Source organism: Paenibacillus sp. SAFN-117 (assembly GCF_051966115.1).
Classification (GTDB): Bacteria; Bacillota; Bacilli; order Paenibacillales; family NBRC-103111; genus Paenibacillus_L; species Paenibacillus_L residui.
Genome location: NZ_JBQCLK010000017.1, coordinates 57,672 through 115,342 on the forward strand (window position 1 = coordinate 57,672; position 57,671 = coordinate 115,342).

A 57,671-nucleotide genomic window follows, 5' to 3' on the forward strand; every position below is an offset into this window, starting at 1 on the left:
GGGTATACAAGCAACTGGCCGGCGAGTTTGACGCGATCTCGGCATTTCAGCATAAGTATGTTGAATAAATCTTTTTAGTCTTGACATTCCAATCCCAGGAGGTACAAAATGAACTTATTCGATTTAACCGGTAAAACGGCAGTCATCATCGGCGGAAACAGCACTTTGGGCGGCGCCATGTCCGTCGCATTGGGCGGTCACGGAGCGCAAGTAGCGATTGTTGGGCGCAATCAGGAGAAGTCCGAACAGGTCGTTCGGCAAATCCAGGAAGCGGGCGGACAAGCCAAGAGCTTTACGGCCGACGCAACGAGCGCGGATGATTTGCGGCGGGTGTTGGAGGAAGTGATTGCCTGGACCGGACGGGTGGACGTGCTTATGAACTGTCCGGGCGTAAACAGCGCCACTCCATTCTTCGAGCTGACGATGGAGGAATGGGATCGCATTATGGACGTTAATTTGAAGGGTGTTGTACTAGCCTGTCAAATCTTTGGCAAACATATGGTTGACAAGGGAGAAGGAGGCAGCATTATCAATATCTCCTCGGTGTCGTCGGATCCGCCTTTGTCCCGGGTATTCACTTACTCCGCTTCGAAAGCCGGCGTGAACAGCGTGACGAAATATTTGGCAAGGGAATTCGCTCCGAGCCGGGTACGAGTCAACGCCATTATTCCGGGCTTTTTCCCTGCGGAGCAAAATCGTAAAATTTTGTCCGAAGAACGCATCGCGTCCATCATGAGCCACACTCCGATGCAGCGTTTCGGCGAAGCGGAAGAGCTGCAGGGAGCTGCTGTTTTCCTGGCCTCGGATAAAGCCTCCAGTTTTGTAACCGGGGCGTTGATCCGTGTGGATGGCGGCTTCGGTTCGATGACTATTTAACATGGGTGTGCACGGTAGAAGCGATCCATGAAAGACTACATTAAAACGGCCGGCCGGAACGGAGGACGTCCCAACATCCACTCCGGCCAGCTTGAGATTTCAGGAAGGGAGAACGTATATGTCTAAACAACAAATAGGCGTTATCGGGTTAGCCGTAATGGGCAAGAATCTGGCATTGAACATCGAGAGCAGAGGGTTTACCGTCTCTGTTTATAACCGGTCTCCGGAGAAGACGAAAGAGCTGCTGGCAGAACATCCCGACAAGAAGCTGGTAGGTACATACAGCATGGAGGAGTTTGTCCAGTCTCTTGAGGTTCCCCGCAAAATTTTAATAATGGTCAAAGCCGGCGAGCCGACGGACGCCATGATCAATCAACTCGTTCCTCTTCTGGATAAAGGGGATATTCTGATCGATGGGGGCAATGCTTATTTCCCCGATACCCAAAGAAGAAACAAGGAGCTTGAAGAGCATGGTATCCGCTTCATAGGAGCGGGGGTTTCCGGCGGAGAAGAAGGGGCGTTGAAAGGACCTGCCATTATGCCTGGAGGCCAAGAGGACGCTTACCGTCTTGTTGAACCGATTCTGACCGCCATTTCCGCCAAGGTGAACGGGGATCCGTGCTGTACGTATATCGGGCCCGACGGCGCCGGCCATTATGTAAAGATGGTTCATAACGGAATTGAGTATGGGGATATGCAGCTTATCTGCGAAGCGTATCACCTGCTTAAAGATGTGCTCGGTCTGAATACGGACGAGCTTCATGAAATTTTCAGCGAATGGAATAAAGGGGAGCTGGACAGCTACCTGATCGAGATAACCGCCGATATTTTCGGCAAGCGCGATCCGGACACCGGGCTGCCGATGGTGGATGTTATTCTTGATTCTGCGGGACAGAAGGGAACGGGCAAATGGACAAGCCAAAGCGCTCTCGATCTTGGAGTGCCGTTGTCCATTATTACCGAATCGGTATTCGCCCGCTTCATCTCCGCCATGAAGGAAGAGCGGGTGGCCGCCAGCAAAGTGCTGAAGGGACCCGGCAGCCAGCCATTTGACGGAGATAAGAAAGCGTTCATCGAAGATGTCCGCAAGGCGCTTTATGCCAGCAAAATTTGTTCCTACGCCCAAGGCTTCGCCCAGATGAGAGCAGCCTCCGATGAGTACGGGTGGAACTTGAAATACGGCAACATCGCGATGATTTTCCGCGGCGGCTGCATCATCCGCGCAGCCTTCCTGCAGAACATCAAGGATGCGTATGACCGCAATCCGGAGCTTAACAATCTGCTGCTGGATTCTTACTTCAAGGAAATCGTGGAGAGCTATCAGGATTCCTGGAGAAAAGTCGTTGCGGCTGCAGTTTCGCGCGGTATTCCGGTTCCTTCCTTCGCATCCGCTCTGTCTTATTATGACAGCTATCGTACGGAAAGACTGCCGGCCAACCTGCTGCAAGCACAGAGAGATTACTTCGGAGCGCATACGTTCCAGCGTGTGGATAAGGAAGGGACTTTCCACTTCCAGTGGATGAATAACTAAGACGGATCGGTCAAGCCGTAGCAGGCTTCCCGCATCCAGATCCTGATCCGGTCAAGTTCTTGATCGTATACGGGACGGCGATGGATCAACATCATGGCCGTCTCGGCAAAATATTGAAAATTCTTCAACAGGCGTGGTTGGGGAAGGTCCAGCAAGGCAGGATCTTCTTCAGCCACCCTTTTTTTTATCAGCTCCAGCACCCAGACAACATCATCTCTGCACAGCGGATGGTTCGGATGCAGAATTTGTTCAAGCCGGCTGCGGATCGGCTGGTTCGGTTGGGACGGCAGCATCAAGGCCAACTCCTTTATTTATCGGTGATAAAAAGAGTATTCTTTGGTTGTCCAAACTTGGGCGCGCAAGGTTCCATAAATCTGACCGCACTTTTAGTCTTGTACAACTAATCTATTCACATCCTTGCTGTAAACATGATAATTTATTCATAATGGGTGCAAATAAAGGTTTGCTAAAGCATAAAGGAGTGGGAGCATGGATTATAATAACGTGGTGCTAATCGGCTTCATGGGCACCGGTAAAAGCACAGTAGGACTAGCGCTGGCGGACAAGCTCGGCTGGCGGTTCGTGGACGCGGATAGAGAGATTGAGCAGAAAGAGGGAAGACCGATACCGCAAATTTTCTCTGAGGACGGAGAAGAATATTTCAGATCTGTGGAAAGCGCGGTTATAGCAGAAATTATGCAGGGCAGGCGGCAAATTATTTCTATGGGGGGAGGGGCTGTCCTCGCTCCGGTTAACCGGGAGGAGATGAGCAGGAACGGCCTGGTCATCGCATTGACTGCTTCCCTGCAAACCATTGTACAAAGAGTGCGTACGGATCAGAATCGGCCTCTGCTGCAAGGCAATGTAGAGGAGCGGGTAGCCGCTTTAATGGAACAGCGTAAAAATGCGTATGATTTTGCCGATATACATATTAATACGGATGAGCTTCCGGTGCAGGAAATCGTGGACCAAATTGTGGAAGCTGCGGGTGAGGCGGGGAAGAAGCTGCTATAGCTTCTCCCATTCCAACATACCGCCGACCATGTTCTTAAGGCCTGTCACGCCGACGGAGGCCAAATATTCGCATGCTTTGCCGCTGCGGTTTCCGCTTCGGCAGATGACGATGATTTCGTCGGCCTGCGGGATTTCCCGGTATCGCTCCGGCAGTTCGCCAAGAGGAATATGCTGAACTCCGGGGATCGCTCCTTGGGCGATTTCTTCATCCTCCCGGACGTCAAGCAGATTCAGCTTCTCTCCTTTGGAGAGGCTTTCCTTAACCTCGGATGGAGATGCATGCGGGGAGCCATGTCAAAGAGAAGCTCTTGAGAGCCGGGGATTACAATGTGGGAGGAAAAAGCAGGATACATTCCCAAGGCGGCGGCCATATGGTACACTTAGGTCGATTGAACTGCAATGCCTTATACTTACAGCAACGAAAGACCAATAACGATTTGCAAAGGGAGAGTCAGACCAGATGAAGGCTATCGTAAAACCTGCGCCGGAACTTAAAGGTACGATCAATGCGCTATCGTCCAAAAATTATACGACCCGGTATATGCTCGTCGGTGCTCTTGCGGAAGGGACGAGCACCTTGTATTATCCTGCCCACAGCGAGGACAGTGATGCCATGCGCCGCTGTATTCGCGACCTTGGTGCCATTGTCGAAGAAGACGATGAGAAAATGACCATCACCGGCTTCGGCCGTCATCCTAAGCCCGTGCCGGAATTGAATGTCGGCAACGCCGGTGCGGTGTTGAGATTCCTGATGTCGGTCGCCGCCTTCTGCCCGGAGCTGACCTTCGTCAATACGTATCCCGAGTCGCTTGGCAAGAGACCGCACAACGATTTGATTGACGCTCTGAAGCAGATGAATGTCCGCATCGATCACAACGGCGGCAAGCTGCCGATAACGATATACGGCGGGCAGCCCAAGGGCGGGAAAATTAAGGTCTCCGGTAACGTAAGCTCCCAATTTTTAAGCTCCTTGCTTTTCATGACCCCTCTTCTTGAGGAGGACAGTGAAATCGAAGTGCTGCACGACCTGAAATCGAAAATTATCGTTGGGCAGACGCTGGAAGTATTGGAACAGGCGGGAATCCGTATAGAAGCGGATGACGATCTGATGCGTTACCGGATCCCCGGCAGGCAGCGATACCAGGCCCAGGAATATAAAATTCAGGGAGATTATCCCGGGTCCGCCGCCATTCTGGCTGCTGCAGCGGTCACTTCTTCCGATGTTGCCGTTCATCGATTGGAAGAGAACAGCAGACAAGGTGAGAGGGCTGTTGTCGATGTCCTGCGGGCGATGGGCGTTCCGCTTACCCATCGTGATGGAATTGTCCATGTTCGGGGGACGGGCTTGCTTAAGGCCGGAGAGTTTGACGGGGATCATTTTACCGACGCCGTATTGGCAATGGTAGCCGCTTCCGTCTTTGCCGAAGGTACTTCGCGATTCTACAATGTGGAGAACCTGCGTTATAAAGAGTGCGACCGGATTACCGATTTTGTTACCGAATTGAATAAGGCAGGGGCTTCGGTGGAAGAGAGGCAAAGTGAAATTATCGTTCACGGGAAGCCGGAGGGCGTGGAAGGCGGCGTAGAGATCGACGCGCATTATGATCACAGGGTGATTATGGCGCTGACGGTCGTCGGATTACGTTCCAAGCAGGGGCTTGTCATTCGGGATGCGCACCATGTGGCGAAATCTTATCCACATTATTTTGAACATTTGCTTTCCCTTGGAGCAAATATTGAGCTGCAGGATTAAAGGGTTGTTTCGAGAATATTAGAAAAAGAGTGATTGCGAATGAGCGGTGTTGGCAATGTGCTTAAAGTAACATTGAGTCTTTTGCTGATCATCTCATTGGCTATATCCAGCGGAGGATTAACTCTGGCTCTCTATGCCAAAATCACGGGCAAACCATGGGCATTCTCTGCTGCGTTCGTAGCGGCGGACGACAATCACAGGCAGGATGACCAGAACGCAGGAGATGAAGAGAGTACGGAGGACGGTGAGGCCGCTCCCGAACCTTATCCTTCATCCGCCATGCTGACGGCCCCGGCTATTCGCCAATATCCGGAGCTCTACTCCGGATGCGAAGTGACGAGCCTGGCCATGCTGCTGCAGTTCGCCGGATTTGACAAGGACAAGATGGAGCTTGCCGAAGAGATGCCCAAGGACCCTACTCCGATCCGATATAACGAGGATGGCTCCATCGCTTATTGGGGGAATCCGAATTTGGGCTTCGTCGGGGAAGTGACCGGCAAGGCCAAAGGGTTCGGTATTTTTCATACGGCTCTGATCAAGCAATTGGAGAGCTACATCCCGTCGGCGGTCGATTTGACCGGCGGGGAATTTGAAGACATCGAAAGACATATCGCCGGCGGAATTCCGGTTATCGCCTGGACGACGATTACGTTCAGAATACCGGATAAATGGGTGGTATGGGATACCCCCATCGGCCCCATTAAGACAACATTTATTGAGCATGCGGTGCTGGTTGTCGGCTATGATGAAAACTATGTTTACGTCAACGATCCTTATTCAGGGAAGGCCCAGGTTAAGGTGGATAAAGCCAGATTTATCGAAACCTGGGAGCTGATGGGCAAACAAGCTATCACTTACACAAATTAGGGCAGCCTATTATAAGATATTGTCTTGCTTCACAACCATCCTCGGAGGTGTTTGCCATGTCGTTCAATAACCCGTCTCGGGAAGAAATCAAATCCATTCTGGAGAAAGCGGCAAATATTGCTGTCGTCGGTCTGTCCGACAATCCGGATCGGACTTCGCATATGGTTTCTCAGGCGATGCAGAAGAGAGGCTACCGCATCATTCCTGTCAACCCGAACGCCGACCAAATCTTGGGCGAGAAGTGCTATGCTTCACTATCCGACATTCCGGAGCCGGTAGATATCGTCAATGTCTTCAGAAGAAGTGAGCATACGGTGCCCGTGGCCCGGGAGGCAGTAAGCATCGGGGCTAAAGTATTCTGGCTCCAGCTTGGAATTATTAATGAAGAAGCGGCACAGATCGCCCGCGAAGGTGGTCTGGAGGTTATTATGGACCGATGCATCAAAGTGGAGGACTCCATTCTGCGCCCCAACCGCTAAGCAGTGAACCGCCCGAATTCAGGGCGGTTTCTTCATTTTCACCAGTAGTATCCATAAATAAAAGGCCGGGACTTGGCGGACACTATTAAAGGCTTCCTCCGGAAACGGCAGGGAAGACCTCACATTATTCAAGGAGGACAATGGCGTGTATAACCAAAACACTTTCCATTCGGCAAACTACCGCGGAAACCAACCGGGTCATGACAATTATCTGCGCTCCGACTCGCAGCAGCCTTCTCAAAGCTCTTTCTCTAGAGGGCAGGCCACGGCTGGATTTTCCCAGAAGTTTCAGCCAACCGGTTTAGTTCAATCGCAATACCAAAACAAGCAAAACCAAGCCGGTTTCTCTTCTTCCGTCGGAACGCAATCCTTCCACACGGCCAACTACCGCGGAAACCAAGCCGGTCACGACAACTATTTGCGCTCCGATTCCCAGAATCCGTCGCAAAGTGCTTCGTTCGGCGGCGTGAGCCAAGGAATCAGCCAAAACAGCTTCGGTCAAGGAGTTAGCCAAAGCTTCCAAAGTTACGGAAGCCAGACCAGCCCTCAATCCTTCCACACGGCCAACTACCGCGGAAACCAAGCCGGTCACGACAACTACTTGCGCTCCGATTCCCAGAATCCGTCGCAAAGTGCTTCGTTCGGTGGCGTAAGCCAAGGAATCAGCCAAAGCAGCATCGGTCAAGGAGTTAGCCAAAGCTTCCAAAGTTACGGAAGCCAGACCAGCCCTCAATCTTTCCACACGGCAAACTATCGTGGAAACCAAGCGGGTCATGACAACTACCTTCGTTCCGATTCGCAAAATCCTTCCCAGAGCGGGATTCGTTTCTAACCTAACTGCCATTATGCGGGCCTAACTTAGGTCCGCTTCTTTCTACATCCAGACATGGAGGTGTTACGAACGATGCCGACCGGTAACGAACAGATGACATCGGACCGCAATCTGATTTCGGAGAAGGAACTTCTCTACTTGAAGGATTTTATGTCCTGGGAACTGCTGGCTATGAAGAAATGCAACGAAACGGCGAATGCCTGTACGGATCCTCAGCTAAAGCAGCTTATCAAGCAGGTGGGAGAGAAGCATAAGCAGCACTATCAGTCGATATTAGCTCATCTGCAATAATCCGTTAAGAAGAAGGAGGCGGCTTACAATGAGCGTACAAATTGCCATGCCTAAATCTCCGCAGGAGCCTCAGGTCAAGGGGCCGGAGATGAATGACCGGGACCGGATTAATGAAGTATTATCCTCGATAAAATATATGACCGTCGGGTACAATATCGGTTTGAACGAAATGCAGAATCCGAAGCTCCACCAAACGGTAGGCCAAATTTTGCACGAGTATCATCAAATGCAGTATCAGGTGTTCGACCAGATGTTCCAGCGCGGCTGGTACAAAATGAAAGCTGCGGATCAACAGGAAATCAGCCAGGCTCATACCCAGTTCAGCGGCTACAGTACCCAATTCCCCAACTTTCAATAACCGATAAAGCAAAGCCTGCCCATTGAGCGGGCTTTGCCTCTAACATCTAAGTTGTAAGCATTTTCATAACAATAATGGGAAGATATAAACTTTACAAATGAAGCCGCAAGCTTTACCATCTAATAATGGAGTACAAGGAACAAGCAATTTAATGAATGAATACAACCAGCCCGGGAAAGGAGGGCAGGAAGCGGAAATGAACTGGATGGGAACTTTGCAGCAATTGGGCCGGTCCTTAATGATTCCGACCATTGCTTTGCCCGTTGCGGCGGTCTTTCTGTGCCTGGGAGCGCTGCCATGGGATTCGGCGGGGCTTGGCAAGCTGGGGGATTTATTTATTTTCTCCGGCGATATGATCTTCACCTATTTGCCGTTTTTGTTTGCAGTAGGGGTTGCTCTGGGTCTTACCGGCAGCGCAGGCATTGCGGGAATGTCCGCTCTTCTGAGCTATTTTCTATTAACGCAAATTACTCAAAAGTATATGGAACCTGAACTGCAAATGGGGGTCACCGGCGGCATTGTTATCGGCATATTGACCGCTTTGTCCTACCATCGGTTCAAAAATATCGAATTGCCCGAATACATTCAATATTTCGGAGGGCCCAGATTCGTACCGATCTTTGTCGGAACGGCGACTATTTTTCTGTCGATGGTCATCATCGCGGTCGGTCCGGTCGTCGAGCAGACGATACAATCTCTCGGAGATATGCTGTTAAGCTTGGGAGGGTTCGGAGCCTTTATATACGGTGCCGCTTACCGCCTGTTGGTTCCATCGGGGCTTCATCACATTCTTAATAACGTATACTGGTTCCAGATCGGAACGTTCGAGCGCGCGGACGGAACGACGGTATTCGGGGATCTCCCCCGCTTCTTCGCCGGAGATCCGGAAGCGGGAGTCTTCATGGCGGGACTGTACCCGATTATGATGTTCGCTCTTCCGGCCATTGCCTTGGCTATCATTCAAGAGGCCCGCGAGGATCTGAAGCCGAACATCCGCAAAACCTTCTTGACAGCGGCGCTTGCCTGCTTTCTGACTGGAGTAACGGAACCGATTGAATTTGCCTTTTTATTTGTGGCGCCGTTCTTGTTTTTCATCCATGCTATCCTGTCCGGGCTGTCGATGTGGATTGCCTACGAGCTGGAGATCCGACACGGCTTCTCGTTCTCGGCCGGATTGCTGGAATATATTATTAACGGGCACCTGTCCACCAAAGGGCTGTGGTTAATTCCTATCGGGCTGTTGTTCGGAATAGCCTATTATGTGCTCTTCCGCTGGGCCATCCGCCGCTTTCAACTGCCGACGCCGGGCAGGGAGGAAGGCTCTCCATTGGAAGAATGGGCAGGGGATATCCGTTATCGCTCTCCGCTTATTTTGCAGGCTCTGGGCGGCAAAAATAATATAAAGACTATAGAAGCCTGCATTACGCGTCTGCGCCTTACTTTGCAGGACGATAAATTGATCGACACCACTGCATTAAAGCATTTGGGGGCCGCCGGAGTCATCCGTCTGGGTGGCGGAAACGTCCAGGTGGTGTTCGGTACGTTCTCGGAATTGATCCGTGAGGAAATCATCAAGGTGACGCGGACGGATCTGAAACAGGTGTTGTTCAATTCTCCGGTCCAAGGCAAGATGATTCCGCTGGAGGAGGTTCCCGACCAGGTTTTCTCCAGAAAAATTGTCGGCAACGGCGTCGCATTTATTCCTGAGCGGGGAGAACTGGTGTCTCCGGTTGCAGGCAAGGTAGTTCATATTCATCCGACCATGCATGCGATTGGTCTGGAGACAGAGCATGGCCTGGATGTCCTGCTTCATATCGGAATCGATACCGTACAGCTTGACGGTAATTGGTTTACCGCCGCTGTGCAGGAAGGAGACGAAGTTCTTCCGGGACAATTATTGATTAAATTCAATCTGGCCAAAGTGAAACAGAACGCCAAATCATTGGCTACACCTATGCTGATCACGAATACGGAGAGAATCAAGTCCTGGAGCTTTGCTCCCTTTAAATCGGTTAAGAAAGGTCAAGGGGCCGTCATGTCCGTCGTGTTAAAAGAACAAGCCGCAGCAGTTGGAGGTCATTCTGATGATTAAAGGAATTGGAGCGTCTGCCGGTATCGCGATAGGAAAAGCGATTGTCCTGCCCAGTTGGGAATGGAATCTGCCCGATAAACTGGTGGATGTGGGCGACTTGGCTTACGAATTTGAAAAGCTGTACGAAGGAATTCAGATATCGAAGGTAGAATTGGAGACGATCAAACAGGATATCGCCGAGCTGATCGGCGAAGAAGAATCCAATATTTTTAATGCCCATTTGGCCATTCTGGAAGATCCCGTCTTTATGAACGAAGTTCAGGCCATTATGCAGAGGCAGTACAAGGCGGCGGAAGTGGCCGTCAAGGAAACGATAGACAAATTCGTCGGCATGTTTGATTTGCTGGATGACGAGTATATGAAGGAACGGGCGGCCGATATCCGCGATGTCGGGAACCGTCTGCTGAAGCATTTGCTGGGCGGGTTCGAAGATACCCTTCCGGAGCAAGACAGCCCTTATGTGCTCGTGACTCGGGAGCTTACCCCCTCCCAATGGACTCACCTGGACCCTTCCAAAATTTTGGGGATCGTTACGATGGTCGGGGGGATGAATTCCCATGCGGCCATTATGGCAAGGGCGATCGGTATCCCGTTCGTCCTTGGACTGGACGGAAAGCTGAAGAAGCCGATTCAAACCGGAGATATGATTATTCTGGACGGGGAAGAAGGGCTGGTCTTTGTCAATCCCGATGAAGAAACGACGAATCACTACCGTAAGCGCAAGGAGATGATTCTGGCCCATCTGGAAAGCCTGCAGCAATTGGTCGATGTGCCTTCAGTTACGCTGGATGGCAAAGAGATCGAGCTCAAGGCCAACATCAGCTCGGTGAAGGAGCTGGAGCAAGCTCTGAAGACAGGCGCCCGGGGAGTGGGGCTCTTTCGGACGGAATTTTTATATATGGACCGCAATTCCCTTCCGCCGGAGGAAGAGCAGTTTGAGGTTTACAAGCAGGTGGCCGAAATGCTGGATGGCCAATCCCTGGTGATTCGGACTTTAGACGCCGGCGGAGACAAGGATATTCACTATATCGATCTTCCGGAGGAGGAAAATCCGTTCCTCGGCTATCGGGCCATCCGAATTTCTCTGGACCGCGAGGAGCTGTTCAAGACCCAGTTGAGAGCCATTCTGCGCGCCAGCCATTACGGCCATGTAAAAATTATGTATCCGTTCATCAGCTCGGTTCAGGAATTCCGGGAGGCCAACCGTCTTCTCGAACAGGCCAAGCAGGAATTGAGAGAACGGAATGTACCGTTTGACGAAGAGATTAAAGTCGGTATCATGATCGAGGTGCCGGCCGCAGCGATGACTGCCGATCTGTTGGCGAGGGAAGCGGATTTCTTCAGCATCGGTACCAATGATCTCGTTCAATATTTGTTGGCTGTCGACCGGATGAACGAGCATATCGCCCACCTGTACGATCCGTTCCATCCGGCGGTTATAAGACTGCTGAGGCAGACGATTGAAGCGGCCCAACAATGCGGAATCCCCGTCAGCGTGTGTGGAGAGCTGGCAGGAGATCCCAAGGTTCTGCCAATGTGGCTCGGCTTTGGCATTGAGGAGCTGAGCATGTCCGTCAAGACTCTTCTTCCGCTCAAGGAACGGCTTCTGAAGAGCTCGGTGGAGCACAGCAGAAGAGTGGTGGAAGACATCCGACATTGCACGGGCAGCGATGAAATTCGCCGGCTGCTCGAACAATGTTATAATAATAGTCATCCGAAGCAAATAGATTAAACCGGGAGGAGAAAACCGTTATGAATTTATCGGGCTATAAGATTCTTGCTTTCGTCGATGAGGAATTCGAAGATTTGGAGATGTGGTATCCGGTTTTAAGGTTAAGGGAGACCGGGGCAGAGGTAGATCTGGCCGGTCCCGAGGCGGGACGGGTTTACAAGGGGAAGTACGGAGTTCCCTTGGAGACGAATTGCTCGTTTGAGGAAGTGAAATCCTCAGACTACATAGGGCTGTACGTGCCGGGCGGCTGGGCACCGGATAAACTGAGAAGGTATTCCTCCGTGCTGCAGCTTACGAGGGAATTTCATGAGGCGGGCAAGCCGATTGCCCAAATCTGCCATGCCGGCTGGGTGCTTATCTCCGCGAAAATTGTGGACGGCTATACGATGACCTCCACTCCTGGAATTCGTGATGATTTGGAAAATGCCGGCGCCACCTGGGTGGATGAGGAAGTCGTCGTCGACCGCAATATTGTGTCCGGACGCCGTCCGCCGGATCTGCCTGCTTTTGTCAAAGAATACATTCGCGTTCTGGACGAATATACAAAGAAGTGAACAGACAATTTTGGATCCGGTGGACGCCGGCAATCATTTGGATGGCTGTCATTTTCTATTCATCTTCCAGGACGGGAAGCAGCATGAACAAGCTGCTCCCTTTTTTTCAGAAATTTATTCCTTCCATGCAAAGTTTCGATTGGGGGCATTTTATCGCTTACTTCATACTGGCGCTGACGTATTTGTGGGCTCTGGATGACGGCAGGCCCTCCTGGAAAATTAAAGCGGCCGTCATCGGCTTATGCGTTTTGTATGGAGCCACTGATGAGTTTCATCAGCTTTTTGTGGACGGACGCCAGTCCGATTGGAAGGATATCCGCAATGACGGGATCGGGGCTGCCATTGCAATGCTGCTGATCTCTATTAAGCCGGTCTACCGCCAATACGCCAAACTGCCTCATTCCAAAAAGTGCTAGCCCCGCGGGAGAAGGATTTGAACCTTGAAGATAGAATACCCAAGGGAAGTAGAAACAGATGGTGCCGCACCAGAGGAGTGAACCAATTGCAAAAGCAGTGTATTTGCGGAGAGACGATGGCCGTTCATCTGCGAACCGTAATTTATCAGAAAAAAATTGAAATTGACCATGTGCCGGTCTATACTTGCCCCGGCTGCTCAGCGAGCGAGGTTTATCCGGATGTCAAGAACGACCTGACCGACTTGATCTCGGCCTATGACGCTTATCCCGGCCGGCTCCGCCTTAACTTTGAAGAAACCAGTGAACTGGCTTATCTTATTAAGAAAGCGGCCGACCGCGAATATTGGAACGAACCGGTTCAACAGATCATCGACGGGCGGATCAACGAACTGCTCGATATGCTGTTATTGGCCCAATCACTGGAGGATAACCACTGGGCGGAGCAGGTAAGGAAGAAGCTCGGGCAGATCGCCAGTTATTCCCAAACGGTTAACTTTACATAACGTCCTGCCTTCCGCGCGGACAACCTTTTGAAAAAAGTCAATGAAAATTGGCTTTTTTCTTTCATTTTTGTTAGTATAAATCCAATAGTAATCTTTTCGAATGAGGAGAGGATTCCAATGGGAAACGTAGTCCAATTGAATACGGTGGAGGATTGGCAGTCGAAGCTCCGGTCGTCCTCGGACAAGCCCGTGTTTGTGTTTAAGCACAGCACCCGCTGCCCGGTCAGCGCCGATGCTTATGATCAGTATATGATCTATATGAACCGTGAGCCCAATCCGGAGGTGGAATACTGTCTTGTTCACGTAGTCGAATCCAGACCCGTATCCAATGCCATCTCTGAAGCCCTTTCACTGAAGCACGAATCTCCGCAGGCTATATTGATTAAGGACGGGAAGGTAGCCTGGCATACTTCTCACTGGAGAATCACGAAGGAGTCCCTGAAGGAGAATTTGAAATAGCCGTTAGTCAAATGAAATCCGTTTCCCTGGATATCCGAATGAAGCGGATGATCGCCCTTATGGAAAACAATGGAACGGAAAATTTGTAAAATGTATTAAATTATCGTATTATTAAGCTAATCGGATATGCTAGTAAATTAATTTTATATAGATGGAGCGAATCAAAGTGACCGTAACCATATATGATGTAGCACGAGAAGCCGGAGTTTCCATGGCAACTGTTTCCAGGGTTGTTAATAACAACCCTAATGTAAAGCCGCAGACCCGCAAGAAGGTTTTTGAAGCGATTGAGCGGTTGGGCTACCGTCCCAACGCCGTTGCCCGTGGGCTGGCGAGCAAGAAGACGACGACTGTCGGAGTCGTCATTCCCGACATTTCCAACATGAATTTGGCGGAAATCGCTCGGGGAATTGAAGATATTGCCACCATGTATCACTACAATATCATCCTCTGTAATGCCGACAAGAAGAAGGATAAGGAAATCCGCGTCATTAACACGCTGCTGGAGAAGCAGGTGGACGGACTCCTCTTCATGGGCGGAACGGTGACGGACGAGCATATTCAAGCTTTCAAGACATCGTCCGTGCCGATCGTGCTGTGTGCGACAACAGACGATAATAATACCATTCCGGCTGTGGATATCGATCATCAGCAGGCCGCTTACGATGCGGTCAAGCTTCTTGTCGATAGCGGCCATCGCAAGATCGGGATGATCAGCGGCACGCTGCAGGATCCTTCGCTTGGATTTGCCCGTTACCAGGGATATAAGCAAGCTTTGGAAGAATCGGCTATTCCGTTCAATGAAAATTACGTTCGTGTCGGCAATTACAAATACGAGTCGGGAATCGAAGCGATGAAATATTTCCTCGCCTTGGAAGACCGGCCTACCGCCGTGTTTGCGGCTACGGACGAGATGGCGATCGGGGCTATCCACGCCATCCAGGATGCGGGATTGAAGGTACCCGAAGATATTTCGGTAATCAGTGTCGACAACAGCCGTATGGCTTCCATGGTACGGCCTCAATTGACCACTGTAGCTCAGCCGATGTATGATATCGGGGCGGTATCCATGAGACTGCTGACCAAATTAATGAATAAAGAGACGACCGATCAGACCAAATACGTGCTTCCGCACACGGTGATCGAGCGCCAGACGGTTGGTCAGGTATAATCCCGGGATGGGTGATCGATACGACCGGCACAAGGCATCATGATATCACTAGATCGGAAGGAAGAATACAATGGGATATCGGAAACTAGGACTTATCGGAGCGATGGAAGAAGAGATTGAACGATTTCATGGCGGGATGGAGAACGTCGTCACGGAGGAAAGAGCTGGAATCCGCTTTGCCTCCGGACAGTTCGCGGGAATGCCGGTCGTTGTCTGCAAGTCCGGGGTGGGCAAGGTTAATGCCGCGGTCTGCACACAGATCTTGATCGACCGTTATGAAGTGGACGCCGTTGTCTTCACCGGAGTCGCCGGGGCAGTTAATCCGGCTCTCAATATTGGGGATATCGTCGTATCCACCGAGTGCATCCAACATGATATCGATGTGACCGCTCTAGGGTTTGAACGCGGGATAATTCCTTATCAGGACAATTCCATCTATCAAGCCGATGAGAAGCTGCGTCAGCTTGCTTTGGATTGTGCGAACGAGCTGTTTCCCGGTCGGACGGTCAGCGGCCGGATTCTGTCCGGCGATCAGTTTATCGCTGACCGGAGCTTGGTTAGAGAACTGCACGAAACCATGGACGGAGCATGTACGGAAATGGAAGGAGCCTCTGTCGCTCAAGTATGCGAGATGAACAAGATTCCGTTCGTCGTTATCCGCTCCATGTCGGATAAGGCAGATGGCTCGGCACATGTTAATTTTACGGAATTTACCCGGTTGGCGGCGGATCATTCGTACCAAATAGTAGAGAAGCTGGTATCGAGGCTGGTCGGGTAATAGCTGACTATTTTGGTTCTATATGATTATGATAACGACAAGACTTCCCTTCGGGGGAAGTCTTGTTTTATTTAGCGCTGAAATTTATAGCCGATTCCGCGAACCGTAACGATATACCGATGGTGTCCGCCATCTTCCTCAATCTTACGCCTTAGATTGTGGATGTGGACCATAACCGTGCGCGGATCGCTCCAGCCATCCAATCCCCAAATGTGTTCATAAAGCTGCTCGACGCTGAACACCTGTCCGGGATGTGCCGCCAGCAAAAACAACAGCTGCCGTTCTTTCGTAGACAAAGTCACCGGCTGCCCATTCAAGAGCACCTCCCATCCGTCAAAGGAAAGTTTGAGACGACCGTCGCTCCACGTTTTTCGATCTTCCGCAGCTTGGATATGCTGCTGTTCTCTATGAGGAAAGCTGCGCAGGCGTGCCTTCACCCGAGCGACCATAATATCCGGGTCGAAAGGCTTGGTGATGTAATCGTCTCCGCCCAGCTCCAAACCGCGAATAATGTCCTCCCTTTCGCTGCGGCTGCTGAGAAAAATTACAGGCACCGCGCTTTCCGGCTTGATCCCCTGTATCCACTCGGTCCCTTCTCCGTCGGGCAGCATAATATCGCATATGATCAGGTCAGGCTTCCGCTCTGCCCACATTTGAGAAGCTGTCTTCAGGGACGGAGCTGTCCTTGTGGAATAATATTGACTGCGTAAATAAATAGAGATTAAATCTGCAATATCTTCATCATCTTCAATAATCAGGATGTCCTGATCTTGTCTGGACGCTTGGGGATCCATCTGTGTCATCCCTTTCTTTTGCTATCCATCGGGAGATAGAAGCTGAATTCACTGCCTGCACCCGGCTCACTCTCTACCCAAATTTTCCCCTCATGGTAATGAACAATTTCCTTACAAATCGCTAGACCCAGACCCGTTCCGCGATGCTCTGCCCCCGGCGGCTGCACAGCTTGGCCAAACCGTTCGAAAATAACCCTGTGCATCTGTGGGTCAATTCCCGTGCCTGTATCTTTTACCGTAACGATTGCACAACCGCTGCCGTCGGCAGCTTCTCCCGGCTCTTCCAGCCGTAATATCAGACTGACGGTTCCTCCTGACGGAGTATGCCTGATCGCATTTGAAACGAGATTGGCGAGTACCTGCTCTATGCGGATTCTATCTATCAGGACTATATATCTTTTATCGGCATTTTGCTCCTGCGGCAGCACTATTTGACTGTGTATCCCTTTCTCCAGCAGCTCCCATTCATACTTCACAAACAGCTCTTTGAAATAAGATATCGGGCTGGTTTCCATCATATGAAACTGCGCTTGTTTCGTCTCCAGCTTGGTCAGTTCAATCAAATCATAAATAAGCCGCTCGAGAAGAAGACTGCGTTCATAGATGCGATTCGCATATTTCGGAGCTTCCGAAGTAATGACCGCATCCCGCAGCGCTTTGGCGAACCCTTTGATCGATGTGATCGGAGTTTTCAGCTCATGTGAAATGTTGGACAGAAGGCGAAGCCGGAATTGTTCCATTTCCGCCATGCGTTCGTAGGCTTTTTGGAGTTTGTCGTTGCTTTCCCGCAAGGAAAAGGTGCGCTCTTCCACGGTGCGTTCCAATGAACGGTTGGTTTCCTGCAGTTCAGCCGTTAATCGCTCTGTTTCCAGCATCGCCCGCGAGAAACGGGCCGAAAGATTGAGCGCCTGCGTCAATAAAAAAGCAAACAAACCAATCGACAGCAAATCATCGGTAGCCAAAAAGCCGCTGTAAAACAGCATATCATTCAAAGCAAAGACGGTAAAAAACAAAAATCCGACCGCATTGGTCAGCGAGCCCTTGCGCCGCCGAATCGCCGACAGCCCGTAGATGTAAATGGCGTACAGCAGGACCGGCAGCAGGACGCCCCATATGAAAGCAGTCAAATAATGCGTGTACACGCGTGCCGGAAGTGCCAATACAAGGATCATACACCCAAGCAGCACCGCGCCCCCTATCCGGGGTGCCCAGCTAAACGATTCCTGCGGGTATTCCCGATGCACGAACAAGAGCAGCGTCAGCGCTGTCATGCTAATGGACAGATACTCGGTCTTCACCGCCCACTCCCAAGGCAGGCCGGGGAGCAGGAACAACGCTGTCGATTCCCCCAGCACGATGGTGCGGACACCTACAGAGAGACATAACAAGCCGAATAACAAGGCGGATAGCTCCTGCCTCCGATTAAAGTAAACAAATAAGTAGTACAGGCCCATAACGAAAAAAATGCCTACGATAAAAACCTGTGCGGCTACCCGCGCAACGCGAATCCAGGAAATTGCCTCAGCCGTGCCAAACTCTATAGATTGCCAAATTCCTGCATTCCTCTGTGAAAAGTTGGATATCTGAATAATGATTTCGTTCCATCCAACCTGGGGCTCAAAATAGATCGTCTTCGGGAAACTGCCGGGCTCTTCGCCGGAGCGATCGTTCCCCACTATGCCGTTTCCGCCCTTATGGCTGCCATTAATCCAGATTCGGTAGCTTGATGCTATGCTTTTCGGATAGATTCCCAATGTCTGCCGGTCACGGGTAAGCGTCTCGTCAAGATAGACCCTCAAGCGAAACGTGGCATAACCTTCGTGGGGCACAGGCTCTCCGGCATCTTTCAGCATGTAATCCGTCCATGGGCCGGGCACCGACACCATTTGGGGCTCGGGCAATGTGGCCGCCGAGCTGCGGAAATCATCCGGCCCGAGCAGGGCGTTCCAATAAAACTCCCATTCGCCATCTAAAGCTGCCGCCGTCCGTTTGCCCTCGTACGGCCAAGCGAAAAAAAACATCTCGCCCCGCTTCGCTTCATTGAAAGCCGTGCCGGGTTCAACCGATGAGGCTTGTATTCCCGCTTCATCTGAGAAAGCATTTGCGTTAAAAGCAGGCAGGAGGAAAATCGCCAGGACCGCAAGTACGAGCAGGGCACGTAACACCCTCTTTTCAAAATTGGATGGTTGCTCCACTACAGGATTATTTGAATTGATCGACACTGCATTCCATCCGCCTTCCCTAGCTGGCCTATCGGCTATCTTCGGCTTCATTATAGCAGAGCACTGGCTAGCCTTGGTAAATTTCCGCCACTTTTTTTTCAGAGAATTAAACAAAACTTAAACTACGCCTGATACGATACCCTTGGCCTTGGAAAGTCATTATCTGAACGTGGAGGAGACCTTGACAGAATGAGCTTCTATTTTTCCGTCTGTTCAACTTATAATTACCACTCCAAATATATCGATTTTCTGCTAGAGCATTATACCGAGCTGCAGCTGCCCTATCCTTTCGCCGTGACGCTTGGCTATATCGCCAGCCCGCTGTTAATGGGCAATGAAGCGGTCCTGGCCTTTAATGATGAGGATCAGGTCGTGGGTGCGTTCGGATATATCCACGGGACCGGAGAGAAGGATTACAGGGATGTGCAGATCATCCAAATTCAGTCGGTTTATATTACTAAAGCCTATCGTGGTACCGGTTTGTTCGTTCAGGGGCTGCAATTTTTGCTCGAACATGTGAGCATGCAGCCAACTGCTGTTGAAGAATTGCGCTTTTGGGCGCCCAACCAGCCGGATTCCCATAAACTGTTTTCCAAATTCGCCACCCTGGTTGCAGGCAGACACAGTGAATCGGTGCCGGTATCAGAATACCGCCTATCTCCCGAAGAACTGAGGACTTACCTGGCGAAGTTCAAGCAGCGCATCTTCAGCTGAAGCTTACGCTGCATTCAGAAGTCCACTTTCAGCCAGCGCTGATCCTTCATTCGGAGCGTCCCCCCCCTTAGTGAAGAGATTGCTCCTAATTGATGGACAGAACACTCATTATCCGAGACAGCAAGGAGGAACAAGCATGTGGGGAGTTATTCGCCAGTTGGCCGGTTTCTTACGCCCATGCGGTTGGCGGTTTGTTCTGTTTTTTCTAACCGCATCCGTCGAACTGACCGTTCTTGCCCTGGCGCCACTCAGCTTCAAGTTCATGATCGATGAAGCGATTGACCCGAACAATGCCAGTGCCTTCTGGCTCATTCTCGCAGTTCTTGGAATCGGCGGAATCGTTGGTGTCGGCTGCGGCTTCCTCAGCGATCGGCTGCTGGCCAAAATGAGCGCCATCGTTCAACGGGAGCTGCGGCTCAAGATGTTCAAACAAATCCAGCGCCTGGACACCCGATCGGAGGCTGCCGGTCACAAAAATGAAATCGTCTCCCGATTCACGCTGGACTTGCCTGCGATCGATGGGGCGATGATGTCCATTCTTACGATTGGCCTTCAATCGTTGGCGGTCATTACCATTAGCGCAGCTATTTTGTTCACCCTGCAATGGAGCATGGCACTGATTATTCTGGCGGGAGCCAGTGTAATCTATCTGGCGCCTTATCTGCTTGGCGGGAGGGCGCGGGCGGCTTTTGCCGACTATCGTAAAGGACTGGACGGAATGGCAGGGGATGTCCAGGAAAGCCTGAACGGACGCATGATCATTCAAGGCTTTGGTCTGCAAGCCACGTTCATCGGCAGGTTCGAGGCACGGCTTAAATCGCTGTTTGTCAGCCACTACCATAAAAATAAGATGGCGGCCTCGCTCGATCGTCTGCCGATCGCAAGCTTACTGGCAGTCAATTTTACAATTATCGGCTTTGGCTCCTATCTGGCGCTTAATGGGCACATCAGTCTTGGCGCTTTGGTTGCCTTCTTCACCATTTACACATCGATGGGCAACTCGGTATATAATCTGACCGCCATCCTGCCTTCCTTCGCCAGTGCCCGGGTAAGCCTTGACCGGTTATCCGCTTTGCTGCTGGAAGAGGAAGATGTACGCGGAACAGAAGTTGGCGGCAGCGGAAACAGCGGGAACGGGCTTAACCGGGAAGGCCGGGCAGCAGCCTATACTGCCGGGGAACAGCTCGCAGCGGCATCCGCAGTGGCAGCTTCCACGGTAAATACGGAAGCTGAAGCCCGCACGAGGTACGCTTCGAACGTGGTTGATCCAGGCGCTGATTGTCGGGCAGGTGCTCAACGGGGGGGATTCCTTCGCAGCCCGTCCATCAAGGCGGATCAGCTCCGGTACGCCTACAATCCCGGCAAGACCGTGATAGATGGCATCAGCTTCGCCATCCCGGCGGGAACGACCGCTGCTTTCGTCGGCCCGAGCGGCTCCGGCAAGAGCACCGTACTGCTGCTGCTCCTGGGCCTGCTGCGTGCCCAAAGCGGAAGCTTGACTATGGACCGGGAGAGGCTGAGCTGCATCGACGAGGAACTCTTCCGCCAAAGCATCGGAGTCGTGTTTCAGGACAGCTTCCTTTTTCGCGGTACGCTGCTCTACAATTTGAAGCTCGGCAAGCCGGACGCATCCCTTGATGAAGTGATCGAGGCGGCACGACAAGCGGACATCCACGAGTTTATCGCCCAACTGCCGCATGGATATGAGACCGTGGTGGAAGAGGACGGCGGCAACTTCTCCGGGGGCCAAAAGCAGCGTATAGCCTTGGCCCGCGCACTGATAAGGAAGCCGTCCCTGCTGCTGCTGGATGAAATGACCGCCTCGCTTGATCCTTTAGCCGAAGCGGCTGTATTGAAAACTATACGAAAGCTGGCTGGCCAGCAAACGATGGTCATCGTATCCCACCGGCTGGCCACGATTGCCGGGGCGGATCAAATTTTTGTGCTCGAGAACGGTCAAATCGTCGAGAGAGGGCGGCATGAGGAGCTGCTTGAGAGAAACAAGCTGTATGCTTCGATGTGGGCCCGGCAAACCGAGGGAACGGAGTCTCGTAAATACGTGGTTTAACAGAAACACCTTTTGAAAAGGCAATCCAAATAAAAGCAGTCACATCAAAGTAAAGGAAACAGCGCTGCAGTAAAAGCGCGGGCTTATCAGAAGGAGGCGCGGCCATTATGCGGAGGGCACATGCCAGTCGGTGCATGGAGGATGCCGATTACGCCCGGTTTACCCGATTTTATTTGAGCAACAGCGAGGAACTGGATAGGGACTACACACTGCATGACGCTTTGCTGAACCTGATGCATACATTGCCGGACTCTCACATTATGCTGTTTGATAATGACGAGGGAGAGTTGATCGGATTCATCCAGTACCAATATGGCGGGGACCCCGATTCGGCCGGAGTGACGTTAACGATCGATGCCGCCATCCTGGCGTCGGCTTACCGGGGGTCGAGAGTGTTTTTTGCAGGATTTCGTGAATTCCTCGAACTGATCCTGCGGGAGAAGCCGGACGTCAAGCTTGTCCAGTTTTACGCTCTGGCTGATCATCGTTACCTTAACCGGTTATACAGCAAGTTTGCCAGGCCTTGCGGTGTCCGTCAGAGCAGTCACCGAGACGTTGATGAAAACCGGTACGTTCAGAGCATGGAGCAGCTGCTTCAGTATTTTCGACTATAGCGTTCCGTCCATCTCATGAAAGGAGGTGATTGTCCATGGTTCCAGCACGTCCCGATATCAGAAAAGGAGGCGGCAGCAGGATCTCCTTCCTGCAAAAGCTTAAAGAAAACGAAGCAAGCCGTATCGTCATTCCTGCCAAGGCTAACTAATCTTATGATTACTTAGCCTCTAAGTGGGCTAATGTTCGCGGCGCGAGCCGCACCCTAATACGGTGTTTGTGATAAAACAGTCGAGACTTTCTCTCGGCTGTTTTGTCGTTTGGTTCGGAATGAGGTTAGGCGTCTTCTAGTGCATTATTCAGAAAGAAATTCTAATTAGTGAACGATATTCCAATTGAAAAAACATAATTATTCTACAAATTCTAAAAAATGTATGCTATTCAATGACCGTTTAAAATTTTAGAATGAACACGAACAGCTTTGTAAGCGCTTCATTTTTTCTATACTTATTATCTTTTGAAGGAGGTAAGTTAATGAAGAAAGTGCTTCTTGTTTGCTGGGTGTTGATGCTTTTCTGTTCTTTGGCGTTTCCGATGCCGTCCTTGCTGGCCCAGAGTGCGGGGGAACCGGCGGTCCTCGAGGATGAGCTGCCGGCTGGAACCACCATTCTGGAGCCGGTCCAAACCGGAACACTGCATGCGAATATGCTGGAAAACGCCGGGTTTGAAGTGCCCTCGTCGGATGGAACGATTCCGGGGTGGATGATAGGAGAAGGCGGAGATAAAAGCTTTGGTCTATCGTCAGCAGAAGGAACGTTCATGGAGGGCAAGCGCAGCTTGAGAATCAGCGGCTCCGGCGGGGAGCAAGCCTCGTGGCTTTACAGCAAGCCCGTCCGGGTAACATCCGGTCAACTGATCAAGGCGTCGGGGCATTTCCAGGTGCGGCAGGGTAAGCTCCATTACGCTATTCAGGCGTATTCATCAGCGGATCAGGCGCCGGAGTTGTTTGCCAAGCAGAGCATTCAAACCTTGGAAAGTGACGGCCATAACGAATGGCTGCAATCCGAACTGTCCATGACCGTTCCCGAGGGGGCAGAATATATTCGGGTTGTCCTGGGAACGGTTCCCGGAGAGAGTGCGGAAGCCTACGTTGACCAAATGAACGTTGACGCGGGTGTATCTTTTGACATGACGGATTGGGGCCCGCCGATTGAAACGGTTGTCAATTCCCGTGCCGTATTTACTCAGGAAAACGGCAGGAACATCATGTACATGAATTTAAACGGCTCCTCCGCACACCTGGCTAAAATTGATTTGGACTCCCTTACACTGCTGGATCAGGTAGTCCTTCCGGACACGTTGATCCGGGCATTGGCACTGGGGGCGGACGGGAATGTCTATATAGTGGGATATAGTTCGGGCAAGCTGATGAAATATGATGTGCAGAGCTCTACAGTAGAGGTTTTAACCAATATCATGGCGGGGCATAATGCCTTTGACATGGTGGCCACTCCTGACGGCAAGCTGTATGGCGGTACCTATTCCCGATTGGAGGACGATTTCGGACGGGCTTTCGAATACGATATTTATACCGGGAAATTTACCGATTTAGGGGTTGTCCGGAATGGAATGAAGTATATTCATTCTATAGCATACGATGAAGTGCATGATGCCGTTTATTTCGGACTGGCTACCGATGCTTATATCCGAAAATATGACCGAAAGCAGGGGCAATGGTCGGGAGAATTTATCCCGCTTCTGTATGACGGTAAAAATTTTACCGATCTGTATAAATACACTTTTGATCTGGATGCCATAGACGGTCTGGTTTATGCCCGATTATCCCAGTTGAAAATTCCTGGAGCGGGTACAAGCGTGGTAGATCTTGTCCTCGATTCGGCCAGCAACGATGAGGTCATAGGCACGTTCCCGAATAACCAGGCCCGTGAGGTTTCTCCCTCTCGTTTCAATATTACACTAATTACAATGGGGTGAACGGCCGCTGGCTGGCTTATTATGACCTGGAAGATCTGCAGGTTCATTTGGTGCAGAATCCTGAACCCGTTAGAATGGAAGGACAGTACAATGAATTCAGCATCCTTTCCCTGAACAGGGAAGAATATCCCGGCGATACGTTCGTGGGGTTAAGTGCGGAAGGAGTCCTGTTTACGTACAATTTTGAAACAGGCCGAACCGAAACGAAACTGCTGCCGGTCCTCGCGGAAGCGGGAACGATTCATTCCACCGGAAGCGCCAACAATGGCACGATTTATATGTCCGGCTACACATCAACAGGCTACGCCATGTTTGATCCGGCAGAGCGCAAACTGACGCAATTTACGTCCAGAACCGTAGGGGCCGGCAATTATCTTTATCAAGGGGAAATGTTCATTCCTTACGGGGAGGATCAAGTATTGATCCCGGTATATCCCGGGGTCATTATGCATCAATTCGATCCCAAGAAGCCATGGAATTTGAAGGATACGTCGCAGCCGCTCAATCCGGTTCGGCTGTTCGGTCTGGATCAGGCAGGACCGGACAAACAGGAGCGGGCCTATGGGGGAGAGGTGATAACAAGGAACGGCAATGAAACCTTGGCGATTGTCACTACCCCGGCCAGGGATACCCGTACCGGACAGCTCGTTTTCTATACCACCGCCACCAAGAATGTAGAGAGGTATCAGCCCATTCTGAATCAGAGTCTGGTATCCATGGCTTATAAAGACGGGATGATCTATGGCGGCTCATCCGTATGGAACAGCTACGGCGATACGGAGGAAAACGAACCCGAAGCTAAAATGTTTATTTGGGATGTAGAGCAAAACGTCAAAGTCAAAGAGTTCGTGCCGGTTCCCGGTAAGAAAGCCGTTACCAAGCTCATAGTGGGACCGGACGGAAACATATGGGGATTTGCGGAAGGGAATCTGTTCATCTATGACATTGAGCGAGGAGAGGTGTTTTATAATGAACCGAAGTTTGACATTGCTTATTCCTCGATCACCTTCAGAGATGCCTTCCTGGAAATAGGTCCGGACGGCAATATATACGGCACCATTTCGGGCCGGTTATTTATGATTGATCCCGAGACCAAGAACGTTTACCTGATAGATCCGCGGGGGAAAAGATACTTGACCCAGGATAACCGGGGGAACTTGTTCATGATGGGGGAAGGGCAGCATCTGCTGCAGGTGGCGAGCAGTATGGCGTCAAGCGCCGATCTGATCAACGTTAAAGTCAACGGCGAATTTATTGAAGGCTTCGATCCGGATCAGTTGGAATACTCGATTACAATCAGCACAGGGGAAACGGAATCGGTGGTGCTGGAGCCGGTGGCCAAAGCAGGGGACGCCGCCCGGATTACACTAACGCCGGTCGGACAATTGCCGGGGACGGCGGAAATTCATGTCCAATCCGCAGACGGACTTCATGAGAAAATATACCGGCTGCATCTGTCTTCCGCCAACGCGGCCGGATTGCGATTGGACGCCGATACTTACCGGCTTCGGGTAGGAGAGAAGCACTCCACTGTGGTTTATGCAGTCTATGGGGATGGCCGGGAAATCGAGGTAACCGGGCTAAGTCAATTTAAATCCAGCCGGCCGACCGTTGCCGATGTAGATGAGAATGGGGTGGTGACCGCTTATTCTGCCGGAACGGCGCAGATTACCGCCCGCCATGGGGAACTGGAGACGGCTGCCACAGTGACCGTCACCGAATCGGGCGGGCCGAATCCGGAGCCTGTACTCCGTTCGATGGAGTTCCAAGCCAAGAAGTATAAACTGAGAATAGGAGAGCAGCAGAGGGCAGAGGTGATCGCCGTATATTCGGATGGCAGTCGATTGGAGATTACGGACAAAGTCGAATTTGTCAATCCTTCTCCCGAAGTCGCGGAGATCGATACGAATGGGGTTCTGACGGGGAAAGCCAAGGGGAAGACCCAAATTACAGCCCGTTACCAAACTTTGAGCGCAAGCGTGGAGGTCATGGTCAAAAAAGAAAAGTAGGACCGGTCGGATGATCTCCCCCCTCCAGGGGGAGATCATTGCTCAACCGGACGATCGGGCAAGTAAAGCATGGCGATTTCTTTCGTCTGCTTGTTCTTTTCGCTAATTTCCTTACGCCTTGGAATGGGCTCCCAGGTTTCGACCGGGTCCAGCCAAGTATCCGGGAGCGGGAGAGGGCTCTCCGGCTGCCACCGGGCCAACCATTCCGGAGCAAGAGGAGTAAGCGGTTTCGAAGATAGGGCGCTTGCCAACGGATGATCGGTCATGGTCAGCCAGAGCAAAGCCCAGGCCCTGGGCACAACGCGCCAAATATCATATCCGCCGCCGCCCAAAGCAATCCATCGGCCTCCGCAATATTTATGGGCGAGCTCGTGGATAAATTGCGGCATCTGCAGATAGATACTCATACTGCAATGGATATGGGCCTGCGGATCGAAGGCATGGGCGTCACAGCCATGCTGTGAAATGATCACGTCAGGACGAAAGCTCGCCACCGCCTTGCCAAGCACTTCCCGGAAACTGTCCATCCACGACTCGTCCTCGGTATAGGGCTCCACCGGCAGATTGATATTGGTGCCGAATCCGTCGCCATCGCCGCGTTCCTCCACAGGTCCGGTACCCGGATATAGATATTTGCCGGTCTCGTGAATGGAGAATGTACACACATCAGGGTCCGTATAGAAGGACCACTGCACACCGTCGCCATGATGCACGTCCGTGTCGATGTACATGACGCGGGCGTTGTACTTGCTGCGCAGATGCGCAATAGCTACGGAGGCGTCGTTATAAACGCAGAAGCCGCCACCCTTGTTCGGCATTGCATGATGCAGTCCTCCGCCCAGATGCAGGGCATGATCGGATTGACCCGACATTACCGTGTCCACCGCCTCCAGCGAGCCGCCGACCAGCAGCGAAGTGATCTCATGCATCCCGGGGAAGTAAGGGGTATCCTCATCCATCAAGCCCCAGCGGTCGGCCTCTCGGATTGCGTGTTCATCCGGATCCGGTCGGCTTAGAGCCTGGACCGCTTGGATATACTCGGAAAGATGCACCCGTTCAAGTTCCTCGATGGTAGCCTGTCTGGGAGGGACGATGGAGGCTGACGAAAGCGCTCCCGTTTTTATAAGCAGATCAACCGTCAATTCCAGCCGCTTCGGATTGAACGGATGATCATCGTTAAACCGGTATTGCAATTCCTCATTGCCAAAAATAAATTTTGCTCGACAACTCACAATAGTTCCCCCTAACGCCTAGTACATGAATCTTTGACGGAAACGGAGATGATCGAATTTCTCGATTGACTCCAGACTGACGTCTTTCCCAACGCGTACCATCAGGCAGTTGGCGGGATGCGAACATATTTCGGGATCGTCCGTAGCATACCATACCATATCTACCGATTTCATTAAATCTTCCATCATTTGCCTGTATTGCCATACATTAAGACCGCTGCGCTGGAGATCCCAATGCCAGTAATATTCGGTCGTAAAGACGATTACATTTTCCAATTGGCCGTCTTGAAAAGCAAGCCGGATAAGGCTTTTTCCCAAGCCTAATCCCCGGTAGTCATTAGCTACTTCGATAGCGCCGAGCTCGATCAGATCTTCCATGTTTCCTTCCGACCAACGCTCCATTTCATCCGGATAGTGGAAGGTCACGTAACCGACGATCGTCATTCCGTCCCGGGCCAGAATAATTCTGCCTTCCGGAAGGGAGGCGATTTCCACCAGTGCTTCCTGCTGATCCTTCGGGCGGCGGAAGGCATCGAGATCCGAGTGCATCGTATATTGGGAAATGATTTCCGGGGCAACAGGTCCTTCAATGACAATCTGCTTCCCGTCACGGTCCAAAGTAACCGAATGGTAATTTTTGATATGCTCCATAGGGCTTGCAGCTCCTTTTCGTGGCCTCTCTTTACTTATAACAAATTTTACAGTTTGTGAAAAGGAATACACCATGATGACAGGTTATGTTATAATGGAAATGTCATTAAGTTTTCATAATCTACATATGAAAGCGTTACATTTTGTTAAGGGAGGCAAGGAGACCATATGGAAGACCGCCAAGAAGTTTTGAAGGCAACCGCTGAACATTCCAATCTGGGAGACTATGAGAAAGCCAGGGAAAACTTCAGTTGGGAAGAAGTAGAGAAGTATTTTACCTGGCATGAAACTGGAAAAGTCAATATAGCTTATGAAGCGATAGATCGTCATGCCGAATCCTCCAGGAAGGATAAGGTGGCTTTAATTTATAGCGACGATCAGCGGGAAGAGTCCTACACCTTCGATGAGATGAAGAGAAAGAGTAATCAATTCGGGAACGTGCTTCGCAAATATGGAATCAAGAAGGGCGACAGGGTATTCGTCTTCATGCCGAGAACTCCTGAGCTGTACTTTGCCTTGCTTGGCTCCATCAAGATCGGGGCGATCGTCGGACCGCTCTTCGAAGCCTTCATGGAGCAGGCTGTGAGAGACCGGATGGAGGACAGCGGCGGAGTGGCCATTGTGACAACGCCTTCGCAGCTTCCGCGTGTACCGGTTAAAGACCTCCCGGAATTAAAGCATGTGATTATCGTGGGCGACGATCTGGAGCTGGAGCCCGGCCAGATTGATTTCCATAAGGAAATGGCTGCCGCATCGGAAGAATTGGAAATCGAGTGGGTAGACCGCGAGGATGGAACGCTCATACATTATACATCTGGTTCTACTGGAAAGCCGAAGGGCGTATTTCATGTTCATAACGCCATGATTCAGCATTATTATACCGGCAAGATCGTTCTTGATTTGCGTGAGGATGATGTCTACTGGTGTACAGCCGACCCGGGATGGGTAACGGGGACTTCCTATGGAATTTTTGCCCCTTGGCTTAACGGAGTGACCAACGTCATTCGCGGCGGCCGGTTCAGTCCGCAGAATTGGTACAATACGCTTCAGAAGTACAAGGTCACGGTATGGTACAGCGCTCCGACCGCCTTCCGCATGCTGATGGGTGCCGGTGATGAAATCGTTTCCCAATACGATCTGTCCGCTTTGCGCCATGTGCTAAGCGTCGGGGAGCCTCTGAATCCGGAAGTGGTCCGGTGGGGAATGAAGACGTACAAGCAGCGCATTCATGATACTTGGTGGATGACAGAAACGGGAGCCCATCTGATTTGTAACTATCCTTCCATGGATATCAAGCCGGGCTCGATGGGACGTCCGATTCCGGGTGTCGAAGCGGGAATTCTGGACGACTCGGGTAATTTGCTTCCTCCGAATCGCATGGGTAATCTGGCGATCAAGACCCCATGGCCTTCGATGATGAGGAAGATCTGGAACAATCCGGCCAAATTCGAAGAATATTTCCGCTTCCCTGGCTGGTATATTTCAGGAGATTCCGCATTTGTCGATGAAGACGGTTACTTCTGGTTCCAGGGCAGGGTGGATGACGTCATCATGACAGCCGGTGAACGCGTCGGGCCGTTCGAGGTCGAGAGCAAGCTGGTCGAGCATCCGGCGGTTGCGGAAGCCGGCGTCATCGGCAAGCCGGACCCGGTCCGTGGAGAGATCATCAAAGCCTTCATCTCGTTGAGAGACGGCTATGAGCCTTCCGATGAGCTTAAGCAGGACATTGCCAAGTTTGTCAAAGAAGGTCTGGCCGCCCACGCGGCGCCTCGGGAAATTGAATTTAAAGATAAGCTGCCGAAAACAAGAAGCGGTAAAATTATGCGCCGGGTCCTCAAAGCTTGGGAGCTTAATTTGCCGACAGGCGATTTATCCACCATCGAGGATTAATGCCAAGGAGGGAAGAATATTTTCCCCCTGCGCAATGAAAAAGGTACCGAGGCACGCTGGCTTCGGCTTAAACAAAAGCACCCCACGGATAATGATCCATGGGGTGCTTTGCTTGTACTTAGACCGGAAGGAAAGCCTTCCCGGTTGTTTCCTACCCATTAAGCAATTGGAAAAATGGCGCCTTTAAGCTCGCGCAATTAAACCGGATTAGCGGGGGGAGGATCGGTTCTCCCTAAGATTGACCAGGACACGATCAGGACCGCTCGGCTGGAGGCTTCCTCCCTTGGGTTCAATGCTGATCCAGATCCCCTCGGCTTCACGAACCTGATTTGTTCGCGCCGTATAGTATAAGGAGGCCCTTCCGTTAGCCAACTGGAGCAGGCCGCCGTTACGGCGATCGTCCGCCTTGACGATCCACACCTGGTAGTCGTGCTCCGGCAGGGGAGGCAAGCCCTCCACCTGGATGAACATCTCTCCGGACTCCGAGTTGATCCAGACATATCCGGTCACAGCGTCTTGGGCGGCCAATGGCACATAATAGAGAATAGTTCCCGGATGGGAGACAAGCTTCAGCTCAGGCAGAGTGGCAGGCATATCCCGGTTCTGCAGCCATGGGTCCGAATGCGGCCGGAAGATGCCGATATACAGCAGAATGACCGCAACCGCCGCCAACATTCCCGCACCCCATCTCTTGCGAAGGAGATTGGAGCGCACCATGCCTACAAACCAGTGCCAACGCAATCTTCGCTTGATTCTCGTCTTGGTTATGGAACGCGGCTGTTTCGCTCCGGAAGGCTGCAGCAAGGAGAACCACTCGTTATACAGCTTGCGGCAGCTTTCGCAGGAATGAATATGCTGCAGGGCTTCCCGTCCGGTCTGCTCATCCTGCCTTCCTTGCAGTAAATCTACCATAAGCTCTTCTTCTACACAGTTTTTCCCTCGTTTATTTTCCATCCCCGACACCTCCCGGCGGCTCCAGCCAGCCCATTTTTGTCAATTGCTTACGCAGGCTGGCAACACCGTAGCGAATCAGCGATTTGACTGTTCCGTGAGGCTTCTGCATAGCAGCGGCAAGCTGTTTTTGACTTTGTTCATGAAAGTACATTCCGATCACAGCGGCCCTCTGAGCTTCAGGAACCTGCCTTATAGCTTTATGAAGCGATTCCATCTGCCATTTGCGAATGACGTATTCCTCGGCCGACCGCTCCGCCGGAAACCAGGGAGAGGAGCTTTCCGCTGCGATTCCCCGCTGATTGCGGCGAATACGATCCAGGCATCGGCTCTTGGTCCTGACGGCGAGCCATGCCTCCATACTGCCTCGCTCGGGGTCGTATTGCTCCGCTTTGTTCACAATTTCCAGAAACAAATCTTGACATACATCCTCCGCATCCATCCGGTTTCCCGTTATTTTCAGAGCGATCTGGTAGATTAGCGGAACGTAGCTTTCATAGAAAAGTTCAAAGGCCTCAATAGAACCTTTACTCATTTCCTTCAGCAGAAGATGAGCCTCTTCATTGGACAAAGACACGTTAATCACCTTTCCGTCGCCATGTTTAATCGTTCTGAAGGACATATCGTAACCGTTTTCAATAAAAGCACGGCATTTCTTTCCAAACAGCGTCCTTAATTATTTATGTAGCAAAAATGACGCGGAAGGGGAAGAGCTTGATTGGATTTTAAGCTCCTTTTAATGAAATTTTTATCTTCTTTTCATAAATCCGATTGCGAAGTTCATTCGTAGGAAGATTGATACAAGAATAAAGGGGGAAGATTTCATGCTTTATAGTTGTATGAGGAAGATGCGTTGGGTCAGCATTATCTTAATGGCGGCGGTAGTTTGTCTGGGCTTCGGTGCCGGAGAGCTGTCGGCGGCGGGAGGGGTGACGCTGTATACTCCCTATACGGATATTTCGGTAACTCCGGGAACGACGATCAAGTACACCATCGATGTCATCAATGACAGCGGCAGTGTGCAGAATGTCGCGCTGCGTCTGGAGGATAACGGCGCAGGCTGGGAATACGGATTGACCTCCGGAGGCTGGAAGATCGGGCAAATCTCGGTGAAGCCTAACGATTCCCAGCAGGTCAATATGGAGCTGAATGTTCCGCTGCAAATTGATAAAGGGGACTATCAGTTCGTCCTGACGGCGGATGGCCTCGCCAGCTTGCCGTTGACCGTCCGCGTGTCCGAGCAGGGAACCTACCAGACAGAGCTGACTACAGAGCAGCCTAATATGGAGGGGCACGCCGAGTCTTCGTTCAGCTTCAGTTACACTTTAAGAAACCGTACAGCGGAGAAACAGGATTACGCTCTTACTACCCAAGCGCCGCGCGGGTGGAATGTGCAATTTAACGCGGATGGCAAGAGCGTGACATCGGTAACGGTCGAGCCCGGGGAGTCCAAGTCTTTAACCGTTGAAGTAAAACCGCCGGCCAACGTGCAGGAGGGAAGCTATAAAATTCCGATTTCGGCGGCTAACGGCAATACGGAGGCCAAATCCGAGATGGAAGTCGTCATTACCGGCACTTATAAAGTGAGCTTGAGTACGGAAAGCGGGTTGTTAAGCACTGAAGTGACGGCCGGCAGCAGCAGAAAGCTCGAGCTCAAGGTAACCAACGAAGGGACGGCGGATTTAACGGATCTGCAGCTCAGCGCCCAAGCGCCGGTGAATTGGGAAGTGACGTTCGAGCCCAAGACGATTACGAAATTGGAGGCGGGGCAGTCCACTACCGTAACGGCCGAGCTCAAGGCCGACAAGAAAGCTGTTGCCGGGGACTATGTCACCAACATGAAGGTAACCGCTCCGGAGGCATCCTCGGATGCGAGTTTCCGTGTAGCCGTTAAAGCCTCCGTGCTCTGGGGATGGATAGGGGTGCTGATTATCGCTGCGGTTATTGCGGGGATTTATTATTTGTTCCGCACTTACGGGAGGCGGTAGCCGATGAGTGAAGCCATTATCGAACTGGTGGATTTGACGAAGAAATACGGTGAGAAAACAGCGGTTAACCAGTTGAACCTGTCCATTAACAAAGGAGAAATATTTGGGCTTCTCGGCCCGAACGGGGCGGGCAAATCGACAACGATATTGATGATGATCGGTTTGTCGGAGCCAACCTCGGGCACGGTGAAGGTATGCGGCTTCAACTCAACCCGGCAGCCGATGATGGTCAAGAAGAGAGTCGGCTATTTGCCGGACGATGTGGGGTTCTATGATGATCTTTCCGCAAGGGAAAATTTAATTTATACCGCCAGGCTGAACAGAGTTTCCGCCGCGGAAGCCGCCGTCCGGGCGGATAGCCTTCTGGAACGGGTCGGCCTTAGTCATGCCAAGCGGCAGAAGGCGGGAACCTTCTCGCGAGGAATGAGGCAGAGGCTCGGGCTGGCGGACGTTCTGATCAAGCAGCCGGAGATCATTATATTGGATGAGCCGACCTTGGGAATCGACCCCGAGGGTGTCAGGGAATTTCTGGATTTAATCCGCACGCTCAGCCGTGATGAAGGATTGACCGTGCTGCTGTCTTCGCATCATCTTCATCAAGTGCAGCAAATTTGTGACCGTGTCGGTTTGTTCGTACAGGGGCGATTAATTGCTGAGGGAACGGTAGAGAGCTTGTCCCGAGAGCTGTTCGCGGGTGAACCGCTGCTAATTGAAGTAGAAGCGGATGCATTGACCGACGATATGGTGGAGGCCGTGCGGGGCATTGAGCATGTTCTGAGGGTGGAGCGAGAAGAACGGAGGCTTCGGCTCGGTTGTGCGCAGGATGTCAGTCCGCAAGTGGCCCGTACCCTTGTGGAGCAAGGAGCGGCTCTCACCGGTCTAACCAAAAAGCAGTACGGGCTGGACGAAATTTATCACCGCTATTTCGAAGGGAGTGATTCGAATGACAGGGAAGGTTCCAAGCTGGCAGGACTTAAAGCAAAAGCTGCACGCCAAGGCACTTGAATGGAGAAGGCCGCAACTCCGTACGGAGGCATCATCCGTGGAAAGTGGGAGGGGCCTCCCTGAAGGAGAACAAGCTTCCAAGGGGCATTCTTCAGCCGCGCATCCGTTCTGGGTCATAGTGCATAAGGAAATTGGCGATCACATTCGCAGCTGGCGGGTGGTCATCCTGCTTTCCCTAATGATCCTTACCTGCATAGGCTCCTTATATGCCGCACTGGATGAAGTCCGCTCTATCGCCCGCTCGGAGGCAGACGCGTCCTTCTTGTTCCTGAAGCTGTTTACCGAGCATAACGGAACCCTGCCCAATTTCATTACATTCGTCAGCTTCCTCGGACCGCTTCTGGGCATCGGGCTGGGCTTCGATGCGGTGAACTCGGAGCGGAGCAAGGGCACGTTAGGACGAATGATTTCGCAGCCGATATACCGGGATGATTTGCTGCTTGCCAAATTTACAGCCGGCTTTGCCTTGATTGCCATTCTCTTTATGTCTCTGGGATTAACCATGGTCGGCACAGGCCTGCTTGCTCTTGGCATTCCGCCGACGCCGGAAGAGTTCTGGCGCATCGTTATCTTTATGTTGATCGGGATTGTTTACGTCGGTTTCTGGCTGAATCTGTCGATTTTATTCTCTACCCGATTGCGTCAGGCGGCAACATCGGCCATCAGCAGCATCGCGGTATGGATTTTCTTCAGTGTATTCTTTAATATGATTGTCCAGCTTGTGGGGCGGGCCTTGGCTCCGGCCGGAAGCGCGAGAATAGACGATATTCTAAGCTATGCACGATCTATGCAGCTTCTTATGCGTCTTTCTCCAAGTCAATTATTCGATGAAGCTACAATGACCATGCTGGTTCCTTCGATCCGTTCGCTCGGTTTGTTAACTCCTGAACAGCAAATAGGGGCCATTCCGAGCCCGCTGCCGCTGGGGCAGAGCCTGCTTCTGGTATGGCCGCAGGTGACCGGCCTGATCGCGGCCACGATGGTTTGCTTTGGCATTGCCTATGCTTTATTCATGCGGCAGGAGATTCGCTCGAAGTAATAAAGCTTGCCAATAATTGCGGCAATAAATAAATCACGGCGTTCCCCTGGTGGGAAAACGCCGTGATTTTACTTTGGGCCGGTCTTGCGCGTCTTGCGCAGGCTGGCCGGACTGTGCCGACAGGCTATGATGGATTAAGACTCGAAGTGAACCGCTGCGGAAGGAGACGATTCTTTGCTGCCGTTCGAAGCGGTGACCCGATAATAACCTTCGAGTTCGGAAGCGTAATAGTTAAACTCCGTATCGCCCTTCGTCGAACCTATCTTTTGGAAAGGCCCATCTTCCTTCTCGCTGTAATAGACATTATATTGGCTGGCTTTATTGCCTTTCCAGGTAATTTGCAGCGCCTTTCCGTTCATCTTGGCCTTAACCCCGGAAGGGGGGCCCAGCTCTTCCCCTCCGTTGGAATTTCCTTTGACCTCGCTGTTATTCTGGCCTGAATCGCCGCCGGGCAGAATCAGATCGGGATTGATGCTGTCGTTGAACACGATTCTGCTTGGAGCGGACTCTTTTCCTTCGACATCCACTGCCGTGACGTAATATCCGCTGCCGAAGGAATAGGGCAGTCCGCTAAATACATTTTCCTCGCCGGCGATAACGACCTTGCCATTCATCCGTTCGAACGATTTAACCCCATCCGTCCGGTATATTCTGTAGCCTACGACATCGCTGCTGGCACTAGGAGCGAAGGATAGTGTGTTTGTATCGCCGCTTCGCGTAAAGACCAGATTCGTCGGAGGCTCAGGTGCCTTGCCGTCGCCTGCACGCGGATCGGTTTCGGTCGGAGCGTCCATACCGGCATCTTTAGGAATGTAGGCACTAAGCGACTTGCGCTTGTTCGCCGGCAGGGAAGAGCTGACTTCCTTGATCCGGTTCAAGATCGAAGCGATCGATTCGGGCCGCTTGATAACCACTTGTTCCTTCAGCATGTCATCCGGCGTAGCCGGGTTGGGCAGATAGTTCACCCCGTTATACGTAATATATTTCATTTTGACCAGAACATCGTCCACTTCCGTAGGAACATACTTGCGATTGAACAGATCGGTAACCAGATGTCCGGTGCTTCTCGTCAAATCGCTTGGCAGCTTGCCGGACAGATTGGAGACCGTCATCTCCACTATGTCATCGGGCCGCTCGAATTTGTCGGTTTTGAACAGCTCGGGCTTCTTCTCGTAAGCAGCATCCATGACAAGAGACCATACTTTCATGGCATGCATCGTGCTTCCGTTCTTGCTGCTGAGCTTATATTTGGGCTCGCTGTATCCGGCCCAGACTCCGACGGTTATATCGGGAGAATATCCGACAAACCAGGCATCTCCATCCTCATTCGTCGAACCGGTTTTACCGGAAATCGGGAATTTCCCGTAGTTTTTAAGATACGTTTTGATGTTCTTCCCGGTTCCGGAAGTGATGACGGTACGCAGCATGTCGGTCATTAAATAAGCGGTCTGCTCCGAGAACACCTGCGTCGGTTCATGCTTGTGCTCGTAGATGATTTTGCCGTCGGCACTTTCAATCTTGCGAATCATGTAGGCGTCATTGAAGGCGCCTTTGTTGGGAATGGCCGTATAGGCGTTCGTCATTTCCTCTACGGATACTCCTTTGTACATACCGCCGATGACTCCGGTCTGAGAGTAGTTATCTTCCTCCGTAATGGAGGTGATGCCGAGCTGTCTGGCGAAATTCCACGCTTCCTCAATTCCCACTTCATTCAGGAACAGCTTGATAGCCGGGATGTTATAAGATTGATTCAATGCTTCTCTGGCCGTAATCAAGCCTTGGAAGCGGTGGTTCCAGTTCTCCGGAATATGCCACCCGCTGTTTCCGTTCTTCAGAACGACGGGAGAGTCATCTATGACACCGCCTGGCTGAATGGCTCCCTTCTCCAATGCAGGCAGGTAAGCGGCGATCGGCTTCATCGTCGATCCCGGCTGCCGGTAAGCTTGCGTAGCATGGTTGAAGGAGCCTGACCGGCCTTCGATCATACCGAGAATCGCTCCGTCCTCATTATTGATCATAATGGCGCCGATTTGCTCCACTCCGGCCTCCGGATGATCGGGCAGGAAGTGAGACGGTTCATTGGCAATCGCCTGCATGGCATCATATAACGTCTTGTCGATCGTCGTATAAACTTTATATCCCCCGCGGAACAGCTCCTGCTGGGTTTCTTTATACGCTTCCTGATACGCTTCTTTATTTTCCTCCTTCTTCTCCAGCACTTCAGGATACTTTACAGAGAGGAGAGCTTCCGTCGCTTTTTTCTCGACCTCGATCATCAGGTTAGGATAAGTGGTATAAGCTTTCTCCTGAGGCTCAGACAAGCTGTCCCGCAGGTTGAAGCTCAGAGCCTCCTGATATTCCTCCTCGGTAATTTTCTCCGTTTCCAACATCCGCTTCAGCACCCAATGCTGACGCTCGACCGCCCGGTTGAAGCCGGGTTCGTCAAATTCTCCGTTCCCCTTGAAGGCGGAGTAGCTGCTGGGGAGCTGAGGGAGGCCTGCCAAATAGGCGGACTGAGCCAAATTCAGTTCATTCAGATTATCGATGCCGAAAATTCCTTTAGCCGCCGCTTTGATGCCGTGAACGTTATACCCGTTGGCCCCTGTTCCGAACGGTACTTTGTTCAAATAGGCGGTGATGATCTGTTCCTTCGTCATTATTCGTTCGATTCGGACGGACAGCAAAATTTCCTTGACCTTACGGCTCAATTCGCGGTCCATGCTGAGGAACACCCGTCTGGCCAACTGCTGGGTAATAGTGCTTCCTCCGGTTTGGATAGGCTCGTTAAACACTTTCTGTTTGACGGCGCGGAAGACACCCTTGACATCGAAGCCCATATGTTCGTAAAAATTGGAATCCTCTACAGCGACTAATGCTTCCATGACCAGCTTGGGGATTTCGTCATAGGTGGCCATTCTGCGATCTTCATCCGACCGGAGCTGTCCCAGCTCCATATCATCGTTAAAATAGACAAAGCCAGTCATCGCATTTTCTTCCATCTTGGCCAATATTTCTTCCTTGCTTCGGACAGGATCGTCCTTCACAAGGGCGGATGTGTAGCCAAAAATGGCGCCCGCAGCCAGAAAGCCGCAAACCAGAATGGTGATGAAGGTCCATTTGAAGGTTAGCCAAGTATAGCGGCCTATATTTCTGACTACCTTATGACTGAAGAATGATTGCAATCGCTTAAGCATAAAAGCACAACAACCCCGTTCCCATATGTAAAATAAACAAAACTATTATATCATAATTGTTCGTATCGTGGCAGAAAAGCACGAAAAGTGCAGTGAGACCGATACAAATTGTCGATTAGAGGCTAAATCCCAAAGGCAGGGGAGGGAGGGAAGAATGTAATCGGCAGCGGTATTCCGCAGGGGGACATTCGAGTCCGGTCGACATCCAGCAGTCGTTGAATTGTGGAAAGGATGATGGTGTCGGCGGTAAGGTCTAATACTTTGTATAGTATCCATGAAAATGTTACGGACACGAGGAGGCTGTGGAAAGTCTAACAGCGAAAATGTAACGGACCTGGGAGACTCTATTTCGTCTAAATAGGCGATTTTTTTAGACGGACACAGATGCTCTTATTGCTTGGAATTCTCATACTTTCGCAAGCATTTCTTAGAATAAGGTCATCCGAGTCCATTAAAATTTACAGAAAGGCCCTTCTGGAGCAAATAAGGTCTCCAGGGTCCGTTAAAACCAAAACCGTGCAGGTTTAGCATATATTTGAGTCCAAGTTTACGCAGCGGGCGCGATTTCAAATAAAAATCCCGGACATGTGTCCGGGATTGTGGATTCAAGTGATTAACGGCTGTAGAACTCGACGATTTGCTTCTCGTCAACGTCCTGGGACAGCTCGGAACGCTCAGGCAAACGGATGTATTTACCTTCCAGAGCCTGCTCGTTGAATTCGAGGTAAGCAGGAACATGGTTGCGGTTCTCGAGAGCTCCCTTGATGGAGGAGAGGCCGCGGCTTCTTTCACGAAGGCCGATGACTTGACCTACGCTCACCATGTAGGAAGGAATGTCGACTTTCTTGCCGTCAACTGTGATGTGGCCGTGGGATACCAATTGACGTGCGCCTGCACGGGAATTGGCGAATCCAAGACGATAAACCAGGTTATCCAGACGGCTTTCCAGCAGGATCATGAAGTTCTCACCGGAAATCCCCTTCATCTTGGTAGCTTTATCGAACAGATTGCGGAATTGCTTCTCGCTCAGTCCGTACATGTGACGAAGCTTCTGCTTCTCTTGAAGCTGCATTCCGTAACCGCTGATCTTTCTTCTCATTCCCGGACCATGCTGTCCCGGAGGAAAAGGACGCTTGCTTAATTCCTTGCCTGTGCCGCTAAGGGAGATGCCAAGACGGCGGCTCAATTTAAACTTAGGACCTGTGTAACGTGCCATGTATTAGATTGCTCCTTTAATGTTAATTAAATTATTCATCAAAAATCAAAGTCTAGTTGTTGGATCGTCCGGTCTACAGATTGACGTTATGCCTGGCTTTGTTTGTCGCGGGGCTTAAGCCGGCCGCTCTGACACGAAAAGTTCAGCCGCTGTCCTGTCAGCAACAAAACCAGTGAGGGTGTTCATAACTTGAATCTGTCGGTACGAAGAGAGGACAACATCCACTCAACTTCTAATTCTATAGGAATTGGCAATTCTATGTCAAGTGCTATTATTAAGTGTTTCAGATTAAGAGTCCAATCGACTAGAAACCAGGATATGACGGCTCCGATCTCATAAACTCAGAGAATGCCACGCACGGCATAAACTGACTCGCAGGGGAGAACCCTAAAGTCATCAATACAACTAAAGGAGGGAGCCGGGAAGCATGGCCTGAAGGCTGGGTAAGCCAGTCTATACGTAGATACAAAGAATTCGTTCGGGTCATGAATCTCCTTGCGCATTTCATTGATGAAACGAATGGGGCATATTCTAATTTTATGGTGTCTGGCGGCGATGCTGGCGTCATGCAGCAACTGGGCGACCCCGGAGCCGGAGGCTCTGCTTGATAATGTGCTGGCGAATATGGAGGGGCTCGCAGGGCTTGCCTATGAGGGAAGGTCCGAGGTCCAAATAGCGGGGATGTCGGTAGCCGTAAGCACCTTCTCTCAATCCGCCGACGGCAGCGGTCGTCTTGCAGTGAACGCGCAGGGGGGAGGACGCGCGTTAGACCCTGTGGACCTTATTGACGGGCTGGGCAAAGCACGCAAGAACGTGCGCTTGGAAATGGCGACAGGAAGGGGGCCGGCTCTTGTGGTAGAGACGGATGCCGAGCAATGGACCCGATTGATTCGTCAGCAATGGGAGAAGCGTCTCGCTGAGATTATAGAACAGCAGGCCGGCCGGTCCGCTCAATACCGTCAGGTGATAGGGGTAGAGAAAGCGGCACAATTGGATAAGGAAATTGCCGGACGCATCCAGGAAGAGAAGGCCAGACTGGAGCAATTATCATCATCGCTGTCCGCCCAGGGCAACTGCCGGATCTGGATTGATCTTCCGAGCCAACGGGCCAAGGAGTTGGAGGTTAAGACCCGTCTAAACTATTCGGCACAAGGGGCCGGACAGGAGGAGACCGTGCGGTCGCATTATATTTTCAGCACGCCTCTTGACTGATGCTTAAGTTCGGCTGGAGAGCGCGGCCGATTAAATTTGTCTTGATCCTGTTTAGGAAAACGGGTAGAAGAAGCCGAATGGATTCGGGCGGAATGGATTTTCCTCCGTAATCTAACATGATACAATGATAAGGAAGCTGCGAGAGGAGTTCCCCCATTGAAAAAAACAACGAAGCCTGCCGGTTGGATCAAATATACCCTTATCGCCGTTATTATACTGGCGCTCGTCCTGTTGTTAAGCTATCCGTATTGGAGGGGCAAGCTGCCGGAAATTACCGTAGAGCAGTTGTCGCAGTATATCCTTTCCTTCGGGGCATGGGCGTTTATATTCGGGATGCTCGCTGTGCTGCTGCAAACGATCATTCCCGTTGTCCCGTTCGTGCTGATCGCGGGCGCCAATGTCCTTATTTTCGGATTATGGTGGGGATTTGTCATCAATTATGTCATGTCCATTGTCGGAGCGGCGCTTACCTTCTGGTTCGCCCGGTCCGTAGGACAGCAGAAGGTTCTGGACAGACTGGAGAAGTATCCGGCGGCAGCGGCCTTCAACAAGCGGCTGGAAAGCAACGGATACTTTTACATCTTCATCGGGCGTCTTCTTCCTGTCGTTCCCTCCACTTTGATTAACATCGGAGCGGGAGCGATGGGAGTCAAGGCCAGCCATTTCCTGGCGGCGACAATTGTCGGCAAATTGCCGATGATCCTGCTGGAAAGCTATATAGGCCACGATGTCATGCATTTCCGGCAGAATAAGGGAAGACTGCTTATATTGGTAGGGATTTTTGTAATCCTGCTGATTATTGGCGGCTGGCTTAAAAAGAGGATAGCTCATAAATCGGCAACTTAAGGAGGAATGATGAATGAGAGACCCACGATTACAGACGCTGGCCCGCAATTTGGTGAACTATTCCATGCAGGTGCAGCCCGGGGACAAGGTACTGATCGATATGCAGGGCTCTGAAAGAGAGATTGTAAACTGCCTGATCGAAGAGGTTTACAAAAGTGGAGGGTTTCCGTTCGTGGAGCTGAATGACAGACGGGTGCTCAGGTCTCTACTAATGTCCGCCACACAGGAACAGATGGAGCTGTGGGGACAGATGGATCTGAAACGTATGTCGGAGATGCAGTGCTATGTCGCCATCCGCTCCGGAGAGAATGTGAACGAGCTGGCCGATGTTCCCGATGACAAGATGAAGCTATATGACCGGTACTACCGGAAGCAGGTTCATCTGGAGCAGCGGGTGAAGCATACGCGCTGGGTCGTCTTGCGTTATCCCAACGAATCCATGGCTCAGTTGGCGAATACGAGCACCGAGGCCTTCGAAAATTTCTATTTCAACGTCTGCAATCTGGATTATTCGAAAATGGACCGGGCGATGGACCCGCTGCAGAAGCTCATGGACCGGACCGACAAGGTCAGGATCGTTGCTCCCGGTACGGATCTGACTTTCTCGATCAAGGGCATTCCTTCCGTCAAGTGCTCCGGGCACCGCAACATTCCTGACGGAGAACTGTATACAGCACCGGTCCATGATTCGGTCAACGGTGTTATCAGCTATAACACTCCGTCGGTTTATCAAGGAACGACCTTCGAGAATATCCGTTTTGTCTTCGAGAATGGCCGGATTGTAGAGGCGACAAGCAGCGATACCCGCAAAATTAACGATATATTGGATACGGATGAGGGAGCCAGATACATTGGCGAGTTCAGCCTGGGCTTCAATCCCTACATACTTCATCCGATGAAGGATACCCTGTTTGACGAGAAAATCGCGGGAAGCCTTCATTTTACCCCCGGCCAGGCTTATAAGGAAGCGGATAACGGAAATCGTTCCTCCATCCATTGGGATATTGTGCTTATCCAGCGGCCGGAATACGGCGGAGGGGAAATTTATTTCGATGATGTGCTTATTCGCAAGGACGGAAGGTTTGTCATCAAGGAGCTCGAAGGGCTTAATCCGGAAAATCTGAAATGACCGCCTGATGAAAACGTTTTTAAATGAGTAAAAAAGAACCTTGCACCCTACTTGTTTCCAATGTATCATTACAATGAAAGCAATGATGATACTATATTTGGAGGGATAGCAATGGCTAATTCGAGCAATGCCGCTGTCGTCGATATTTCCCAGACGGCTAACAAGTTTCGCTCTTCCATCGTTCTGCAATATGAGAACAAATACATCGACGTTAAAAGTATATTAGGTCTGTTTACTACCCTGACCTCTTCGGGAAAATATACGCTTCATGTACATGGTCCCGATGCGGACGAAGCCTTGAAGAGTATGCAGGAAGTATTCGCAAAGCATAACCTTGCGGTTCAAATAGCCGAAGAATAAGGTTCGTCCGTGCCAAAAGTATTCCCTGAACCGGGGAATACTTTTTTTCATAGGCAGGCAGGCTGTAGAGCGGAAGGAATATTTTGTTCGGGGATGCATGACTTAAGAAGGCGCTGAATCTCTTGTAACTTGTTATGTTTTCGTCTAATATAGTGCTTAGGAGCTTTATCGATTCTTCGCATCTATCTGCAGAAGAATAACAGGGCCGCTATATATGAGAACAACGGAATTAGCAAGTTGTTATTCTACTACAAGGGGGAAGTTTAATGTCTTCATCCGAAATGATGTTGAGTTTAAACCAGCGGGCCTTCCAGCTTCTCCAGGAAGACGCCTTGAAGATACAGAAATTAATTGAAGTGCAAATGGAAAATTTAACGACCCGTAAATGCCCTCTGTACGAAGAAGTACTGGATACCCAAATGTATGGGCTTTCCCGGGAGGTCGACTTCGCCATTCGTGCCGGTCTGGTCAGCGAAGCGATGGGTAAACAGCTGTTGAGCGAACTGGAACGGAATCTGGCTCAGCTGTATGAAGCTTTGAACGCTAAGGAGTAACTCGTTTGCTGCGGTTACTCTTTTATTTTGGATTGATCCGGCAAGGGGATCAAGGACAGTTTTGCGCCAATGCTTAAGCTGCTTCGAACGGTTCAAGCCTGTATTTTATAGCAGGAAGAAGGCAATCCCCAGAATCAGGTAGACGGCAATCAGCAGAACACCCTCGTACCAACTGGTGCTTCCGTCTCTGGAAATCGCTACGGCAATGATGACGGCCACTGCAATGGCAAGCAGCTCATGAAGGGTAAAGACGATATTCATCGGCTCCCCCATAAAAAAGCTGATGAAGACAAGCACCGGGGCTACGAATAAAGCAATTTGCAGGCTGCTTCCAATAGCAATTTCCACCGAAGCCCCGATTTTATTCTTCAGCGCCAGCATAACGGCAGCGGAATGCTCTGCGGCATTGCCGATGATCGCAATGACGAACGCACCAATAAATAGCTCCGATAGACCAAAACGATGTGAAATCTCCTCCAGCGTCCCGACCAGCCATTCACTGACGAAGGCAACCATGACGGTCGCTGCAATCAAGAATATAATAGACAATCCTCTGGACCATTCCGCTTTTCCGTTCGCCCCTTTTACTTCTGTCACTTGATCCTTATGGGTCACCATCGAGAAATAAAGCCACAGCAAATAACAAACTATGAGTATAGCTGCAACCGTCAGACTGAGCTGCTCCGTCTCGCGATCGTTTAGCGAGTAGGCGAACATGGCGGGAATGAACAGAGCGACAACCGAAAGCTGCATGAGCGAGGCATTATAAGTGGCCAGGACGGGATTGAAGCTCTGGGTCTTGTATTTGATACCTCCCAGCAGTAGGCTTAAACCCAGGACAAGCAGCATATTTCCGATAATAGAGCCGGTTATGCTTGCCTTGACCATATCGAATAATTGCGGATTGCCATTAGCCGCTTCTTTGATTAGAATGATGGAGATAATTAATTCTGCGGCATTGCCAAAAGTAGCGTTAAGAAAGCCTCCGATACGCTCACCGGCATAATGCGCCACATTCTCGGTAGCTTTGCCGAGAAATCCGGCAACGAACAATATAGCAACGCAGGAGGCTATAAATTGTACTGTGTTGTTCATCCCTGCATAATGTGTAATTCCGCTGATAACAAAGGTGGCAATGAGGCAAATAAACATCAAGCGGTTGTTCAAATCAGATCACCTCTTCTGTCTTAGCATTCCAAATTATTGAATTCTGATGCAATAGGTGACAGCAAGCTGTTATTTTTTATTGCTTCCTATGATTAATCCCAATAGAATGGGGCGGAAGCTAATATAGCTACAAATCTTGAAGGAGCAGGTTCCCCGGGACCGTATCAATAGTTACATAAGGAGAGATGGGAAATGGATTTGCAATTGAAGGGCAAGACAGCGGTTATAACGGCTTCCAGCAAGGGACTTGGGCTAGCCGTAGCCTCCAAGCTGGCCGAGGAAGGAGCCAAGGTGATCCTAGGAAGCAGGGATGAGAAGAAGATTGCCGGCGTGGCAGAGGAGCTTGCTTCCCGCTACGGAATCGAAGCGCATGGGTTCGCGGTCAACGTTGACGACCCGGAATCAGTGGCCGGGTTTATAGAGAAATCCGCCGCTTGCTGCGGCACGATAGACGCGCTTGTCTGTAATGCGGGAGGTCCTCCCGGAGGAAGCTTCTTATCCATGACGGATGAGGATTGGGAGAAGGCTTTTCAGACGAATTTGATGAGTGTAGTTAGATTAGTTAGAGGCTTCTACCCGCATATGAAAGAGCGTGGGGGCAGAATCGTTACGATTGCCTCAAGCTCGGTCAAGGTTCCGATCCCCGGCTTGGTGCTTTCCAATACGTTTCGCGCCGGAGTGGCCGGTTTGATGAAGACTTTGTCCATCGAACTGGCGGCAGACGGGATCCTGCTGAATACGGTTTGTCCCGGAAGGATAGCGACGGATCGGTTAACGGAGCTTGATGGTGCGAGAGCGGCACGCGAGCAAAGGTCCATCGAAGAAATTCAGGAGGAAATGGTTCGGGATATTCCGCTGGGCCGATACGGGCGTCCTGAAGAATTGGCCGATTTGGCCGCCTTCCTGTTATCCCCGCGAAACAGTTATATGACGGGTTCCTCGTTCTTCGTTGACGGGGGAATGGTGAAATCATTATAATGAATAAAAAGGCAAGGAGTGAGCGGTATGACTGAACTGGACCGTACAGGTAACATTCGTATTTCTAATGATGTCGTAGCTACAATTGCGGGGTTGGCTGCTCTGGATACTCCCGGAATCGCGGGTATGTCCGGCGGTATTTCGGAAGGATGGGCCAAGAGACTGAGCGGTAAAAACCTGCAAAGAGGAGTTTCCGTAGAAGTAGGGGAATTGGAAGCGGCCATCGACTTAAGGGTTATCGTTCATTACGGCTCCCAAATTCAGGTAGTCTGCCGCGAGCTGCAGCAGAATGTGCGTGACTCGGTTGAGAACATGACCGGGCTGCATGTAGTGGAAGTGAATGTTAAGGTAGAAGGGGTCGCTTTCAGAGAGAAGGAAGAAGAGAGCGAGGAACCGAACCGGGTGAAGTAAGCCGGTAATGTTACATAGCATATAAGTCAGGGGCGGCGCAAGCCGTCCCTTTTTGATGTGCGGCGCATCCGGGAAGCATGGCCCTATGTCCATCTTTTCTGTTTGAGAAACATGTTCACAGATAGAAATAAATCTTGACGGAGACAAATTTACTGGAGTAAAATTTGAATACGCATAAAGGATTTATACATTATAACCCGATTTTATCTAAAAAAGGTAGAAAATAGGATTTCAATCTGGTCCGCAGGAAGTAAGGAGGGTATGCCATGAAGAGGGAGGAAGACATTTATGGCCGATAATCATTCTCTTAATGTAATGGTAGTTGACGATGAGCTGCCTCTGCGTCAAGAACTTCGCTTATTTCCATGGATAGAGCATGGCTTTGAGCTTATGGGCGAGGCGGAAAATGGGCAGGAGGCGCTCAGCTTATGCCGCAGATTGAAACCGGACATCGTTATAACGGATATCACTATGCCCGTTATGGATGGACTGGCTTTTTTTCGGATTCTTAAAGAAGAGCTTCCGGTAACCCAAGTCATTCTGCTGACCTGTCATTCGGATTTTGAATATGCCCGTGAGGCGCTTCGGCTTGGGGCGGTAGAATATTTATTGAAAGTGACGATGGACCCCTCGGAACTGTTGAACGCTTTAATGTATGCGAAAGAAGCGTACCTTCGCGAGAAATCGTTTGTACAGACGAAACTTCAATCAGGAATGAAAGCGGATTCTTCCCGACTGGAAGACGATGCTGAATCCACAGAAGGATGGATGCTTGCCCGCCGAAACCGTGGGCAAATGCTGGATTTCATTCGTAAGGAACTGCCTGAATGGGCTGCAGGTTACGATATTTCCGGATCTAAAGCTTCTATTCGTAAAGAAGTTGAAGATGCTATAAATTACATTAAAGAGAATTTGCATCGTCCGCTTACCTTGAGCGTAGTGGCTGAGCATGTCCGTTTGAGTCCCCATTATTTCAGCCGGTTATTCAAAGAGGAGACAGGCATATCGTTTCAGAGCTATATCACCAGCAAAAGAATGGAACGCGCCGCGTATCTGCTTAGAACATCTTCTCTGCGGGTGTATGAGGTGGCCTACGATGTCGGGATTCCAAGCTATCGCTACTTCGCGGCCATGTTCCGGGACTATGCCGGTATTTCTCCAACGGAATATAAGAAAAGCGGTTTGTCTCTTTCTCCTGTGCGGAAGGAGTGAGCCTGCCGATGAACCGTATCCGCAATTGGAATATGGCGACAAAGCAGTTCCTGCTTTTGTTTGCCGTCACCTTGTCCATCTTCCTGTTCCTTGCCGTTACCAATTATCAGCAAACGGCGAAGCTGTTTAAAGCGCAAATTATCGACGATGCCCAAAAATTAATGAATCGGACCAATCAGTTTCTCGATTCCTATCTTGACAATGGGCAAAATATCCTGCTGCTTTTGTCTTCAAGGACCGACCTTTTGCAATCGGCCGGGGAGAAGGAAATTACTGACTTTTTAAGATCTGTCGCGGAGACTAACAGCACAATATTGAAAACGCTTTATATTATCCGCGATGACGGCAAGGTTTACAGCAGCTCCCAAGTGTTCTATGAGGTGCTGGGGAATCCGGAGCTGCCTGAAATTTACGAACAGGCCAGGCTGAATTACACGGCCATGATAAGCGAGCCTTATTGGTCGCCTCAATCGGGACGGACGGTTGCCATCGCCCGGCCTATGCTGAATTCATATAATGAACGGATCGGGGTGGCCGTGGTTGAACTGGACCTGGAGAAGCTTCGCCGTAAACTGATCGATATTTCTTCCGGTAATCAAACCTTTGCAATCATTTCAGGCAAACAACAGATAGTGCTGTATGATACCGCTAACGGATTGCTGCCGATGATAAGGACGGTTTATCCGGCGACGTTACCCGATGCTTTCCTTGCTGATGTGGCCGCTCTTCCTTATGGCTCAGGCGAATATAAAGGACCCGAGGGTCCGCTCGTGACTCTGAAGTCCGGACAGAACCGGCTTGGCTGGTCACTTGTTCTTTTTATGAAAGAAAGCTATTTCTACCAGAGTCTTAAGGTGCTATATGACAGTTATAAGACAGCAGGTATGATCATGTTTGTCATCCTTTTGGTAATGGCTTATGTCATGTCCAAGTTCTTTACCCGCCCGATCCGATTGTTGGCCTTGAGAATGGACAGGGTCCGAGACATGGCGGTCGTCCCTAACGTTGAGACAAGACGGAATGACGAAATCGGAAGGCTGGCCCGCAGCTTTCATGCGATGATGGAACGGATTCAAAGCTTACTTAAAGAGACCAAGGAGATGGAAGCGCGGAAGAAGGAATTGGAGCTGAAAGTGCTGCAGAGTCAGATCGCCCCTCATTTTCTATACAATACTCTTGCATGCATCGGCAGTCTGGCCCGGCAGCAGCGAAGCCGGGAAGTGACGGCAACGATTCGCGCACTGGTGGGAGTGTTGAAATTTACTTTTGATAAGACTTCTGAATTTGTAAGGTTGAAAGAGGAAGTAGAAGGCTTGCATCAATATATGCAAATTCAAAGAACCAGATACGGGGACAAGATTTTGTTCCAATGTCAGATCACGGAAGAAGCGCTTTCCATGCCCATTCTCAAGCTGACCCTTCAGCCGATAGTCGAAAATTCTATATTTCACGGGATTCTGCCTAAAGGGCAGGAAGGGGGGCGAATAATGATCCGGGGAGAGGTCCGCAGGGGAAGATTACGTCTTGTCATCCGTGACAATGGCATCGGTATGGAGCCTGAACTGTACAAGGATTTATATACCAACCGCCGCCTTCCATTACCGCGGGAACGGTTTACCGGCATTGGAATGTCCAATGTTTATGAAAGAATCCGGTTGTATTACGGATCTCCTTACGGTCTGCGCGTACGCAGTTTCAGAAACGCGGGAACCATTACCGTCATTTCGCTGCCGGCCATCCCCTCTGGAGAGGAATGGGGGGAAAAGCAATGGATCCGGGAAACGGGGACGGGCTGACGTAAAACTGCGGGAAGGTCGCTAGAAGCCATTCTTGGCTGTCTCCAGTCAAAGCTTGACATAGCTGCAGGATTAAGGCTATCGTGATCTTGAACTTACTTGTTATCAAGGAGAATGCCAATGATTACCCGAAACGATGTGGCCAAGCACGCCGGTGTATCGGTAGCGGTAGTGTCTTATGTGATCAATAACAAAAACAACGTGAAGGAGTCTACCCGGCAGCGGGTTTTGAAATCTATTGAAGAACTGGGCTATAATCCCAATCTGGCGGCCCGCAGCCTGAAGACCAAGAGAACAAATCAGCTCGGTGTGCTCTTCAATAATTTGGGAAATCCATTTGAGACCGGAATTTCTCTCGGTTTGGAAGCCAAGGCGAGAGAGTATGGGCAATCCTTAATTTTTCAAACTTTTCTGCAGGAGGAAGAAGAGAGGCTCAAGACGATCTTCATGGGAAGAACGGACGGCCTGATTTTGCTCGGACAGAGCCTCAAACCGGAAACTGCGGAATATTTCAATCGATTGGACATCCCTCTCTATTCCATCACTACGCCTGTGCATGCCGCCCCTTCGATTCAAATCCTGGATATTGATTGGCATAAGGCTATGCTGGATATTTTGCGCTATTTGCAGCAGAATGGACACCGCCGGATAGGCTTTATAGGCAACAGGATGAAGGACCATCACCATCATTTTCGCTATCAGCAATTTAAGCGCGCTATTCGCGAGACGGGGATGCAATTTGAAGAAGAATGGCTGCTGCTTGCCGACGGCAGGCTTGAAGCCGCCTATGCGGAAATGTCCAATCGGCTATGTGAGCAACCGCAGCTTCCTTTCAGCGCGATGGTATGTGCCAACGATCTTATGGCGATTGGCGTGTTATCGGCCTGTAAGGACAAGGGCTTATCTGTTCCCGGAGAGCTTTCCATAGTCGGTTGCGAGAACATATTGATGGCTTCCCATACAACCCCTGCAGTGACCACCATACATTTTCCGCGTCGGCATAGCGGCTTCATGGCGATAGATAGCATTCTGAGTACGGCGAACAAAGAAAAACCATCGTTAGGTCAAGAAACACTTGGCCATGAGCTTATAGTCAGGCAATCCTCCGGCCCCTATACCGCCTGAAGCGCCCGCTCTTGATGAGGGGGCGCTTTGCTCTGCTTCCGGCGGGATGCCACACTGCACCAATGTTCCTTAAGCCTTCCAAGATAAAGCCCCCCGTATAAAATGTACGGATACATCCTATTTTGACAAGATTACTGCATAGAGCCATGCGATCAGGCGTTGCTATAATAACCTTAGACTTTATCCGGTCTGTGGAAATCTTGGAGAATAACGGGGGGGACTCTATGAATCAACCGATTGCGGCCAATCCATCGCCTCGTTTTAAAGTCAAAAAAGCTATACTGCTGAGACGGATCTGGCAATTGAAAGCGCTCTATTTTATGCTGCTGCCCGGGGTTATTTATTATTTGATATTCAAGTATTTACCTATGTACGGCGTAATTATCGCGTTTAAGGATTTCAGCATAGTGGACGGTATTGTGAAGAGCCCGTGGGCCGATCCGTGGAACAAGCATTTTCTTACTTTTTTTGAATCCCCTTACTTTTATCAGCTGCTGAGAAACACGATCCTTATCAGTGTATACAAGCTTATTTTCGGTATTTTCCCGCCCATTATCATGGCGCTTCTATTAAACGAATGCCGGGTGAGATGGTTTAGATCGCTGGTCCAGACCTTGACGTACATGCCTCATTTCTTGTCCTGGGTTATTATTTACGGCATTTTGATTGCCCTGCTCTCTCAATCCTCCGGATTGATTAACCACTGGATAAAGCTGCTGGGCGGGGAAGCGATTCCGTTCATGACTTCAACCGCTTATTTCAGATCCATACTTGTAGGATCGGAAATTTGGCAGAACTTGGGTTGGGGTGCGATTATTTATCTGGCGGCCATGTCGGGAATCGATCCGACGTTATATGAAGCGGCCCGCGTAGACGGTGCCAGCCGTTTGCGAATGATATGGCATATCACCTTGCCCGGAATTCGGTCGGTTATCGTCATGCTGTTTATCCTGAACCTCGGTCATATTCTGGATGCCGGTTTCGGGCAAATCTATATTTTATACAACCTGCAGGTATATCCGGTTGCAGACATTATTGATACTTGGGTATTCCGAACCGGATTGCTGCAATTGAATTTCAGTCTGGCTTCGGCGGTAGGGCTGTTTAAATCAGCGATTGGACTCGTGCTCGTACTCCTTTCCAATAAGATTGCGCGGAGATGGGGGGAAGGAATATGGTAACGGGAGCTGGAGATCGGCTGTTTAATATGGTGGTCATTGTCATCCTGTCGCTGTGCGGTATCGTGGCGGTCTTTCCTCTTCTGTATGTTGTGTCCGTCTCCCTTACTCCGTTGGGCGAGGTGCTGCGAAGCGGCTCCTTTCCGATTATTCCAAGGCAGATTACCTTCAGCGCCTACAAAACTTTGCTTCAAGAAGCCGGTATGGTCAAGGCTTTAGGAGTAACGGTCCTCGTAACCGTGGCCGGGACATTTCTGAATATGCTGTTTACCGTCCTAATGGCGTACCCGTTGAGCCGTAAATGGCTTCCCGGCCGAAGCCTGTTCCTGATGATGATCCTGTTTACGATGCTGTTCTCCGGGGGGATCGTCCCGACTTATCTGATTGTCAAGGCGATGGGACTGCTTAACTCCTTATGGGCGCTCATTCTTCCTACGCTGATAGGCAGCTTCAACGTACTAATAGTCAAAAGCTTCTTTGAGCAGCTGCCCGAGGAGATATTTGAATCTGCGAGAATGGACGGGGCCGGAGAATTTCGGATTCTTGTTCAGATGGCGCTGCCGCTCTCTCTGTCCGTTATGGCAACCATATCGTTGTTCTATGCGGTAGGACATTGGAATGATTTCTTTCAGGCGATTATGTATATAACGGATCGAAATCTGTTTCCTCTGCAAGTTGTAGTACGCGAAATATTGATGCAGACCCAACAGCCAATGGAAAACGTAGAGAACATGACGCCTACACAAACCTTGCAAATGGCGGCGGTCGTATTAGCCTCATTGCCTATTATTGTCGTTTACCCATTCTTACAAAAATACTTTACGAAAGGGATGCTTCTGGGATCTATCAAAGGTTGAAGGCAGGAGGAGTAATCCCGCGGATGGCGGGCCATATTCCGAATGATTCAATAAAAAAATGATTGGAAGAAGGGGTGTACTATGAAAGCGAATAAAGCGATAGCTCTGCCGGCAGCCGTTCTGCTGCTGTCGGCTGTATTAGCCGGGTGTATCTCAAGCAAAGACGCAGGTGGAACGGGAGGGTCTTCTGCCCAACCGCCCGGTCAGGCGATTAAGCTGGAGATTATGCAAAGCGCCAGCGGGCTGCCTTCTCCGGACAAGGATTTCGTCAAGCAGGAGCTGGACAAAGCGCTTAATGCCGATATCGTACTGACTTCCTATGGAAGCGCGGACGATTATCAAAATCAATTGAATGTTCGTATGGCATCCGGTAATTTTCCCGATCTGTTCGGGGTGAATAAAGCCCAGTTACAGCAATATCAGAAGCAGAACCTGCTGCTGGATTTAACACCTTATTTGGAAAAAAATTTGCAGACGGTCATAGATTTTATTGGCGAAGATACGGTGAAAAAAGGAATGGTGGACGGTAAGGTCTACGCCCTGCCGAAGGCGCCGGGAATTCCCAGCATGACGATATGGATCCGCAAGGACTGGCTGGACAATTTGAAGCTGGAAATTCCTAAAACTATCGATGAGTTTTTTGAGGTAGCGAGAGCATTTACGGAGGACGACCCCGACCAGAACGGCAAGCATGACACAATCGGCTACACGGGAGGATCTTTAAGCACTTTTGCTCCTTTATACGGTTCATTCGGCACGGTTAACCCGGGGGAATTTTTCGTCAAGGACGGGGAAGTTATTAATTCGCTATACGATCCGGCCATGAAGGACGCGCTGGCATTCTTCAATAAAATGATAAGCGCCGGGGTGGTCGATCCCGAGATTATGGCCAATTCCGGGCTGCTGCATCAGGAGAAAGCGATCAAAGGCCAGGCAGGCATGTTATTTATTGACTGGGCTAATATAAGCAAGGATGAAATTGTTGAACAGATCAAGACCGTCAATCCGAATGCGGAGTGGATCCAACTGGCAACCCCCGAAGGGCCGGGAGGGGCGTACGCCAACTCTTGGGACATCGGAAACGCCGGAGCTATGTATTCGCTTCCTAAATCATTGGAAAATAATCCCGACAAGCTTAACAAAATTTTCGAGCTTCTGAATTACGTCTCCAGCGAGGAGGGATCCCGGCTTGTTCAATTCGGCGTGGAAGGCAGGCACTATAATTTGGAAGGGGGTAAAGTAGTTCCTACCGAGCTCATGGGGGAGGAAGCCGGCTATACATGGCTGTATCAATTTACGGGCCGCCCCGAAAGAGAGTACCTGCAGGTTAAGTTCAAACGCCAAGCGGATTATATTGAGTTCGCCAGCACTCATCCCCGGATCGAGGTGTTGAACGGATTTGTCAGTTACCCGGAGGGATATAATCCTGCGGATGCCAACCGATACCTGGAAGAGGAATTCACCAAATTTATATATGGCCAGCGGCCGATTTCCGAATACGATGATTTTCTGAAAACGATGGAAACGACGATGAATTACAAGCTTTATGTGGACTCCGCAATAGAGCAGCTAAAGAAATTAGGTTATGGAAAATAAAGGTTGACAACGAGATCTACACGAGTAAAATTTAAACTAAGAAAAGGGAGAAGAGTTGTGAATCTCCTTTTTCTTTAAAATAAAATTTACACGAGTAAATTGAATTGGAGGATGAGCTTGATGAATTCAATGAACCTGGATATCCCTTCATTAGTAAAACAATTTCATGAAGAGGGGTACCTGCTGCTGCGAAATGTGCTGTCCCAAGAAAAAGTACAGGAATTAAATACGGCCGTTGACCGGATCATTTCGGAAGAGCCTGAATCGCTTGCCTATAATATTTATAACAGCGTAGAGCGTGACCCGGCCATTCTTTCACTGATTGATCATCCCGACCTGCTGCCGCTCATGGTTAACCTGCTTGGCTTCAACATCCAGCTTCACATTTCCCATTTAACGGTTCGCAAGCCTAATCCGAACGATGTCAAGACGGCGACCAACAGCTTCATCAATTGGCATCAGGACGGCCCGCATCCTCAATTTCCCAGGATCGCCGGACTAACTTCAATCTATTACATCAAAATCTGCTATATTCTAAGCGATATGTCGGAGCCGGATCGCGGTAATACAAAAATCATTCCGGGAAGCCACCGCAAAGCGAATTTCCATCCGGTCCAGACCGATGTGGATATACCGCTGGAGAACGAGATGGCGATATGCGGTAAGCCGGGAGACGCGTTTATCTTTGCCCAAAATTTGTGGCATGCCGGCTCCCATAACCGCTCCGGCTTCGAGAGACGTCAGCTGTTTATCGGGTACAGCCCGCTATGGATAAGGCCGATTGACTATCACAAGGCTTCTCCGAAAATTGTTGAAGGAGCTGATCCGATCAGACGGCAACTGCTTGGGGAGATCAGTGACAATTGCTTTAAGTATTACGTACCGGAGGAGCCGATGGTCCCGCTCAAGAAATATTGGCTTGGATTAACGAAAGAAGCGGAATCCGTTTATCAATAGGTTCATGATCTTAGACAATCTGCAAGATATGAAGGCAGGATTGGAATTATTTATTTGACATAAACGCCTCTTCTTACCAGAGCCCTATAACTGGGCAGCAAAACACGCGGAGAAGTCGAATTCTCCGCGTGTTTTTCGTCAGCTAATTTAGCCGTAACGATCGTACCTTCTATATATTGTTACCATAGATTATCTAGGAGGCTACTTATTTGCTGTCTGATTATTGGTATATCTGGATATCCCGAGGACAATTCCCATTCCGATCAAAGTAGCCAATATGGATGATCCTCCGTAGCTGATGAAGGGCAGCGTTATCCCCGTCATCGGTATGCTGTTCGTTACGCCCCCGATATTAACAAGAGCTTGAATGCCAATGGTGCTCATAATCCCGATACCGACCAGCATTCCGAACGTATCCGGGCAGCGCAGCGAGATGATAATCCCCCGCCAGATAAATAAGACGTAGACCAGCAGAAACAGGGAGGTTCCGAGAAAACCAAGCTCCTCACCGATGATCGCAAAAATAAAGTCATTATGCGCCTCGGGCAGGTAATGAAGCTTCTGAATACTCTGTCCGAAGCCCGCCCCGGTAAATCCACCGTGTCCGAAGGCGTACAGGGATTGGATAATTTGAAAGCCCGTGTCCAACGGGTCGGACCACGGATCCATAAATACCCGAAACCGGTTGAACCGGTAGCTGTCAAATCCGTGTCCGGCCAATGCCATGATCCCAAGGGCCAGTCCGGCAATTCCAACACCGATTCCGCTTATAATCCCCAGATGCTTAAGATTGGCGCCCCCGGCAATAACGACGGTCATTGCTCCAAGCACAAGAATGGCACATGAGCCCATATCCGGCTGCTGCATGATCATGAAGCCGACGAGCCCGATAATAATCAGGGCGGGCAGCAGGCCCTTCTTGAAATCTTGGAACTTATCCCCTTTCTTCGTTATCAGGCTGGCCAAATATAGAACGATGGACAGCTTGGCAAATTCGGTCGGCTGCAGGTTGAACGGCCCCAGCCTGAACCAACTTCGAACGCCTAAGGGACCACTCCCGATGAACGGCACAAGCGCAAGCAGAACAAGGGTAATTAGAAAGATGACCGGCGTCCACTTGCGAAGAAGCTTGTAATGCACATTCATTACGAAAATCATAGCGAACAACCCAAGGATCATGGCGATGGCTTGGCGTTTGGCAAAATAGAATGAATCTCCTCCATAGATCTCATCCGACAAAGCAATTGCGGAGCTGGAACTGTAGACCATTAGCAGACCGAAACCCGCCAGGGCGAAAGTCAGAAACAACAGCAGGAAATCGGGCGTTCCTCTTCGAGGGGGATTCATAGATTCGCCTTCTTATTGTTCAAGCTTGGCCTTAAGTTCCGTAAGCTTGCGCTTAGCCAGGTCCAGAACGGCTTGCGGAATAGGAGAAGTGTATTCCAGTCCGTGCGGGAAGGTAGCCCTGCCTATGTAGACTTGTTCAATATTAAGAATGGTGTCCGGACGCTCCAGCTTTCCGATTTCTACACGGGTATTTATTCTCAGAAAGTAGGTCTCTCCCGATTTGGCGTCTTCTATTTTGTAATCGTAAGTTGCCCGATAATATTCCCATTGCCAACGGACAAAACCAACCTCAGACGTTACCTTGTCCAGATAAGCAAGATCGCTCTTCATTCCATTTAAGCCTGTATTTTCGATTATCATGTAATATCCTCCGATCTATTTGGCATCCAGTCAGTATAGGTATATCATTTTCATGATAGTATGTTTCCCAAACTTGTGCAACCCTAAAGCCCGGTCCGAAATCTTGCTAAATGTGGCTATTTTGTGGCAGGTATGACGGTTAATTCGGTTCCATGGATAGGAAAGCACATTATGGTTTGATAAAATATAGGCAAGAAGTTGTTGACGGAGGCGAGAAGGATGGACGTAGAGCAGAGACTGGAGAGAATCTATCCGGAGATGGTGCGCTGGAGAAGACATTTGCACCGGCATCCGGAATTGTCATATCAGGAGAAGGAAACTTCCGAATTTGTGGCAGGCCGGCTGGAGGGCTTGGGCCTGGAGGTCAGACGAAATGTCGGCGGCTATGGAGTGACCGCCTTGCTGCGGGGAGGCCGTCCGGGGCCTACCGTTGCTCTGAGAGCCGACATGGATGCTCTGCCTATCCAGGATGAGAAGAAGGTTGATTATGCCTCGCAGGTACCGGGAGTCATGCACGCTTGCGGTCATGACGCTCATACGGCCCAACTGCTTGGGGTCGCAACGATATTAAGCGAAATCCGGGATAGCCTTAAGGGAAACATCCGGTTTATCTTCCAACCGGCGGAGGAGATCAGTCCGGGTGGCGCCTTGCCTATGATTTCCGATAGGGTGCTTGAGGACGTCGATGTGATTTACGGGGTTCATCTGTGGTCGCCGTTTCCCGTTGGATATGCCTATTGCAAAGCCGGACCGATGATGGCCAACGCCGATGAAATCGCAATCGAAATTTCAGGGAGAGGCGGCCACGGAGGACTTCCCCACGAAACCGTGGACAGTATCGTCGTAGGTTCCCATCTGGTCGTCAACCTGCAAACGGTGGTGAGCCGGAATATTGACCCGACGGTTCCCGCAGTAGTCTCCATCGGTTCGTTCCAGGCGGGAAGCGGCTTCAATGTCATTGCCGATCAGTGTATTCTGCATGGCACGGTACGAACCTTCGACCCCGCGACAAGAGAGCAGATCCGGCGGCGGATAGCCGATATTACCGAACAAACATGCGCCATGCATGGGGCTAAATTCCACTGGGAGTATAAGGAGGGCTATCCGGCTGTAGTGAACGATGCAGCAGAAACCGAGAGGTTTTTCCGTGTTGGGAAGGAACTGTACGGCCCGGAACGGATTCGCACTTGTCCACAGATTATGGCCGGAGAAGATTTTTCCTATTATTTGGAGAGGGTTCCCGGATGCTTTGTTTTTGTCGGGGCAGGAGCCCCGGAACAAGCCGCGCCGATTCCCCACCATCATCCTCTTTTTGACATAGAGGAGCTGTCGATGAAGCAGGCCGCCCGACTTCTGATCG

General features: G+C 50.6%; 54 protein-coding genes and 1 pseudogene (2 of these 55 cut by a window edge). 41 read left to right on the plus strand and 14 right to left on the minus strand.

The annotated features are described in order from the left end of the window. The 3 genes from gntK to gndA form a co-directional block, all read left to right on the plus strand. On the plus strand, positions 1-68 hold the end of the coding sequence (gene gntK / locus ACTHRH_RS12830) for a gluconokinase (protein ID WP_144933617.1). Its footprint begins 1,480 nt before the window's first position; 68 of the gene's 1,548 nt are visible here — the last part of the coding sequence; the start codon falls outside the window, past its left edge; it ends in the stop codon at positions 66-68. Between the two features lie 40 nt (positions 69-108). Beyond that, positions 109-876, plus strand: coding sequence for an SDR family oxidoreductase (locus tag ACTHRH_RS12835; protein ID WP_144933616.1), 768 nt, complete (start codon positions 109-111; stop codon positions 874-876). Positions 877-994: 118 nt separating this feature from the next. After that, entirely contained in the window at positions 995-2,407 is a 1,413-nt protein-coding gene (gene gndA, locus ACTHRH_RS12840; RefSeq protein WP_144933615.1) for an NADP-dependent phosphogluconate dehydrogenase, read from the plus strand. Here gndA and ACTHRH_RS12845 read toward each other — a convergent pair. Then, positions 2,404-2,700, minus strand: a complete 297-nt coding sequence (locus tag ACTHRH_RS12845) for a hypothetical protein (RefSeq protein WP_144933614.1) — start codon at positions 2,698-2,700, stop codon at positions 2,404-2,406. The genes gndA and ACTHRH_RS12845 overlap by 4 nt on opposite strands. A 196-nt stretch (positions 2,701-2,896) precedes the next feature. On the opposite strand from ACTHRH_RS12845, the gene ACTHRH_RS12850 reads away from it, so the two are divergent. Beyond that, entirely contained in the window at positions 2,897-3,421 is a 525-nt protein-coding gene (locus ACTHRH_RS12850) for a shikimate kinase (RefSeq protein ID WP_144933613.1), read from the plus strand. Here the strand turns inward: ACTHRH_RS12850 and ACTHRH_RS12855 are convergent. After that, positions 3,416-3,685, minus strand: a pseudogene (locus ACTHRH_RS12855) (rhodanese-like domain-containing protein); the annotation flags it as partial. The gene ACTHRH_RS12850 and the pseudogene ACTHRH_RS12855 sit on opposite strands and share 6 nt — an antisense overlap. A 196-nt stretch (positions 3,686-3,881) precedes the next feature. Here ACTHRH_RS12855 and aroA point away from each other — a divergent pair. The 3 genes from aroA to ACTHRH_RS12870 are packed head-to-tail and all read left to right on the plus strand — an operon-like array spanning position 3,882 to position 6,520. Continuing rightward, positions 3,882-5,174, plus strand: a complete 1,293-nt coding sequence (aroA, locus tag ACTHRH_RS12860) for a 3-phosphoshikimate 1-carboxyvinyltransferase (RefSeq protein WP_144933611.1) — start codon at positions 3,882-3,884, stop codon at positions 5,172-5,174. Between the two features lie 39 nt (positions 5,175-5,213). After that, positions 5,214-6,041: a C39 family peptidase gene (locus ACTHRH_RS12865; RefSeq protein ID WP_144933610.1), complete on the plus strand. Its 828-nt coding sequence runs from the start codon at positions 5,214-5,216 to the stop codon at positions 6,039-6,041. A 56-nt stretch (positions 6,042-6,097) separates the two neighbouring features. Continuing rightward, complete coding sequence (locus ACTHRH_RS12870; protein ID WP_144933609.1) at positions 6,098-6,520, plus strand: CoA-binding protein; 423 nt, start codon at positions 6,098-6,100, stop codon at positions 6,518-6,520. A gap of 301 nt (positions 6,521-6,821) precedes the next feature. On the opposite strand, the gene ACTHRH_RS12875 is transcribed toward ACTHRH_RS12870, so the two are convergent. Next, positions 6,822-7,364, minus strand: a complete 543-nt coding sequence (locus ACTHRH_RS12875; RefSeq protein ID WP_186328219.1) for a hypothetical protein — start codon at positions 7,362-7,364, stop codon at positions 6,822-6,824. 60 nt (positions 7,365-7,424) lie between these two features. Between ACTHRH_RS12875 and ACTHRH_RS12880 the strand changes: the two genes are divergently transcribed. From ACTHRH_RS12880 to ACTHRH_RS12925, 10 genes are all read left to right on the plus strand, one after another. After that, entirely contained in the window at positions 7,425-7,643 is a 219-nt protein-coding gene (locus tag ACTHRH_RS12880) for a hypothetical protein (RefSeq protein ID WP_144933608.1), read from the plus strand. Positions 7,644-7,671: 28 nt separating this feature from the next. Further along, positions 7,672-8,001, plus strand: coding sequence for a spore coat protein (locus tag ACTHRH_RS12885; protein ID WP_144933607.1), 330 nt, complete (start codon positions 7,672-7,674; stop codon positions 7,999-8,001). Positions 8,002-8,197: 196 nt separating this feature from the next. Then, complete coding sequence (locus ACTHRH_RS12890) at positions 8,198-10,093, plus strand: glucose PTS transporter subunit IIA (RefSeq protein WP_144933626.1); 1,896 nt, start codon at positions 8,198-8,200, stop codon at positions 10,091-10,093. Then, positions 10,086-11,825, plus strand: a complete 1,740-nt coding sequence (gene ptsP, locus ACTHRH_RS12895; RefSeq protein ID WP_144933606.1) for a phosphoenolpyruvate--protein phosphotransferase — start codon at positions 10,086-10,088, stop codon at positions 11,823-11,825. The genes ACTHRH_RS12890 and ptsP overlap by 8 nt, the downstream gene beginning before the upstream one ends. Before the next feature lie 20 nt (positions 11,826-11,845). After that, positions 11,846-12,379, plus strand: a complete 534-nt coding sequence (locus tag ACTHRH_RS12900) for a type 1 glutamine amidotransferase domain-containing protein (protein WP_144933605.1) — start codon at positions 11,846-11,848, stop codon at positions 12,377-12,379. Beyond that, positions 12,376-12,795, plus strand: a complete 420-nt coding sequence (locus tag ACTHRH_RS12905) for a VanZ family protein (protein WP_255453000.1) — start codon at positions 12,376-12,378, stop codon at positions 12,793-12,795. The genes ACTHRH_RS12900 and ACTHRH_RS12905 overlap by 4 nt, the downstream gene beginning before the upstream one ends. An 86-nt stretch (positions 12,796-12,881) precedes the next feature. Then, complete coding sequence (locus ACTHRH_RS12910) at positions 12,882-13,298, plus strand: hypothetical protein (RefSeq protein WP_379288250.1); 417 nt, start codon at positions 12,882-12,884, stop codon at positions 13,296-13,298. Positions 13,299-13,415: 117 nt separating this feature from the next. After that, positions 13,416-13,757 carry a bacillithiol system redox-active protein YtxJ gene (ytxJ, locus tag ACTHRH_RS12915; RefSeq protein WP_144933603.1) on the plus strand — a complete coding sequence of 114 codons (342 nt, stop codon included), beginning with the start codon at positions 13,416-13,418 and terminating at the stop codon, positions 13,755-13,757. 166 nt (positions 13,758-13,923) lie between these two features. Further along, positions 13,924-14,928, plus strand: a complete 1,005-nt coding sequence (gene ccpA, locus ACTHRH_RS12920) for a catabolite control protein A (protein ID WP_379288247.1) — start codon at positions 13,924-13,926, stop codon at positions 14,926-14,928. 70 nt (positions 14,929-14,998) lie between these two features. Beyond that, entirely contained in the window at positions 14,999-15,706 is a 708-nt protein-coding gene (locus ACTHRH_RS12925; protein ID WP_440415862.1) for a 5'-methylthioadenosine/adenosylhomocysteine nucleosidase, read from the plus strand. A gap of 71 nt (positions 15,707-15,777) precedes the next feature. On the opposite strand, the gene ACTHRH_RS12930 is transcribed toward ACTHRH_RS12925, so the two are convergent. Further along, positions 15,778-16,500: a response regulator transcription factor gene (locus ACTHRH_RS12930; RefSeq protein ID WP_379285440.1), complete on the minus strand. Its 723-nt coding sequence runs from the start codon at positions 16,498-16,500 to the stop codon at positions 15,778-15,780. A gap of 5 nt (positions 16,501-16,505) precedes the next feature. Further along, positions 16,506-18,722 carry an ATP-binding protein gene (locus tag ACTHRH_RS12935; protein WP_440415864.1) on the minus strand — a complete coding sequence of 739 codons (2,217 nt, stop codon included), beginning with the start codon at positions 18,720-18,722 and terminating at the stop codon, positions 16,506-16,508. 189 nt (positions 18,723-18,911) lie between these two features. Between ACTHRH_RS12935 and ACTHRH_RS12940 the strand changes: the two genes are divergently transcribed. From ACTHRH_RS12940 to ACTHRH_RS12960, 5 genes are all read left to right on the plus strand, one after another. Continuing rightward, a complete protein-coding gene (locus ACTHRH_RS12940; RefSeq protein WP_144933599.1) occupies positions 18,912-19,436 on the plus strand; it encodes a hypothetical protein in 525 nt (174 codons plus the stop codon). Positions 19,437-19,572: 136 nt separating this feature from the next. Continuing rightward, entirely contained in the window at positions 19,573-21,504 is a 1,932-nt protein-coding gene (locus ACTHRH_RS12945; RefSeq protein WP_144933598.1) for an ABC transporter ATP-binding protein, read from the plus strand. Positions 21,505-21,611: 107 nt separating this feature from the next. Then, the gene (locus ACTHRH_RS12950; RefSeq protein ID WP_440415867.1) at positions 21,612-22,118 is read left to right on the plus strand and encodes a GNAT family N-acetyltransferase; all 507 of its coding nucleotides are present in this window, start codon (positions 21,612-21,614) and stop codon (positions 22,116-22,118) included. A 472-nt stretch (positions 22,119-22,590) separates the two neighbouring features. Next, on the plus strand, positions 22,591-24,051 hold the full coding sequence (locus tag ACTHRH_RS12955; RefSeq protein WP_440415869.1) for a hypothetical protein: 1,461 nt from the start codon (positions 22,591-22,593) through the stop codon (positions 24,049-24,051). Positions 24,052-24,101: 50 nt separating this feature from the next. After that, a complete protein-coding gene (locus ACTHRH_RS12960) occupies positions 24,102-26,060 on the plus strand; it encodes an Ig-like domain-containing protein (protein WP_440415871.1) in 1,959 nt (652 codons plus the stop codon). Between the two features lie 35 nt (positions 26,061-26,095). Here ACTHRH_RS12960 and ACTHRH_RS12965 read toward each other — a convergent pair whose 3' ends face one another. Next, complete coding sequence (locus ACTHRH_RS12965) at positions 26,096-27,292, minus strand: acetoin utilization protein AcuC (protein ID WP_440415873.1); 1,197 nt, start codon at positions 27,290-27,292, stop codon at positions 26,096-26,098. An 18-nt stretch (positions 27,293-27,310) separates the two neighbouring features. Further along, on the minus strand, positions 27,311-27,943 hold the full coding sequence (locus tag ACTHRH_RS12970) for a GNAT family N-acetyltransferase (protein WP_144933594.1): 633 nt from the start codon (positions 27,941-27,943) through the stop codon (positions 27,311-27,313). Positions 27,944-28,111: 168 nt separating this feature from the next. Here ACTHRH_RS12970 and acsA point away from each other — a divergent pair, with 168 nt between their 5' ends. Beyond that, complete coding sequence (acsA, locus tag ACTHRH_RS12975; RefSeq protein WP_144933593.1) at positions 28,112-29,833, plus strand: acetate--CoA ligase; 1,722 nt, start codon at positions 28,112-28,114, stop codon at positions 29,831-29,833. A 207-nt stretch (positions 29,834-30,040) separates the two neighbouring features. Here the strand turns inward: acsA and ACTHRH_RS12980 are convergent, their stop codons facing one another. Further along, positions 30,041-30,787, minus strand: coding sequence for an anti-sigma factor (locus tag ACTHRH_RS12980; protein WP_144933592.1), 747 nt, complete (start codon positions 30,785-30,787; stop codon positions 30,041-30,043). Beyond that, a complete protein-coding gene (locus tag ACTHRH_RS12985; protein WP_186328217.1) occupies positions 30,777-31,361 on the minus strand; it encodes an RNA polymerase sigma factor in 585 nt (194 codons plus the stop codon). Before ACTHRH_RS12985 ends, ACTHRH_RS12980 begins: the two co-directional genes overlap by 11 nt. A gap of 247 nt (positions 31,362-31,608) precedes the next feature. Between ACTHRH_RS12985 and ACTHRH_RS12990 the strand changes: the two genes are divergently transcribed. Genes ACTHRH_RS12990 through ACTHRH_RS13000 form a run of 3 tightly spaced genes read left to right on the plus strand, consistent with a single transcriptional unit; the run spans position 31,609 to position 34,816 of the window. Next, entirely contained in the window at positions 31,609-32,772 is a 1,164-nt protein-coding gene (locus ACTHRH_RS12990) for a COG1470 family protein (RefSeq protein WP_144933590.1), read from the plus strand. 3 nt (positions 32,773-32,775) lie between these two features. Next, positions 32,776-33,777, plus strand: a complete 1,002-nt coding sequence (locus ACTHRH_RS12995; protein ID WP_144933589.1) for an ABC transporter ATP-binding protein — start codon at positions 32,776-32,778, stop codon at positions 33,775-33,777. Positions 33,778-33,814: 37 nt separating this feature from the next. Continuing rightward, positions 33,815-34,816, plus strand: a complete 1,002-nt coding sequence (locus ACTHRH_RS13000; RefSeq protein ID WP_225312633.1) for an ABC transporter permease — start codon at positions 33,815-33,817, stop codon at positions 34,814-34,816. Positions 34,817-34,950: 134 nt separating this feature from the next. Here the strand turns inward: ACTHRH_RS13000 and ACTHRH_RS13005 are convergent, their stop codons facing one another. After that, a complete protein-coding gene (locus ACTHRH_RS13005; RefSeq protein ID WP_379285425.1) occupies positions 34,951-38,010 on the minus strand; it encodes a transglycosylase domain-containing protein in 3,060 nt (1,019 codons plus the stop codon). A 613-nt stretch (positions 38,011-38,623) separates the two neighbouring features. Beyond that, positions 38,624-39,226 carry a 30S ribosomal protein S4 gene (gene rpsD, locus ACTHRH_RS13010; protein ID WP_144933586.1) on the minus strand — a complete coding sequence of 201 codons (603 nt, stop codon included), beginning with the start codon at positions 39,224-39,226 and terminating at the stop codon, positions 38,624-38,626. Between the two features lie 519 nt (positions 39,227-39,745). Between rpsD and ACTHRH_RS13015 the strand changes: the two genes are divergently transcribed. The 5 genes from ACTHRH_RS13015 (at position 39,746) to ACTHRH_RS13035 (ending at position 43,327) form a co-directional block, all read left to right on the plus strand. Further along, positions 39,746-40,438 (plus strand): hypothetical protein, encoded by a 693-nt coding sequence (locus tag ACTHRH_RS13015; protein WP_144933585.1) that lies wholly within the window; start codon positions 39,746-39,748, stop codon positions 40,436-40,438. Between the two features lie 156 nt (positions 40,439-40,594). Further along, positions 40,595-41,284: a TVP38/TMEM64 family protein gene (locus ACTHRH_RS13020; RefSeq protein ID WP_379285420.1), complete on the plus strand. Its 690-nt coding sequence runs from the start codon at positions 40,595-40,597 to the stop codon at positions 41,282-41,284. A gap of 13 nt (positions 41,285-41,297) precedes the next feature. Further along, positions 41,298-42,413: an aminopeptidase gene (locus tag ACTHRH_RS13025; protein ID WP_440415879.1), complete on the plus strand. Its 1,116-nt coding sequence runs from the start codon at positions 41,298-41,300 to the stop codon at positions 42,411-42,413. A gap of 111 nt (positions 42,414-42,524) precedes the next feature. Beyond that, complete coding sequence (locus ACTHRH_RS13030) at positions 42,525-42,773, plus strand: HPr family phosphocarrier protein (RefSeq protein ID WP_144933582.1); 249 nt, start codon at positions 42,525-42,527, stop codon at positions 42,771-42,773. 266 nt (positions 42,774-43,039) lie between these two features. Beyond that, on the plus strand, positions 43,040-43,327 hold the full coding sequence (locus ACTHRH_RS13035) for a YlaN family protein (RefSeq protein WP_144933581.1): 288 nt from the start codon (positions 43,040-43,042) through the stop codon (positions 43,325-43,327). A 105-nt stretch (positions 43,328-43,432) separates the two neighbouring features. Here ACTHRH_RS13035 and cax read toward each other — a convergent pair whose 3' ends face one another. After that, positions 43,433-44,494, minus strand: a complete 1,062-nt coding sequence (gene cax / locus ACTHRH_RS13040; RefSeq protein WP_440415882.1) for a calcium/proton exchanger — start codon at positions 44,492-44,494, stop codon at positions 43,433-43,435. 192 nt (positions 44,495-44,686) lie between these two features. Between cax and ACTHRH_RS13045 the strand changes: the two genes are divergently transcribed. The 9 genes from ACTHRH_RS13045 (at position 44,687) to ACTHRH_RS13085 (ending at position 54,604) form a co-directional block, all read left to right on the plus strand. Continuing rightward, on the plus strand, positions 44,687-45,472 hold the full coding sequence (locus tag ACTHRH_RS13045) for an SDR family oxidoreductase (RefSeq protein WP_440415884.1): 786 nt from the start codon (positions 44,687-44,689) through the stop codon (positions 45,470-45,472). 27 nt (positions 45,473-45,499) lie between these two features. Beyond that, on the plus strand, positions 45,500-45,883 hold the full coding sequence (locus ACTHRH_RS13050; RefSeq protein ID WP_144933579.1) for an Asp23/Gls24 family envelope stress response protein: 384 nt from the start codon (positions 45,500-45,502) through the stop codon (positions 45,881-45,883). A 288-nt stretch (positions 45,884-46,171) separates the two neighbouring features. Then, entirely contained in the window at positions 46,172-47,095 is a 924-nt protein-coding gene (locus ACTHRH_RS13055) for a response regulator transcription factor (RefSeq protein WP_150959731.1), read from the plus strand. Between the two features lie 8 nt (positions 47,096-47,103). Next, positions 47,104-48,891 carry a sensor histidine kinase gene (locus tag ACTHRH_RS13060; RefSeq protein ID WP_150959730.1) on the plus strand — a complete coding sequence of 596 codons (1,788 nt, stop codon included), beginning with the start codon at positions 47,104-47,106 and terminating at the stop codon, positions 48,889-48,891. A 120-nt stretch (positions 48,892-49,011) separates the two neighbouring features. Next, the gene (locus ACTHRH_RS13065) at positions 49,012-50,016 is read left to right on the plus strand and encodes a LacI family DNA-binding transcriptional regulator (protein ID WP_150959729.1); all 1,005 of its coding nucleotides are present in this window, start codon (positions 49,012-49,014) and stop codon (positions 50,014-50,016) included. Between the two features lie 224 nt (positions 50,017-50,240). After that, a complete protein-coding gene (locus ACTHRH_RS13070; RefSeq protein ID WP_150959728.1) occupies positions 50,241-51,197 on the plus strand; it encodes an ABC transporter permease in 957 nt (318 codons plus the stop codon). Further along, positions 51,191-52,051 (plus strand): carbohydrate ABC transporter permease, encoded by an 861-nt coding sequence (locus ACTHRH_RS13075; protein WP_379285411.1) that lies wholly within the window; start codon positions 51,191-51,193, stop codon positions 52,049-52,051. The genes ACTHRH_RS13070 and ACTHRH_RS13075 overlap by 7 nt, the downstream gene beginning before the upstream one ends. An 81-nt stretch (positions 52,052-52,132) precedes the next feature. Next, positions 52,133-53,647 (plus strand): extracellular solute-binding protein, encoded by a 1,515-nt coding sequence (locus ACTHRH_RS13080; protein WP_379285409.1) that lies wholly within the window; start codon positions 52,133-52,135, stop codon positions 53,645-53,647. Between the two features lie 120 nt (positions 53,648-53,767). Further along, a complete protein-coding gene (locus ACTHRH_RS13085) occupies positions 53,768-54,604 on the plus strand; it encodes a phytanoyl-CoA dioxygenase family protein (RefSeq protein WP_150959725.1) in 837 nt (278 codons plus the stop codon). 201 nt (positions 54,605-54,805) lie between these two features. Here the strand turns inward: ACTHRH_RS13085 and ftsW are convergent, their stop codons facing one another. Together ftsW and ACTHRH_RS13095 are read right to left on the minus strand one after the other, a co-directional pair. Continuing rightward, a complete protein-coding gene (gene ftsW / locus ACTHRH_RS13090) occupies positions 54,806-55,951 on the minus strand; it encodes a putative lipid II flippase FtsW (RefSeq protein ID WP_144933578.1) in 1,146 nt (381 codons plus the stop codon). A 12-nt stretch (positions 55,952-55,963) separates the two neighbouring features. Beyond that, a complete protein-coding gene (locus ACTHRH_RS13095) occupies positions 55,964-56,311 on the minus strand; it encodes a YugN family protein (protein WP_144933577.1) in 348 nt (115 codons plus the stop codon). A 219-nt stretch (positions 56,312-56,530) separates the two neighbouring features. Here ACTHRH_RS13095 and ACTHRH_RS13100 point away from each other — a divergent pair, with 219 nt between their 5' ends. Further along, positions 56,531-57,671, plus strand: partial view of a M20 family metallopeptidase gene (locus ACTHRH_RS13100; protein ID WP_440415890.1) — the 5' portion only. The gene runs 41 nt beyond the window's last position; only the first 1,141 of its 1,182 coding nucleotides appear in the window; its start codon is at positions 56,531-56,533; its stop codon lies beyond the right edge, outside the window.

Bases quoted from the DNA above. Each gene is read 5' to 3' on its own strand.
- ACTHRH_RS12835 (WP_144933616.1), top strand. From the start codon at position 109: ATGAACTTATTCGATTTAACCGGTAAAACGGCAGTCATCATCGGCGGA.
- gndA (WP_144933615.1), top strand. From the start codon at position 995: ATGTCTAAACAACAAATAGGCGTTATCGGGTTAGCCGTAATGGGCAAG.
- ACTHRH_RS12845 (WP_144933614.1), bottom strand. From the start codon at position 2,700: ATGCTGCCGTCCCAACCGAACCAGCCGATCCGCAGCCGGCTTGAACAA.
- ACTHRH_RS12850 (WP_144933613.1), top strand. From the start codon at position 2,897: ATGGATTATAATAACGTGGTGCTAATCGGCTTCATGGGCACCGGTAAA.
- aroA (WP_144933611.1), top strand. From the start codon at position 3,882: ATGAAGGCTATCGTAAAACCTGCGCCGGAACTTAAAGGTACGATCAAT.
- ACTHRH_RS12865 (WP_144933610.1), top strand. From the start codon at position 5,214: ATGAGCGGTGTTGGCAATGTGCTTAAAGTAACATTGAGTCTTTTGCTG.
- ACTHRH_RS12870 (WP_144933609.1), top strand. From the start codon at position 6,098: ATGTCGTTCAATAACCCGTCTCGGGAAGAAATCAAATCCATTCTGGAG.
- ACTHRH_RS12875 (WP_186328219.1), bottom strand. From the start codon at position 7,364: ATGGCAGTTAGGTTAGAAACGAATCCCGCTCTGGGAAGGATTTTGCGA.
- ACTHRH_RS12880 (WP_144933608.1), top strand. From the start codon at position 7,425: ATGCCGACCGGTAACGAACAGATGACATCGGACCGCAATCTGATTTCG.
- ACTHRH_RS12885 (WP_144933607.1), top strand. From the start codon at position 7,672: ATGAGCGTACAAATTGCCATGCCTAAATCTCCGCAGGAGCCTCAGGTC.
- ACTHRH_RS12890 (WP_144933626.1), top strand. From the start codon at position 8,198: ATGAACTGGATGGGAACTTTGCAGCAATTGGGCCGGTCCTTAATGATT.
- ptsP (WP_144933606.1), top strand. From the start codon at position 10,086: ATGATTAAAGGAATTGGAGCGTCTGCCGGTATCGCGATAGGAAAAGCG.
- ACTHRH_RS12900 (WP_144933605.1), top strand. From the start codon at position 11,846: ATGAATTTATCGGGCTATAAGATTCTTGCTTTCGTCGATGAGGAATTC.
- ytxJ (WP_144933603.1), top strand. From the start codon at position 13,416: ATGGGAAACGTAGTCCAATTGAATACGGTGGAGGATTGGCAGTCGAAG.
- ACTHRH_RS12925 (WP_440415862.1), top strand. From the start codon at position 14,999: ATGGGATATCGGAAACTAGGACTTATCGGAGCGATGGAAGAAGAGATT.
- ACTHRH_RS12930 (WP_379285440.1), bottom strand. From the start codon at position 16,500: ATGGATCCCCAAGCGTCCAGACAAGATCAGGACATCCTGATTATTGAA.
- ACTHRH_RS12940 (WP_144933599.1), top strand. From the start codon at position 18,912: ATGAGCTTCTATTTTTCCGTCTGTTCAACTTATAATTACCACTCCAAA.
- ACTHRH_RS12945 (WP_144933598.1), top strand. From the start codon at position 19,573: ATGTGGGGAGTTATTCGCCAGTTGGCCGGTTTCTTACGCCCATGCGGT.
- ACTHRH_RS12950 (WP_440415867.1), top strand. From the start codon at position 21,612: ATGCGGAGGGCACATGCCAGTCGGTGCATGGAGGATGCCGATTACGCC.
- ACTHRH_RS12955 (WP_440415869.1), top strand. From the start codon at position 22,591: ATGAAGAAAGTGCTTCTTGTTTGCTGGGTGTTGATGCTTTTCTGTTCT.
- ACTHRH_RS12970 (WP_144933594.1), bottom strand. From the start codon at position 27,943: ATGGAGCATATCAAAAATTACCATTCGGTTACTTTGGACCGTGACGGG.
- acsA (WP_144933593.1), top strand. From the start codon at position 28,112: ATGGAAGACCGCCAAGAAGTTTTGAAGGCAACCGCTGAACATTCCAAT.
- ACTHRH_RS12980 (WP_144933592.1), bottom strand. From the start codon at position 30,787: ATGGAAAATAAACGAGGGAAAAACTGTGTAGAAGAAGAGCTTATGGTA.
- ACTHRH_RS12990 (WP_144933590.1), top strand. From the start codon at position 31,609: ATGCTTTATAGTTGTATGAGGAAGATGCGTTGGGTCAGCATTATCTTA.
- ACTHRH_RS12995 (WP_144933589.1), top strand. From the start codon at position 32,776: ATGAGTGAAGCCATTATCGAACTGGTGGATTTGACGAAGAAATACGGT.
- ACTHRH_RS13005 (WP_379285425.1), bottom strand. From the start codon at position 38,010: ATGCTTAAGCGATTGCAATCATTCTTCAGTCATAAGGTAGTCAGAAAT.
- rpsD (WP_144933586.1), bottom strand. From the start codon at position 39,226: ATGGCACGTTACACAGGTCCTAAGTTTAAATTGAGCCGCCGTCTTGGC.
- ACTHRH_RS13015 (WP_144933585.1), top strand. From the start codon at position 39,746: ATGGGGCATATTCTAATTTTATGGTGTCTGGCGGCGATGCTGGCGTCA.
- ACTHRH_RS13025 (WP_440415879.1), top strand. From the start codon at position 41,298: ATGAGAGACCCACGATTACAGACGCTGGCCCGCAATTTGGTGAACTAT.
- ACTHRH_RS13030 (WP_144933582.1), top strand. From the start codon at position 42,525: ATGGCTAATTCGAGCAATGCCGCTGTCGTCGATATTTCCCAGACGGCT.
- ACTHRH_RS13035 (WP_144933581.1), top strand. From the start codon at position 43,040: ATGTCTTCATCCGAAATGATGTTGAGTTTAAACCAGCGGGCCTTCCAG.
- ACTHRH_RS13045 (WP_440415884.1), top strand. From the start codon at position 44,687: ATGGATTTGCAATTGAAGGGCAAGACAGCGGTTATAACGGCTTCCAGC.
- ACTHRH_RS13050 (WP_144933579.1), top strand. From the start codon at position 45,500: ATGACTGAACTGGACCGTACAGGTAACATTCGTATTTCTAATGATGTC.
- ACTHRH_RS13055 (WP_150959731.1), top strand. From the start codon at position 46,172: ATGGCCGATAATCATTCTCTTAATGTAATGGTAGTTGACGATGAGCTG.
- ACTHRH_RS13060 (WP_150959730.1), top strand. From the start codon at position 47,104: ATGAACCGTATCCGCAATTGGAATATGGCGACAAAGCAGTTCCTGCTT.
- ACTHRH_RS13065 (WP_150959729.1), top strand. From the start codon at position 49,012: ATGATTACCCGAAACGATGTGGCCAAGCACGCCGGTGTATCGGTAGCG.
- ACTHRH_RS13070 (WP_150959728.1), top strand. From the start codon at position 50,241: ATGAATCAACCGATTGCGGCCAATCCATCGCCTCGTTTTAAAGTCAAA.
- ACTHRH_RS13075 (WP_379285411.1), top strand. From the start codon at position 51,191: ATGGTAACGGGAGCTGGAGATCGGCTGTTTAATATGGTGGTCATTGTC.
- ACTHRH_RS13080 (WP_379285409.1), top strand. From the start codon at position 52,133: ATGAAAGCGAATAAAGCGATAGCTCTGCCGGCAGCCGTTCTGCTGCTG.
- ACTHRH_RS13085 (WP_150959725.1), top strand. From the start codon at position 53,768: ATGAATTCAATGAACCTGGATATCCCTTCATTAGTAAAACAATTTCAT.
- ftsW (WP_144933578.1), bottom strand. From the start codon at position 55,951: ATGAATCCCCCTCGAAGAGGAACGCCCGATTTCCTGCTGTTGTTTCTG.
- ACTHRH_RS13095 (WP_144933577.1), bottom strand. From the start codon at position 56,311: ATGATAATCGAAAATACAGGCTTAAATGGAATGAAGAGCGATCTTGCT.